Source organism: Streptomyces cinereospinus (assembly GCF_042430725.1).
Classification (GTDB): domain Bacteria; phylum Actinomycetota; class Actinomycetes; order Streptomycetales; family Streptomycetaceae; genus Streptomyces; species Streptomyces cinereospinus.
The window spans coordinates 1-53,793 of the sequence record NZ_JBHMCY010000045.1 but is presented as its reverse complement, the minus strand read 5'-3'; the positions used below and the strand labels follow the sequence as shown (position 1 = coordinate 53,793).

The following is a 53,793-nucleotide window of genomic DNA, read 5'->3' as shown; positions in this document are numbered from 1 at the left end:
CGACGACCAGCAGGACCAACGCGGACACGACGACAACGGCCATACGGCTCGCCCTCTTTCTGTTCTCGACGAGGCCCATCCTGGCAGGTCCGCCACCAGGGCCTCACCGCACGGCGATCCCTCAGCCGTTGGGACGCAGCGTCCACACCACGGTCATCTCCGTGGTGACGGCACCGTCCTCCCGCTGGATGGCGACGGACACCGGGAACTCCGGGCGCCTGCCCTCGTCGAGCTCGGCGACGACCTCGGCGGCCGGGCGCCCCAGCGTCGCGGTGGCCGTGACGGGGCCCAGCGCGATCTTCTTGAACGCGATCTCGGCGTGCACCGGCAGCGGCACCGCGCGCGCGAGCTGGTCGCCGAAGGCGGCCAGCACGAGCGCGCCACTGGCCGACTCGCCCAGCGTGAACATGGCCCCGGCGTGCGGCCCGCCCACGTGGTTGCGGTACTCGCTCTGGTCCGGCAGCGCCAGCACCGCCTTCTCCGAAGTGGTCTGGAGGTACTCCAGATTCAGTGTGCGAACCATCGGCACCGTGGCGGCGAGCATCTCGCCGATCGACATCTGATCTGCGCTCATGACCACACGTTACCCATGAGTAGCCTCCGCTGGCCAGGCCTCGTGCGGACGATCGCGACGCCTTGCCCCTCGCCGGTGCCGCTTTGCTACGTCCCTGACAAAGCCCGGTGACCGAATCGTGTCCCGGGCCCTACTAGGGTTACCGCTCATGTGGCCAGGACAGCAGCCGCCCGGGGGCGAGCAGATTCCGCAAGGGCAGAGCAACCCGTACCAGCAGCCGGGGTACCAGCAGCCGAATCCGTACCAGCAGGCCGGGTACCAGCAGCCCAACCCCTATGCGCAGCAGCCGCAGTGGGACACCCCCGCGCCGATGGGGCCGCCGCAGCCGCAGCCCGGCGGCGGCAACGGCGGCGGCAACCGGACGAAGCTGGTCGCGATCGTCGCGGCCACCGCCGTGGTCGTGACCGCCGGTGTCACGGGCTTCCTGGTCCTCGGCGGCGACAAGGACGACCAGGCCGACGACGGCAAGCAGACGAGAACCAGCCAGTCGCCGTCGGGTTCCGCGGAGCCCGCCGAGTCCGCCTCGGGGGCGGGGGACAACCCGCGGAGCAACGAGGCCGAGAAGCCGACGATCGCCGGCTGGAAGGTCGTCATCAACCCCAAGCGCGGCGTCGCCTTCGACGTCCCGGCGGACTGGGAGGTCGAGTCGCCGGGGGTGACCATCGGCTTCGAGGAGGAGAAGTCGGACAGCGCCGAACCGCTGATCGTGATGTCGGCGCCGGCGTACTACAAGTCCAAGTGGTGCACGACCGACGAGAACAGGGACGGCCGCACCGAGGACACCCACCTGGCCGCCGTGGGCACCAAGGGGGCCGACGGCGCCAAGGACACCGACGAGGTCGCCATCAACACGGTGCCCTGGTGGGTCTACGGCGGCTACACCCAGCCCGACAAGAAGAGCCTCGAGTTCGCGGAGAAGGCCGAGCCCTACACCACCGAGTCGGGCATCGAGGGCAGCATCGCCTGGGCCGAGTCGACGAACACGCCCCAGAAGGGCAAGTGCGCCAGCGACGGCAAGGCGGTCACCTTCGGCTTCAAGAACTCCGCCGGCGACTTCGTGTCGTGGAACTTCTACGGCGCCAAGGGCGTCGAGGGCGAGGTCCCCAGGGCGACGATCCTGCAGATCCTGAGCACCGTACGCCTGCACGGGGAGCCCACCGGAGGCTGACGCGTCATCGGTTTGGCAAGTCGGGGGTCGGGCGGTGATAGTCGGCCGGTGAACACCGCCGCCGGAACGTCCCGCCCCCGCCGGCCCGCCTGGGCGGGCCGCAACTACGGCCTGCTGACCGCCGCGGCCGTCGTCACCCACCTCGGCGGCAACGGCGCGCTGGTCGCCGCCGCGTTCGCGGTGCTCCAGGCCGGCGGCGACGGCGGCGACGTGGGTCTCGTGGCCGCCGCCCGCACCCTGCCGCTGGTGCTCTTCCTGCTCATCGGCGGAGCGGTCGCGGACCGGCTGCCCCGGCACCGCGTGATGGTCGCCGCCAACGCGCTCAACTGCGTCTCGCAGGGCATGTTCGCCCTGCTGGTCCTGGCCGGTGAGCCGAAGCTGTGGCAGATGATGCTGCTGAGCGCGCTGGGCGGAACCGGCCAGGCGTTCTTCAGCCCGGCCGCCGAGGGCATGCTGCTGTCCAGTGTGCGGGGCGAGCAGGTGAGCCGCGCGTTCGCGGTGTTCCGGATGGCGATGCAGGGAGCGTCCCTGGGCGGTGCCGCCCTCGGCGGTGCGATGGTCGCCGTGGTCGGACCGGGCTGGGTGCTCGCCGCGGACGCGGCCGCGTTCGCCGTCGCCGGGGCGCTGCGCGCCTTCCTCGACGTGAGCCACATCCCGCCGCGCGAGCCGGGCGGCGGGCTGCTCTCGGACCTGCGGGAGGGCTGGCGGGAGGTCGCCGGCCGGCCGTGGCTGTGGGGCGTCGTCGTGCAGTTCTCGCTCGCCAACGCGGTGGTGGGCGCCGCCGAGGCGGTCTACGGCCCGCTGGTCGCCCGGGACCGTCTGGGCGGGGCGGCGCCGTGGGGTCTGGCCCTGGGCTCCTTCGCCGCCGGTACGGTCGTCGGCGCGGTGCTGATGATGCGCTGGAAGCCGCGCCGGCTGCTCCTGGCGGGCACCCTCTGCGTCTTCCCGCTGGCCCTGCCGTCGGCCGCGCTGGCGGTGCCGGTGCCCGTCGCGGGCCTGTGCGCGGTGATGTTCGCGACCGGCGTGTCGCTGGAGGTCTTCGGCGTCTCCTGGATGACCGCCCTGCACCAGGAGATACCCGAGGACAAGCTCTCGCGGGTCGCCGCCTACGACTGGTTCGGCTCGGTGGCGCTGGTGCCGCTGGCCACGGCGCTGGCGGGCCCCGCGGAGGCGGTGTTCGGGCGGACGGCGTCGCTGTGGGGCTGCGCGGCGCTCGTCGTGGTGGTCACGGCGGCGGTGCTGTGCGTCCGCGACGTACGCGACCTGCGACGCCGTACCCACCCGGTGGCCAAGGGCGCACCCGCCGGGTCAGCCGATACCGAACGCCCCGTCGGGGGGCTGGGGTGAGGCCACGGCGTCCTCGTCCCCGACCGGCCGGGCGTCGCCGATGAACGCCCGCACGGCGGGGCCGTGTTCGACGCGGGCCGGGAACGAGTCGGCGGCGGTGCGCCGGGCCAGGGCGGCCGTGTCGAGCGGACGGTGCGCGGCGGCCAGCACCGCGTTGCCGAACCGGCGCCCGCGCAGCACGGCCGGTTCGGCGATCAGCGCCAGTTCCTCGAACACCGTGGCGAACGTGGCCAGCTGGGAGCGCAGGAAGGCGAACGGCGCGGCGTCGGCCAGATTGGCCACGTAGACCCCGTCGGCGCGCAGCACCCGCTCCGCGGCACGGGCGTAGCCGACGGACGTGAACCCGGCCGGGACCCGCGAGCCGCCGAAGACGTCGCCGACGACCACGTCGGCCGAGTCCGCCGGCGCCTCCGCCAGCCAGGCGCGCGCGTCCGCGACGTGCAGGGCGATGCCGGACCCCGCGCCGAGCGGCAGCTGCTCGACGACCAGGTCGGCCAGCCCGCGGTCGGCCTCGACGACGTCCTGCCGCGAACCGGGCCGGGTCGCCGCCACGTACCGCGGCAGGGTGAGCGCGCCGCCTCCGAGGTGGACCGCGTCCAGCGGCCGCCCCTCCTCCACGACGGTGTCCAGCACATGGCCGAGCCGCCGCGCGTACTCGAACTCCAGATGTGTCGGCTCGTCGAGGTCGACGTAGGACTGCGGCGCCCCGTCGACGGTCAGCAGCCAGGCCCGTTCCCGGTCGACGTCGGGCATCAGCTTGGCGAACCCCTGGTCGACGGCACGACTGACGGGAATGGCCTCGTTCACTCCCCCATTGTGCGGCTCGTGCGACGCCCCGCGGGACGCGCGGGACGTCCGGGATGCGCGGGGAACCGCGCGACCGGCCACGTACGGCCCGCGGTCCCCCGCGCACGGCACACCACCTAGCACGTTCTCCACCGGCAGCGGGAACGGCGCGTCCAGGTACCGCTCGGTGCAGCAGGGCCGTGTGGACGCCTCACCGGTCGTCGTCCTCGGTCCGGGCGCCCACGTCGTCCCGCGGCGCGGGGTCGGCGGCCACCAGCGCGCCCACCGCACGGGCGGCGATCGGGTCGGCGGTGTCCCACCACGACACGGTCGTGACCAGTTGCCGGGCCACCGGCAGGAAGGCGGACGAGCGGCGGCCGGCACGCCGGCGCGGACGGTCGACGGCGAAGCAGTGGTACTTCCGCTCCGGCAGCCGCCGGCAGCGCAGGCCGACGGCGGCGCAGCCGGTCCCGGCCGGGCGGGGCGTGCCCTGGACGACCGCGCGCGACAGGGCGCGGCGCACGGGCGCGGCCGGGCCGTGGAAGGGCGCGACGTCCTGCACGTACGCCCGCATACGCGCCGCGCGCTCCGGGCCGGCGGCGGCGCCGTACGCGGCGGTGAGCCGTGCCGGCGGCGTGTCGGCGAGGGCGCTGCGCGGGACACCCGCCGTTCCCGCACCTGTGACGCTCATGAGACGAACCATACGGCGATCACACATATCTGTCGGTTACTGTCACCGAATGCTCGATGCCCACACCCGTTCTGGGGGCACCGCACCGGCCTCTCCCCGGGCCACCGCCACCGAACTCGCGGTCACCGCCACCGCGGCCGGCGCCGTCCCCGCCGGCGCCGCGGCCGTCCGCCTCGGTCTCGCCGGCCGTTGCGCGAGACTGCTGCTCTCGCCCTGGGCGCGGTTCTCCGTGCTCGTCTCCCTGCTCGTCGGGGCCGCGGCGGCGGTGCTGCTCTTCGAGCCGCAGCGGCTGCTCGCGCACGGCTGGCCGCCCCAGCTCGGCGGCGCCGCAGCGGTCGTCGTCTTCGCCGTCGCGTACGGCCTGATCACGGTCGCGTTCGTGCCGCGGCCGCTGCTCAACCTGGCGGCGGGCGCGCTGTTCGGCTCGGAGCTGGGCATCGCGGCGGCGGTCGGGGGCTCGGTGATCGGCGCCGGGATCGCCTTCGGGCTCGGCCGGTTCCTGGGCCAGGACGCGCTGCGCCCGCTGCTGCGCGGCACGTTCCTGAACACCGTCGACCGGCAGTTCAGCCGGCACGGCTTCCGCTCCATGCTCGCGGTGCGGCTGTTCCCGGGCGTGCCGTTCTGGGCCGCGAACTACTGCGCCGCCGTCTCCCGGATGGGCTGGCTGCCGTTCCTGCTCGCGACGGCGCTCGGCTCGCTGCCGAACACCGCCGCGTACGTCGTGGCCGGGGCCCGCGCCTCGACACCGACCTCGCCGGTGTTCCTGATCGCGATGGCCGCGATCGCGATCCCGGCGCTGGCCGGCGCGGTGGTGGCCTGGCGCAAACGCCACCACCTGCGCGGCTGACCCCCGGTCAGGTGGTCTACGGGGCCTCCAGGATCATCGCGTTGGCCAGCCCGCCCGCCTCGCACATCGTCTGCAGGGCGTAGCGGGCGCCGCGCTCCCGCATGGCGTGCACGAGCGTGGTCGTCAGGCGGGTGCCGCTGGCGCCGAGGGGGTGGCCGAGGGCGATCGCGCCGCCGTGCACGTTGACCTTGGCCAGGTCGGCACCGGTCTCCTGCTGCCAGGCGAGGACGACGCTGGAGAACGCCTCGTTGACCTCGAACAGGTCGATGTCGTCCAGGGTGAGGGAGGCCCTGCGCAGCACCTTCTCGGTGGCCGGGACGACACCGGTGAGCATCAGCAGCGGGTCGGATCCGGTGACGGCGAAGCTGTGCAGCCGGGCGAGCGGGCGCAGCCCGAGGCGGGCCGCGGTCTCGCCGGACGTGATGAGCACGGCGGAGGCGCCGTCGTTGATCGGGCTGGCGTTGCCCGCGGTGACGTTCCACTCGATCTGCGGGAAGCGCTCGGCGAACCCGGGGTCGTGGTAGGCCGGCCTGAGCCCGGCCAGGACCTCGGGGGTGGTGTCCGGCCGCACGCACTCGTCGCGCGTGACGCCGTCCAGGGGCGCGACCTCGGCGTCGAACAGACCGCCGTCCCAGGCCGCGGCCGCCTTCCGGTGCGAGGAGACGGCGAAGGCGTCCATCCGCTCGCGGGTGAGGGACCATTTGGCGGCGATCAGCTCGGCGCTTATGCCCTGTGGGACCAGGCCCTCGGGGTAGCGCCCGGCGACGCCGGGGCCGAAGGGGTCCGCGCCGGGCGGCACGTTCGACCACATCGGCACCCGGCTCATGGACTCCACGCCGCACGCGACGACGAGGTCGTAGGCGCCCGACAGCACGCCCTGCGCGGCGAAGTGCACCGCCTGCTGGGAGGAGCCGCACTGGCGGTCCACGGTGGTCGCGGGCACGGACTCGGGGAAGCCCGCCGACAGCACGGCGTACCGGGTGGTGTTCATGGCCTGCTCGCCGACCTGGTCGACGGTGCCGCCGATGACGTCGTCGATCAGTGCCGGGTCGACGCCGGAGCGCGCGACGAGGGTGCGCAGGGTGTGGGCGAGGAGTTCGACGGGGTGGACGTGGGCGAGCGAGCCGTTGGGCTTGCCCTTGCCGACAGGGGTGCGTACGGCTTCGACGATGACTGCGTCACGCATGCTGCGGGCCTCCTTGGCCGCCGGGGCGACCACCAGTGAGTCGGAAATCCGAACTCACCCTAGCCTGTAGAGTTGGAAAAACAAACCAACCGACGTCCCGCGCTCAGTTGGAAAACCGAACCCTCACCTAGACTGGCTCGCATGGCCGCCACCAAGGACCCGCGCCCCTGCTCCATCGCCGACGCCCTGGCGCTCGTCGGCGAGAAGTACTCCCTGCTCGTGCTGCGTGAGGTGTGCCTCGGCAACCGCCGTTTCGACCAGCTGGTGCGCAATATCGGCGCCCCGCGCGACATCCTGGCCACCCGGCTGCGCCGCCTGGTCGACGCCGGGATCCTCACCAAGCGGGCCTACAGCGAGCGCCCGCAGCGCTTCGAGTACCGGCCCACCCAGGCGGGCCTCGAACTGGAACCGGTGCTGCTCACCCTCATGGAGTGGGGCAACCGTCACCTGCGGGAGGGCGACCGCCCGATGGTCGTCGAGCACGCCTGCGGCCACGAACTGGTTCCGCTCGTCACCTGCCAGGCCTGCGGCGACCCGGTCCGGCACGAGGACCTGACCTCCCACTCGCAGTCCCCGGGCTGGACCGTCACCGGGCCCACGGCGGCGTAGCGCCGGCCGGGGCCGGTCCGGGGACCACACCGTCACCGGACCCGGCCGTCCCCGAGCCCCGTCAACGGGCTCCAGGGCCTGTCTGAGGACCGGCCGTCCGCCCGGCCCCGATGGGCCCGGGTGGACGTCGAGCCGCCCGCACATCGAGGATCTCCCCGTCCGTCGACGGTGGCGCGCTCGCAGTCGACGCGGACGCGGCTCACCTCGTCGGGGCCGAGAACGCCGTGCACGACCGTCGCCATGGTGCCGTTCTCGAAGCGGACCAGCGCGGTCGGGACGGCCTCGGTCTCCGCGTCGTGCACCGGCCGGCCATCGCGCGCACCTCGCTCCACGGCCCGAGCGGCCGAGCAGCAGGACGACGACCTCCGTCTCCCCTCCTCGGCGAGCCGGGCGAGGGCGGGCAGGTGACAGCGGCGCGATGCCGCCGGCGCCGGCGACGGCGGTGCGGACGGGGCGGCCGGCGAGGGAGGCGGAGCGGGGCCGGGAGGGGAGGGGGTCGGGGCGGCGGCCGAGGAGGGGCTGGACGTCGTCTCGGGCGCCGGGGCACCGACGTCGCGGATGTGGGCCTGAAGCTGATCAGCACTCCTCCGGGTCCCGGGACGCGGGGGAAAGCGCTGGCAGTAAGCGCGTTCTCACTGTGTCACGCAGGCCTGGCACGGCGACCGGCAACACCCCGGGCCGATCACCGCCGATCGCCCGGGAAACCCCTGTGTCCAACGCGGCGGCGCGGGACGCTACGCTGCCCCTCAACACACCCGATCACCGCGCGCGGGGGCCCGGTGTGTCCTTCGTCCGTTCCACGATCGGCACTTGGACTCCGTAAATCCATGTCTTGGTTCGAATCACTCATCCTCGGACTCGTCCAGGGGCTGACCGAGTTCCTCCCCGTGTCCTCCAGCGCGCACCTGCGCCTGACCGCGGCCTTCTCCGGCTGGGAGGACCCCGGTGCCGCCTTCACGGCGATCACCCAGATCGGCACGGAGGCCGCGGTACTGATCTACTTCCGCAAGGACATCGGGCGCATCGTGTCGGCCTGGACCCGCTCGCTCTACGACAAGACGTGGCGCAAGGACCACGACGCGCGGATGGGCTGGCTGGTCATCGTCGGCTCGATCCCGATCGGCGTGCTCGGCCTGACGTTCCAGGACCAGATCGTCGGCCCGTTCCGTGATCTGCGCATCACCGCCACCATGCTGATCGTGGTCGGCCTGATCATGGGCGTCGCCGACCGGATCGCCGCACGCGACGAGACCGGCGGCCGCCACCGGGCGGCCAGGGAGCGCAAGACGCTCAAGGAACTGGGCGTGCGGGACGGCCTGATCTTCGGCCTCTGCCAGGCCATGGCGCTCGTCCCGGGCGTCTCCCGTTCCGGTGCGACCATCACCGGCGGCCTCTTCATGGGCTTCAGCCGGGAGGCCGCGGCCCGCTACTCCTTCCTGCTCGCCATCCCGGCGGTGCTCGCCTCCGGCCTGTTCGAACTGAAGGACGCGATGGAGACCGGCCACGTGTCCTGGCCGCCGACGATGTTCGCCACGGTGATCGCCTTCGTCACCGGCTACGCGGTGATCGCCTGGTTCATGAAGTTCATCTCCACCAAGAGCTTCATGCCGTTCGTCTGGTACCGCGTCGCCCTCGGCATCGTCATCGTCGTCCTGGTCAGCATGGGTGTGCTGAGCCCGCACGCGGGCGAATCCGGCGGCTGAACCAGGGCCGCACAGGTAGCGCTATCTAGCATTTTCTAGCGCCTGATTGCAGCACCACGCCATGATCATCTCCCACTGGTCTCCCACTCATCTCCCGCCGGGGAGGCGGGATACGCCCCACCAGGACGAGTGCGTCCGCAAAGCGGGGGATGACACGGAAGGGCCCGCACGGCTTGCCGTGCGGGCCGTCGGTGTGCGGCTCGTGCACGTTCCGGCAACCCGTCACGTGGCGCGTGAGGGGCCCGGAGACGTGGGCGTGGTCGTAGCGGTAGCCGTCGCCGGTACGCCCCGTCCAGGAACACTCCAGGGCGTCCGGGGCCAGAAGGCGGAAGGCGTCCCGGTACCCGGCCGTGGCGAGCCCGGTACAGAACCCGTACCCCCAGGCCTGGAAGGTCCGGTATCGCGGGACGTGGGTGGGCTCCAGGATGTTGAAGCCCCCGAGGACCAGGCGGTGGCCAGCCTTCCCGGTGGGGAGCGCGGCGGCCAGGCCCCCCAGGAACGTGCGCTTCCTGGTGGCCTTCGCCTCCGTCCGGTCGCGGGACGGTACACGTACACCCCGGCGACCTCCAAGGGCCCCGTGCCGGTCTCCACGGTCACGGCGGCCACCCGACCGGCGACAAGTGGATGGGTGACCTCGCGAAGGTGGAAGGCAAAGGCGCCTTCACGAAGGAGGTTGACGCCGCGCTCCTGGCCTGTGACGCCGATCTCGCGGTGCACCGCGTGAAGGACGTCCCCGCGGACCGGCCGCTCCCGGCCGGGACCGTGTTCGCCGCCCTCCTCAAGCTCGACGACATCCGGAACACCCTCATCTGAACCGCCCCGGTTCGAATGGAGACTCGATTTCAAGAAAGGATCGAGTCATGGCACGACCTTCCCGTTACCCGCTTGAGCTGCGCCGTCGTGCGGTGCGCATGGTCGCCGAGGTGCGCGACGACTACCCGAACGAGACGGCTGCCCTGCAGGCGGTCGCGGACAAGCTCGACATCGGCTCCCGCGAGACGCCGCGGAACCGGGTGAAGCAGCACGACATCGACGCGGGGACACGTCCCGGGACGACGACGGAGGAGTCCGCCCAGCTCACATCAATGACTTCTTCGGCAATCGGGGGACGGTCGTCTCTGGGCAGCTCGCCGCCTTTTCGGTCGTCTACTCGACGCCGGTGATGTTGCTGTACGTGTTGGTGGCGCGGCGGGTGGGTGGGGGTTCGCCTTGGGTGGGGCTGTGAAGGGGTGATGTTCAGGGCGGCCGGAGTTCCGGCCGCCCCTCCCACCGCGTCCGCCGGACGCCTCAGGCGACCGCGGTCAGCCTCTTCGCACGGGCCGCCCTGATGCCCTCCCGCCGGTCGGTGAACGAGCTGGCCTTCTTGTCCAGCAGGGCGACGAACGCCGCGAGTTCCTCCCGCGCCGCCTCCCCCCGCGCGCCGACGCCGTCCCGCTCGAAGACCCGGAGCTTGCGCAGGATGGGCATGATGACGCTGTCGTGGTGCAGCCGCAGGTCGTAGATGCCGGCGATGGCGATCTCCGCGGACTTGCGGCCGAAGTCCTTGATGGTGGAGCCGGGCATCTCGAAGCCGACGACGACGTCCCGGACGACCTCCATGGCGGTGTCGGGCGCCAGCTCGAACGCGGCCTCGACCAGGTTGCGATAGAAGACCATGTGCAGGTTCTCGTCCGCGGCGATCCGCGCGAGCAGCGCCTCACAGCGAGGCTCGTCGGCCGCCGTACCCGTGTTGCGGTGCGAGATCCGGGTGGCGAGCTCCTGGAACGAGGCGTACGCGATCGCGTGCAGCGCGCTGTATCCGTCGGGGCGGTCGTAGCCGCCCGACATGTGCACCATCCGGGCTCTCTCCAGGGCTCTGGGGTCGACGGCCCGGGTGGCCAGGAGGTAGTCGCGCAGCGCGATCCCGTGCCTGGCCTCCTCGGCGGTCCAGCGGTCGACCCAGTTGCCCCACGCCCCGTCCTTGCCGAACTCGGCCACCGCGAAGTGGTAGCCGGGCAGGTTGTCCTCCGTCAGCAGGTTGACCACGAGGGACGTCCGGGCGACCTCGGGCAACGTGGCCTCGTCCTCGGTCCATGCCTCCCCGCCGAGTGGCCCGTCGAAGGTACGGCCCTCGCTCCACGGGATGTACTCGTGGGGGAACCACTCCTTGGCGACTCCCAGATGACGGTGGAGGTTGGTCTCCACCACCGGTTGCAGTTCCGCCAGCAAGGAGTGTTCGGCGCTCACGACGGAGCGGTCGGATCGATCGATGGGGGGCATCGTGCTCTCTCTTCACATCGTGGCGGGAGCCGTCGGCGCCGCCGCGGAGCTGACGGTTACCTGTTCTGTACGGACCGGGACCGGATCGCGGGCGCCGCGACGGCGGCTGCCAGGGCCCCGATGGCGCAGGCGAGGAACACCTGCAGATAGCCCTCGTCGTCGAGGACGTTGTGGCTTTCGAGGATCGCCGCGAGGGCGGCGATGCCGAGAGCGCCACCGATCTGGCGGGTCGTCATGAGCAGGCCGGTGCCGGAGGCGAACCGCTCCGGCGGCAGCGCGGCCGTGGCCGCGTTGGAGATCGCGGTCAGCGCCGCGCCGATGCCGATGCCGGCGAGGATGCCGATGGGCAGGTAGACCGCCACGTACTGCTTCTCGGTGTCGAGCAGCAGGTACATGGCGGCGCAGGAGGCGCCGAAGAGCGCGGAGCCGACGGCGACCGCGGCCCACTGGGCGGCCGGACCGACCCGGCGCCCGACGACCACGGCCCCGACGGCGGCGGCGAAGGCGCCCGGCGTCACCGCGAGGCCCGCCTTCAGTTCGGAGTAGCCCCACACCGCGTTGAGGAACAGCAGGGAGCTGAGGAGGTAGGAGTACATGGCGGCGCCGAAGAGCACCGAGGTGACATTGGTGGCCGCGAAGGCACGGCTGCGCCACAGGTCCAGTTCGAGGGCGGGCGCCGAGTGCCGCTTGGAGAGCAGCAGGGCCGCCGCGAGCAGCACGGCACCGCCGATCAGCAGGCCGAGCACGCGTCCGCTGCCCCAGCCCCACTCGGTGCCCTGGGTCACGCCGAAGACGACACCGCCGACGCCGAGCGCCAGGGTGAGGGTACCGACGGGATCGGGCAGCCTGCGTCCGCTCGGGGCGTCAGCGGTGAGCTTGGCCGCACCGGCCAGGATGGCGAGTCCGATCGGCAGGTTGATCAGGAAGACGCTGCGCCAGCTCCAGACGTCCACCAGCAGTCCGCCGAGGCTCGGGCCCACGGCGGCGGCCATACTGCCGACGGCTCCCCAGATTCCGATGGCCACCTGACGGCGGGCCGCGGGTGTGTGCTGGAGGACCAGTCCGAGCGCCGACGGGATGAGCCCCGCGGCTCCCACGCCCTGCAGCGCGCGGCAGGCGACCAGCATGGGCACGCCCGTGGCGAGCCCGCTCAGCAGCGAGGCGACGACGAACACGGCCGTGGACCACAGGAACAGCTTTTTGCGGCCGATGACGTCGGCGACCCGGCCGGCCACGGAGAGCAGCGCCGCGAAGACGACGGTGTACGACGTGACGACCCAGCTCAGCTGGGACAGCGAGGCGTCGGGGAAGTCGGCGCGCAGGTCGGAGAAGGCGATGTTCACGACCGTGGTGTCGAGCACGGCCAGGAACGTGGCGCCCGACGCGACGAGGAGGGCGAGCTTGGCCGTGGCCGCGGCGGCGGCGGACGGCTGCTCCGGCCCGGTCTCCTCCTGGTGTTCCGGCCCGGCCCGGCCGGTGCCCGTCGGGTGGGGTGAGGCGGTCGTCATGTGAGGTGGTCCCTTCATCCGGTGCGCGGCCGTCGCCCGGTCCGCAGTGGCCGCACCACCCACAAAAGTAAACGACCGTACGTGCATTTAGAAGGGGAACCCGCCGATTCCGGCGGGACGGGACCTCTTCCTGGCCCCTTCCCGCCAACGGCGACCGCCGAGTGCGTCCGCGTTCCGGGCCGGGACCTGGGTGAACGGACGGTGTTCCGGGGTATCGGAGGCCGTGCCGCGGCCCGGCTCCCCCGCCCAGGTTCCGGTCGGACCCGCCGGAGAATGGCTGAATTCATCGCCCCGGCACTCCCGGCCCCACCACGCCCGGACCGGCCTGTCGCCCGGCCTCCAGCACGCGTCCCGTCAGTTCCTCCGCCGCGCCCGTGTACGTGGCCGGGTCGAGCAGGGCCTCAAGGTCCCCGGCGCCGAAACGGCCGGCGAGTTCGGGCTGGGCCGCCAGGACCGTGGCGAGCGGGCGGGCGGTGGACGCGCTCTCGGCGGAGGCACGGCTGACCACCTCCTTGGCCGTGGCCTTGCCGAGCGCCGAGGAGAGCACGGCCGCGAGGCGCTCGGAGACGATCAGGCCGCCGGTCAGGTCCAGGTTCGCCCGCATGCGCCCGGAAGACACCACCAGACCGGACACCAGCTCGCGTGCGGTGTGCGCGGCCCCGCCAGCCAGCCGCAGGCACTCGCGCACCGGCTGCCACTCGGCGTGCCAGGCACCCGCCGAGCGCTCGTCCTCGGAGAGCATCGCGTGGCTCAGCACACTCGCGTACGCGGGAACCTGGAGGGCGGCCGAGCGGATCAGCGTGGCCAACGCCGGGTTGCGCTTCTGCGGCATCGCCGAGGAGACACCCCGCCCGGCCGCGGCCGGCTCGGCCACTTCGCCGGTCTCCGTGCGGGCCAGCGACTGCACGTCCACGGCGGTCTTCCCCACCACCCCGGTGGCCAGGGCGAGTTCGGCCGCCAGTGCGGCGATCGGGGCCCGGTGGCTGTGCCAGGGGAGGAGTGGGGCGCACAGACCTGTCTCCTCGGCGAACCGCTCCGTCAGCCGGCGCGCGTACGCGTCGGTCGGCGGTTCCCGCCGCTCCTCCCGGTGCAGCCGCTCGTACTCGACGTACCCCGCCAACGTGCCCGCCGCGCGCCGAGTTGGACGACGAGGCCCTCGGCGCGCAGCCGCCGCAGCCGCTCCGCCGCCCCGTCCACCGCCACCAGCCAGCCGACGGCCTTGAGACCGAACGTCGTCGGTACGGCGTGCAGCGCGAGGGTGCGCCCCGCCATGAGCGTGCCGGTGTGCTCGCCGGCCAGCGCGCGCAGCGGCCGGCCGGAGCCGTCTTCGTGACCCGCTGGAACACCCACTCCAGGTAGTTCCCGTAGAAGGAGCGGGTGGGGTAGGAGTCGGGCCCGAGCGCGCGTGCCTCGGCCAGGACCCGTTCGTCGTACTCCGGCCGTCCATGGGACCGATGAGGGTGAGGAAGCGCGCCCATTCGTACAGGCTCGGTCCGGGGACGAGCGCGCCGTCGATGAGCACGCTCTCGTCGGTGAACATCGTGGCCTGGGAGGCCACCGTGTTCATCAGCAGGTGCGCGGACTGGTCGGTGCGCCAGACCTGCCCGGCACCCGGCGGATAGGGATCGACGACGTGCACGGTGATCGATACGTCGTCCGCGTCCGACTCCGCGTTCGCACACAGCCGTTCGAGGACCGATAGCCCGCGGGGCCCGGCACCGATCACGCAGACGTCGAGCCGTCGGCTGGTCATAGTCACTCTCTCCACAGGAGCACAGGTTGTCGTGAGCACGGTCGGCCGCCCGGCGGGTGGCGCCGGGGGCGCCGGCGCCCCCGCCGATGTCTCATGTCCCGACTGCCACACCGCTCAGGCCACCGGAGGACCCCTCCTGGATCAGCCCGCGTCCTCGCGTACCGCGGACCAGCACGTCCCTGAGGTGGGACAGGCCGGCGGGGCCGGGTTCGGACGGGGCTTTCGCCAGTTCCCGCAGGGCGTCCACGGCCGCGTCCAGGTCGAGGACCAGATCCGTCAGCACCTCGGCGACCGCCGCCGCGTTCGAGCTGAGGATGTGGGTCCACAGATCGGCGTCGCCGCCGGCGATCCGGGTGGCGTCCCGCAGTCCCTGCCCGGCGAGCTGCAGCTGGGACTCCTCGCCGTGCAGCAGCCGCCCCGAGAGGAGGCTCGCGATCAGGTGCGGGGTGTGCGAGACGAGGGCCACCGCCCGGTCGTGCTGGGCGGCGTCCATCACCACCGGGCGCGCTCCGCAGAGTTCGGCGAGCGCCCTGGTCCGGCCGACCGCCCGGTCACCGGCGCTCTCGGTCGGGGTCAGCACCCAGGGCCGGCCCCGGAAGAGGTCGACCTGCGCCGCGAGTGGGCCGGACCGCTCCCGGCCCGCCATCGGATGACCGCCCACGAACCGGACCAGGTCGCAGCCCAGCTCCGCCGCCTCCTCCTGCGGTCGGACCTTGACGCTCGAGACGTCGGTGAAGTCGTGGGCGAGTCCCCCCGACTGGTGCTCGCGCAGGGAGGCGGCGACGTGTTGCGGAGGTACGGCGATGACGGCCAGGTCCACGGGGGCGCGAGGCGGCCCGACCACTCCCGCGCCGAGGCCGGCCGCGGTGCGGGCGGCCTCCGGGTTCTCGTCGATGAGGTAGGGGGTGATTCCCTGGTCCCGCAGCGCCAGGGCGATCGAGGTACCGATCAGGCCGGTTCCGACCACCACGGCGCTGCGCATCAGCTGTTGCGCCACAGCACGGGGAGAAACTCGGGGTCGCTGTAGTCCGGCGTCCCCTGAGCCGTCTTGCGCACCACGACGTCGTGGTTGTACGCGACCTGGGTGCCGTCGGAACGGTGGAAGACGCGGTAGCGGTTCTCACCGTCCTGGAGGTGGAAGGAGATCGCACGGCGCGGGCGGTCGCTCACGTTGGCCCCGCTGCCGTGGTAGGTGCGGCAGTGGTGGAAGCTGACGTGACCCTTCGGGATCACCATCGGGACCTTGCGCACCTCGACGCCGTTGTACGCGGCGTTCTCCTCCAGCATCTGGTCGAGTTCGCTGCGGTCGCGCTCGGCGAAGTGCAGGGAGGTCGTGTCCTGGGCGGCCGTCTCCTTCCACCGGTGGCTGCCGTCCACCATGGTGATCGTGCCCATCTCCTCGTCACAGTGGTGGAAGGGGATGAACGCGGTCAGCATCCGCTCCGAGAGGGAGGTGGCCCAGTAGTGCCGGTCGAAGTGCCAGGGCACGATGTTCGACTGCTCGCCGGGCACCGCCGGCTTGTAGATCAGGGTGGACTGGAAGACCCGTATCTCCTCGGCCTCGGCGAGCCGCGCGGCGACCGCGCCGAGCAGTGGCTTGCGCAGGATGCCGCCGATGGTGTCGTCCTCGTAGTGGATGTAGTCGTTGTGCCGCTGGACGGGGCCGTCCTCGGGCTTCCAGTAGGCGAGCTTGGGCGGGCGCACCGGCAGGGTCCGGTCGCGGTGACCGCCGTAGAAGCGTTCACTCGCCGACTGCAGGAGATCGATCTCCTCGTCGGTGAAGAGCTTCTTGGACAGGTACCAGCCGTGCTCGATGTAGAAGTCGACGTCCTCGTCGGTCGGCAGGAGCGCGCGCTCCTCGTCGGTCAGGGCGAGCGGTGTGGCGTTCTGAACAGTCACTGTCTTCCTCAAGTGGTACGAATGCGGGCTGAGAGAAATCGGGGGTGCGAGGGCGTCCGGTGCCTGCGGCAGCGTCAGGCCGTCGCCTTCTCACGGGCCACGGCCTCGTAGAGGGCCTTGATGTTGCCGCTGCCGAAGGTGCGTGCGCCGTGCCGGTCGATGACCTCCCAGAAGAAGGTCTTCCGCACGTGCATCGACTGCGTGAAGATCTGGAAGACCTGGCCCCAGTGGTCCTGGTCGACCAGGACGTTGGTGCGTCGCAGGTCCTCCATACGCAGTTCGGGCTTGTCCAGGCGCTCCGACAGTTCGTCGTAGTAGGCGGCGGGCGTCTGCAGGAAGGCGACGCCGCGGTCCTGCATGGCCGGGACGGTGGTGATGATGTCGTCGGTGAGCAGGGCGAGGTGCTGCACCCCGGCGCCGCCGTGGTTGGCCAGGAAGGTGTCGATCTGGCCGGGCTGACGGTCGGTCACGGGCTCGATGATCGTGAAGGTGACCTTGCCGGACGGGCTCTGCACGACCTTGGAGTCCATGGCCTGCTCGCCGACCTCGATGAATTCCTCGAAGATCTGGCTGAACCCGAAGACGTTCTCGTAGAAGGCGACCGTCGGCCGCAGCTCGCCCGCCGGCACGCAGATCGCCGCGTGGTCGACGGTGTGCAGCGGCTGCTCGCCCCCGTTGTCCTCGGAGGCGGGGGGGAAGATCTCCATCGTGCCGGGCAGGAAGTCGTCCGGGTCACCGGTCCGCTGCATGAAGCGGTGGGCGACGTCTCCGAAGCCGAGCACGGCCGCCGTGACGACCTCGGTGCCGCACTGGGAGTGCACGACGGGTTCCTCGACCGGGGTCGCCCCCCGTTCGACGGCCATCGCGAACGCCTTGGCGGCGTCGGTGACCTCGAACGCGATGTTGGCGACCCCGTCGCCGTGCCGGGCGACGTACTGCGCGGCCGGGTGGTCCGGGGTCAGCGCCGAGGTCAGCACGATGTCGATGCCGCCCTGCGTCAGCAGCAGGGACCGGCTGTCCGTCCGGCCCCTCTCGGGACCGGCCTGACCACGCAGCCGGAAGCCGAACGCGGTGCACAGATAGAACGCCGACTGCTGGGCGTCGCCCACGTAGAACTCGACGTGGTCCACAGCTCCGATGTTCATGCGCGTTCGTCCTCTTTCTGTCGCTTGATGTGGGTGCTGGCCGTGCCGAAGAGCAGACTCACGTTGTGACCGCCGAAGGCGAACGAGTTGGAGAGCGCGGCCCGGACCGGTACGCGCCGTGCCTCGCCCCGGACGTGGTCCAGGTCGCAGGCCGGGTCCACCTCGTCGAGGTTGTGCGTGGGCGGCAGCGCTCCGCGTGAGACCGCGAGGGCGCAGACGGCCGCCTCCACAGCGCCGGAGCCGCCGAGCAGATGCCCGGTCATCGACTTGGTGCTGCTCACGGCCGGGGAGCGGTCCCCGAAGACGGCCCGGACGGCCTTGGTCTCGGCGACGTCGCCCAGCCTGGTGGCGGTGCCGTGCGCGTTGATGTAACCGATGTCGTCGGGCGTCAGACCGCCCGTCCGGAGCGCCCCGCGCATGGCCTGGGCGGCTCCCTCACCGCCCGGGCGCGGCGCGGTGGGCTTGAAGGCGTCGGTCGTGGCGCCCCAGCCGAGGAGGTCGGCGTAGCCCCCGGCGCCGCGGGCGTCCGCGTGCTCGGCGCGCTCGATCACCAGGACGCCAGCGCCCTCCGCGAGGACGAAGCCGTTGCGGCGGCGGTCGAAGGGGCGGCTGGCCGCCTCGGGGTCGTCGTCCCAGCCGTTCGCCAGCGCCCGGGCGTGGGCGAACGCCAGCGCGGAGGTCGCGTTGAGCGGAGCCTCGGCGCCGCCGCAGACCACCACGTCGGCCTCGCCGTACCGGATCAGCCGGGCGGCCTCCGCCACCGCGTGGGCACCGGCTGCGCAGGCCGTGGCGATGGCCGAACTCCAGCCGCGAATGCCGTACTTGATGGCGATCCGGGCAGCCGCCATGTTGGGCAGCATGCCCGGCAGCAGATAGGGGCTGACCGACGTGGGGCCGCGCTGGACCCGCTCGTGGGCCTGCGCCTCGTACGTGGTCAGACCGCCGGCGCCGCTGGAGACGACCACCGCGACCCGGTCCGGGTCGGCGTTCTCGCCGACCACGATGCCGGCGTCGGCGAGGGCGTCGTCGGCCGCGGCGAGGGCCATCAGGGCGAAGCGGTCGACGAGCCGTCCCTCACTGGGCGGCAGCACCTCCCGTGCCTCGATGTCCGGGGCGATGCCGGCGGCGCCCACGGTGCCGTCGAGGAGATGCCCCTCGGGCGGCCGGCGCAGGCCGGACTTGCTGTGGCACAGGGCGTCGAAGACGTCGCCGGCGCCGCGGCCGAGCGGGGTGAAGGCTCCGAGGCCCGTGATGACGGCACTGGACTGCGCGGCGGTCATACGGTCACCTGCTTCGCGGAGGACTCGCGGCCGAGCAGCTCGCCGTCGAGGAACCGCTGGCGGAGCAGGAACTTGCGGACCTTGCCGGTCGCGCCGAGCGGGATGCGGTCCGGGCTGACCACGACCACGCGCTCGACGGTGCGGGCCACGCGCGGGTCCAGCGCGGCGAGCACCTCCGCGGTCCGGTCGGTCTTCTGGTCCGCCGCCGTGTCCAGCACGAGCAGGACGGAGGTGACGACCTTGCCGTCGGTCGGCACGGCCACGACCGTGCACTCCAGCACGTCGCCGCAGTCCGCCAGCACCCGCTCCTCGCACAGCATGGTGTAGAGGCGGTGGCCATCGTCGAGCTGCACCGCGTCCACGGCACGGTCGACGTGGTAGTAGTAGCCGTCCGTGTCCCGGTAGACGAGGTCGCCGGTGAGGAAGTAGCCGTCCCGGCGGGTCTGATAGGTGGTCACCGAGTCGTTCCAGTAGCCCAGCGACAGCGTGGGCGCGCTGACGGCGAGCTGGCCGACCTCGTCGGCGCCCAGCTTCTCCCCGTCGTCGTCGACGACCGCCACGTCGGAGAAGGCGTGCGGCTTGCCGATGCAACGGCCGTAGCGGTGGGTGTCGAGGGTGTGGGTGATGTGGAACTGGGAGTGCCCCATCTCCGAGGAGCCCAGACCGTCCACGAAGTGCGAACCGCGGGTCTGCACCCGCCCCTGCGCGGTGACGGACTCTCGCGTGCCGGTGGCGATGAGCTTGCGGATGTGCGCCTCGTGCGCGCAGTCACCGGTGTTCCACCAGGTGCGTACGGAGTCCATGTCGCGCTTCGACAGGTCCTCGCTCGCGAGTTCCGACCAGGTGGCGGCGAAGCCGAGGACACTGGCCGGCTTCCACGCCTCGATGGTGTCGAGCACGAGGGAGCCGGTCTGCCGGGACATCACGGCGAGTTGGGCGCGGTTGGTGAGGGCGAGGTTCACGGCGATGACGGTGGCCGCGTGCGCCGACGGCAGTGCGCCCAGCATCCGGTCCAGTCCCTGGCCCTTGGGCAGCGACAGCCGGTGGCGGATGGCCGCGAACAGGCTGTGGTGGGAATGGATGACCGCCTTGGGCAGGCCGGTCGTCCCGGAGGAGTGGGTGATGACGACGGGCTCGTTGCCGTGGTGCCGGTACGGCTTCGGAGCCGTGCCGGGGTCGCCCTTGTCCAGGTCGGCCGGGTCCGCGAGCAGCGGGGTGGTGTTGCCCGCCGAGGACAGCCCGTCCCAGTGCGGGACGTCGGCGATGACCCCGACGGCACGCAGCCGCTTGATGTACTCGGCCGCCTGTTCGGCCGGCAGTCTGCCGTTGATGAGCGCGGGGATCGCACCCAGCCGGGCCAGCGCCAGGTAGCTGAGGACCTGGTCGGCGCCGTCCGTCACCCAGACGGCGACGACGTCCCGGGGCTTGACGCCGAGGGCGTGCAGTGTGGAGGCACGGGCGGTGACGACCTCCCCGAGCTGGGCCAGGGTGAGGGCCTGCCAGGCCGGGTGGCCGTGCACCTCGGTGTCGAAGGTCAGGGTCAAGGTGTCGAGGCCGGTGCCTCGTTCGATCAGTGTGGTCAGCACGTTGCCCACGCCGAGCCCCTGATCGGCCGCGAGTTCCGCGCGCTCGTTCTTCGGGTTCATTCCCGGAGTCCCTACTTGTCGGGCTGTGTGTTTCGGAGTTCACGTACGGATTGGCTCCGCTCCTCCGATCCGGCGCCTGGGCGCCGGATCGGAGAGGGGCGCATGCGTGTCAGGCCGTCGCCGGCCACCCATTCACCGGGTCGCCGCAGCGGCGGAGGCCCGGTCGACTATTTCCTTGACGAGGCCGGAGACGGTGAAGAGCGCGACGGACTCCATCTCGTCCTCCTCGAACTTCACGCCGTACGTGTCCTCGACCTGGATGGCGATCTCGGCGACCGAGAGCGACTCCAGGTCCAGGCCGGCCGGGCCGAGCGGGGTGTCGCCGGTTACCTCGGACACGTCGTAGTTCATGTTCTCCAACGCCTTGATGACGAACTGCTCAACCTCTGCGGTCATTTGATTGACTCCTGCTTCATGGATAGGCGCCTGGGAATGGACCCGGACACGGTGACGGTGCTGTGGTGCACCACGGACGGAGGGGAGCGCCAGAAGGCGCGCACCCTGCTGCTGCGGAACGCGGCCGACGTGCTCGGCGTCCCGAAGTCCGAGATATGGGTGGAACACGAACCCGGCGGCCGCCCGTTTCTCGGCGGGGCCGGTGCGGGTGTGCGTGTGAGCGTGGCCCACACGCGCGGGGCTCTGGCGATCGCGCTGACCGGCGGAGCTCAGGTGGGGGTAGATGTGGAAGGGGTACGGCGGCTGCGCGCCGAGTCGATGGCCCGGGCGTGGCTTCATCCCGCGGAGGCGGCCTGGATCAGCGGGCTGCCCGAGCAGGAACGCTCAGTGGCTTTCCTGTGGTTGTGGACGCAGAAGGAGGCGGTGGGCAAGGCACTCGGCCAGGGACTGCGCGGCGGCGGTATGAGCCGTCGCATGCCGGCCGAGGAGCACTGGCCTCCCGGCCCGCACGCCGGGTCGGCTCCGCGCCCGCTGCCCGGCTTCGACGGTCTGGTGTCCTGCGCGGCGCTGGTGAACGACGGCCGCCATGTCATCGGCGTCGCACTGCACGGTGACGCCGCGCATGGTTCAGACGCCGGCGGTGTCGGTGTCCAGGTGCGCCGGATCTCCGGCACGCCGGCCTGATGCGGTCAGCGCGGCGGCGGCACGCAGGATCTCCGTGTTGCGGACCGGCTTGCCGGTGACGGTACGTGGGATCTCGGACAGGTCGTGCAGCGTGCGGGGCCGTTTGTACGGGGCGAGGCGCGCCGCGAGCAGGGCGCCGAGGCCGTCGAAGACCTTGCGGTCCGTCACGGTCACGAAGGCTTCGATACCGGTGCCCTGCACGACGACCGCTTCGGTGACCCCGGGCAGGGAGGTGAGGGTTTCCTCGACCTCGGACAGGTCGACCTTCAGTCCGCCGATGGAGACCTGGGAGTCAAGTCTTCCGTGGACCGTCAGCAGGCCGGTGGTCTCGTCGAGGCTGCCCGCGTCCTTGGTGCGCAGCCATCCGTCCACGAAGCGGGCCGGATCGGCCTCGCCCACGTACGGGCTGGCCGGGAGGCCGAGCAGGATCTGCCTGTCCTCGATGCGCACTCTCATACCGGATACCGGTGCGAGGCCGGGGCGGGTGGAGCCGGTGAGGTCGGTGGCGATGACGCCAACTTCGGTCATACCGTACATGACGCCCAGATCGGCGTGATAGTTGCGGGTGAATCGCTCCCATACGTCGGTTCTGACCATTTCACCGCCGACGATCATCCGACGGAGCTGGGGAAGGCGCGGCGGCTTCTGGGACGCGGTGAGGAGTGCGGCCTGGGAGGGGACGCCGAGCACGGTGGTCGGCGCGTCTCCCGCGGCGATGGCATTGAGAACTCCGTCGACCGTCTGGGTGTTGGCGAGGACGACCTCCGAGCCGGCGGCAAGTCCCTGCAGCAGGCCGCCGACGAGCCCGAGGACATGCACGATCGAGGCGAGGACGACGGTGCGTTCGCCCCGGCGGGGAAAGTCGTCGAGCCGGGAGTACCGGTCGAGTTCCCCCAGGAGACTTTCGACGGTGCGGCCGATCACCTTGGAGGGACCGGTCGAGCCTGAGCTCAACTGGAGCAGTGCGTGCGGCGTGGCAGCCGGCCTCCCGCCACGCAGCGGGGTGATACGGGTGGTGACCTCGAAATATCCGCGGAGCCTGCCGGTGACTTCCTCGACGGGCTCGACGACCAGCTGCGACGAGAGCCGGGCGATCGCCTTGCCGACCTCATGGGTCGTCAACCGGTGGTCCAGCAGTGCGACCTGGGCTCCCGCACGCCAGCCGGCCAGCATGGTGACGATGCAGGCGAGGGAGGGAGGCGTGCGTATGGCGACACTGCCCCCGGTCATGAGCCCGGCGGCTTCGAGGCGCTCCTGCTGATCGACGACCAGCCGGCGCAGTTCCAGGAGGCTCACGGGTCGGCCTAGATGAAGGGCAGTTCTGCGACTGTCCCCCTCAAGTAATATGTCGTCGATCCAGGCGCCCTCGCTGCAGACGGACCTTTTGGGCACCGTTCCCCCCATGGCAATCCCCACCAATCGAAGAATATGGGTTAGTCCCTGCCCCCGACCTGCCCCCTCGGCGGCGATGACTTTATCGTTGCTTACTACCTGTGAGTAGGCAAGTAGATTTTCAACGACCTGAGATTCCGATTTCGGGCACACCGAAATATCCATTCACCCCGGAGTCGATAAGTTAATCAAGGATGAATAGACGACCAAGAATTGCGACTTACCGGATCAAGCGTGAATCACTTCCGGGTGATGCCGGCGGGTCCGAAAAGCGGAACACGGGGCGCCCCCATCAGGGCCATGACTTCCTCGAACTCCTCGGTCAGCAAGCGGAGCACGCCAGCCGCACCGACGCTTCCGGAATGCGCAAGACCCCAGAGGACCGGCCGTCCGACAGAAACGGAATCCGCGCCCAGGCAGAGTGCTTTCGCAATGTCGGCGCCATGTCTGATCGCCCCGTCGAGGATCACCGGACAGCGCCCGGAAACGACTTCGGCAATCTCCCCGAGCGCCTCCGCGGCGGGTTGCGCGAAATCGAGCTGTCTACCCCCGTGATTGGACACGATGATTCCGTCGACCTCGTGCTTGAGGGCTAGTTCGGCATCCTCTCCGGTGAGTAGGCCTTTCAGTACGAGGGGCAGGGAGGTGCGTTCCCGCAGCCAGGCCAGATCCGCCCAGGTGATGGCGGCGTCGAACTGTTCCCGGGAATGCCGCGCGACGGCGGACTGTCCCGGGGTGCCGACATGGGAGGCGGACATGACCGAGGGGTCGACGTTCACCGCGTGGACACCCTCCGGCACGCTGAAGCCGTTGCGGAGGTCTCGCGGACGGCGGGCGACTCTGGGCGCGTCGACCGTCAGTACCAGCGCGCCGTACCCGGCGGCCTCCGCCCGTCGAACAAGGTCGATCAGGAGTTCGCGCCGTTTCAGCCAGTAGAGCTGCAGCCACAGTGGCCCCGTGGCCGCCGCGGCGATGTCCTCGAGCGTGTGGCTCGCGAACATGCTGACGGTGAAGACCACGCCCGCCTCGCCGGCGGCGCGAGCGGTGGCGAGTTCCCCTTCCGGGTGGGCGAGCCGGTGGTAGGCCATGGGGGCGATCCCCAAGGGTGCCGCGAGGTTCGCGCCCAGCACCGAGGTGCCGGGATCGCAGTCCGACACGTCGACCAGACAGCGTGGCCGCAGCCGGATCCGGTCGAGGGCCGCACGGCCGGCCGACAGCATCGACTCGGTCCCGCTCCCGCCCGACAGGAAGTCCCAGACAGGTTTCGGCAGCCGTTTTCTGGCAGCCGTCTCGTACTCGTGAAGTGTCAACAACGCCACTGCGGGGCCCCCGTGTCCATGACTCGTTCTTCCTGTGCGACCGCCTCCCCAACTAACCGCACGGGCGTACACTAATCGAATGGCCGCACGGTCGTCCACACAATGACTGTCACCGGCGTGTCACGGCGGCGGACGACCCCCAAGGGAAGACATCGAGGAGGCACCCCTTGCCAAGGACAGGTACGGACGGACGAATCGAACGGGGCAATCAGACCCGCCGGACGATCCTCCGGCGAGCCGTCGAGATCGCTTCGGTCGAAGGCCTGGAGGGCCTGTCGCTCGGCCGCCTGGCCGGCGAGCTCGACCTCAGCAAGAGCGGCGTGTTCGCCCTGTTCGGATCGAAGGAGGAACTGCAGCTCGCCACCGTACGCGCAGCCGTCAAGGTCTTCATCGAGTACGTGGTGCAGCCCGCCCGGGACGAGCCCGCCGGCCTCGGCCGGCTGGAGCGCCTGTGCCACAACTGGCTCACCCACTCGGCGCAGCGCGTCTTCCCCGGCGGGTGCTTCTTCTACTCGGTCACGGCGGAGTACGACGCCCGCCAGGGCAAGGTGCACGACGCCGTGGCGAGCGCGCACGGCACCTGGTTCGCCCTGGTCGAGCAGATGGTCGACCAGGCCAAGGAGACCGGTGAGATCCGCGCCGCCGCGGACTCCTCTCAGCTCGCCTTCGAACTCGTCGCACTCCTGGAGATGGCCAACGCCGAATCCGTACTGCACGGGAACTTCAGCTGTTACGCCAAGGCCGCCGACGGCATCATCAGCCGGCTGCGCAGCGTCGCGACGGACCCGTCCCTGCTGCCCGGCACCCTCGCACTCGAACCACCCGCGCCCGCGGGCCCGCGGGCCTGAACCGGAGGCACCATGCCATTCGATCCGCAGTTCCAGAGCATGTACGACCGCCGAGCGGCGGAGGACGTCCAACCGCTGTACACGATGACGCTGGAGGAGGCGAGGGCCGCGGACCTCGCCTCCATCCGGGCCGGGGCCGGCACGCCCGAGCCGGTGGACCAGGTGCACGATCTCACCTTCCCCGGACCCGACGGGCCCCTCCCGGTACGCGTGTACCGGCCGGCGGGTCAGGGCCCGCTGCCCGTGCTCGTCTACTTCTTCGGCGGGGGCTGGACCCTGGGCTCCCTGGACACCGGAGACGCGCTCTGCCGGAACCTGACCAACGCCGTCGGCTGCCTCACCGTCGCCGTCGGCTACCGTCTGGCCCCCGAACACAAGTTCCCGGCGGCCCCCCAGGACTGTTTCGCGGGCGTACGGTGGGTCGCCGAGCACGCCGGGGAGTTCGGCGGGGACCCGAGCCGGCTGGCGGTCGCGGGGGACAGCGCCGGCGGCAACCTGGCCGCCGCCGTGACCCTCATGGCCCGTGACGCGGGCGGTCCGGACATCCTGGCCCAGCTGCTCGTCTACCCGAACACGGACTGCCTGGCGGACACCCCGTCACGCCGAGAGAACACCGACCCGCTGCTTTTCAACGACAAGTCGGTGCGCTGGTACTGGGACAACTACCTCGCCACCCCCGAGGACGGCGTCCACCCCCTCGCCTCCCCGCTGCGCGCTCCCGACCACTCCGGTCTGCCGCCCGCACTGGTGATCACCGCCGAGTACGACCCGCTGCGCGACGAGGGCGAGAGCTATGCCCAGCGGCTCAGGGAGAGCGGGGTGCCTGTGGAGTCGACCCGCTACGCGGGGACGGCCCACGGCTTCTACACCATGTCCGGCACGCTCGACGTGGCCGGCCGGGCCATGGAGCAGTCCGCGGCATACCTGCGCAGCGCCTTCGCCGACGCCGCCACGAAGGACTGATCCGTGACGGACACCGCCGCCTCTCCGACGCTCGCGCTCCAGGACCTGCACTCCTCCCTCACCGACCCGGTGCTCGACGCGATGAACTTCCTCAACGAGGTCGTCGCCCGCTTTCCCGAAGCGCTGTCGTTCGCCCCCGGCAGGCCCTCGGAGGGCACGTTCGAGACGGACGACATCGCACGCCACCTGCGCTCCTACACCGACCACCTGGAACAGGCCCGCGGCTGGTCCAAGGACCAGGTGCGCACCCACCTCTTCCAGTACGGACGCACCAACGGCATCATCCACGAACTCGTCGCCCGCACCCTGGCCAACGATGAGCGGATCCACGTACCGCCGGAGTCGATCGTCGTGACAACCGGCTGCCAGGAGGCCATGCTGCTCACCCTGCGGGCGCTGTTCGCCGGGCCCGAGGACACGCTCCTGGTCAGCTCGCCCTGTTACGTCGGCATCACCGGCGCCGCCCGGCTGCTCGACATCGCGACCCACCCGGTGCCGGAGAACTCCGACGGCCCCGACCCCGAGGCGTTCCTGGCCGCCGCGCGCGGGCTGCGCCGGGCCGGCAAACGGCCGCGCGCGGTGTACGTGGTCCCGGACTTCGCCAATCCCTCGGGCACCAGCATGACCATGGCCGCCCGCGAACGGCTGCTCCAGGTCGCCGCGGAGGAGGACCTGCTGATCCTGGAGGACGATCCGTACGGGTTCTTCGTCCGGGCCGGGTCCAACCTCCCCACCCTGAAGTCGATGGACCGCGAACGGCGGGTGCTCCACCTGGGATCGTTCGCCAAGACCGCGATGCCCGGCGCGCGCGTCGGGTATGTCGTCGCCGACCAGGAGGTCGTCGGTCCCGGCGGCCGGCGTTCGCTGCTCGCCGACGAGCTGTCGAAGATCAAGAGCATGACGACGGTCAACACCTCGGCCATCAGCCAGGCCGTCGTCGGCGGTCTGCTCGTGGAGTGCGACTGCCGGCTGCGCGAGGCCAACGCGGGGGCTGTCGCCCATTACGCCGCCAACCTGACGACCCTCCTCGGCGAGCTGGAGCGGCACTTCCCCGAGGAGCGCCGTCGTGCGCTGGGCGTGAGCTGGAACGAGCCCACGGGTGGCTTCTTCCTCGTCGTCGACGTCCCGTTCGTCGCCGACACCAAGGCCCTGGAGCACTCCGCGCGCGCCTTCGGCGTGCTGTGGACGCCGATGAGCGACTTCTACACGGAGGGCGGCGGAGAGCGCCGCCTCCGCCTCTCCTGCAGCGCCCTGACCGCCGACCAGATCGTCGAGGGCGTACAGAGACTGGCCCGCTTCATCGAGTCCCAGCCCCCCGAGCCACCGACAGGCCCCTGACCGAGCGGGACGGACCGAGGGCCCGGCCGCACCGGCCGGGCCCTTTTTCCGTTCCGTGGATCTAAAAATGAACGCACGATCGTGCTAATGTTCCTGCTCGGATCGTCATTCTTGGAGGGACTCGCATGGAAATCCGGAGGCTCGACCGGACAGCTGTGTTGGAGACCGTGCGTCTGGTGCAGCAGGCCAACCCGGGTGACTGGGACCTGCCGACGCCCTGTGCGAGCTGGACGCTCCGCGACCTCATGGCCCACATGGTGGGCCAGCACTACGGCTTCGCGGCTGCCGCTTCCGGAGGCGGCGACGACCTCGCCGCGTGGCAGCCGGGTGTGCTCGGTGACGACCCGGCGACGACGTACCGTGCCGCGGCCTGGACCGCCATCGACGCCTTCGCCCGGCAGGACTCGTTCACCCGGGAGTTCGCCCTTCCCGAGATCAGCACCACCACCCGCTTCCCCGCCACGATCGCGATCGGGTTCCACTTCCTGGACCACGTGATCCACGGCTGGGACCTCGCCCGCACGCTCGGCATCCCGCTGGACCTCGACGACGAAGTCACCGACGCAGCCCTCACGTTCGCCCTGCGGGTACCGGACGACGCACGCCGGCTCGTACCCGAACCCCTGTTCCGTCCCGCCCTTCCCGCAGCGCCCGGCGCGAGCTCTCTCGACCTCGCCCTGGCGGCGCTCGGCAGGTCACCCGACTGGTCCGCCGCGACACTCCAGTAGTCGCCGCGGCCTCCACGACACCCGCCCTCCATGTCCCGAGTCCGACACACACGGGGAGACACCTTGATCGCCGAACTCAAGCAGCATGTCGCACGGCGCCTCGATCTGACGGAGGCGGAGGTGTTCGCCGGACAGCCCTTGTCGGACGTCCTCCTCGCCTCACCGAACGCGGTCAACTCCATCGATCTGCTCGACGCGTTCGCGGGCGCGCTCGCGGACACCGGCTTCGACGAGGACGTCGAACTGCCCACGATGACCCTCCAGCACACCGCGGAGGAGATCGTCCAGGTCCTCGGCAAGCAGCTCGCACCCACCTCCTCCTGAACGGCAGTCCCTCCCGAACGGAAGGCGAGACACATGCTGATCATGACCGACATCGTCAAGGAGCTTCGCGCAGGGGCGACCCTCACCGACGTGCTGCGCGCCCAGCACAGCTACCACGAACAGCGCCGCTGGTCGTCCGACGAGATCTTCGGCAGGCGCCGCCTCACGAACGCGGGCCAGACCGACAAGGCCGCGCTGTGGCACGCCGCCCGCGCCGAGCTCACCACCCAGCCGGCCGGCATCCGGCTCGCCGTGGACGGCGTCAAGCTCGCCAACGAGATCCGCGAGTCCAACCCCCTGGGCAGTGACGTCCTGCACATCGCCGCCGCCTGGTCGGCCCGCTACTGGCTGGAGGAGGAGGCCCACCACGAGATCTCCTTCGGGCGGCTGATGGAGATGACGGGCATCGACCCGATCGAACAGGAGGAGGTCGTCGAATGCCGCGGCCCCCTCCCCGTCGACAACTACGCCCGGGTCTGCATCCTCCAGGCCTGTGTGGAGATCGAGGCCTGTGTCTCCTACCAGCACGCGGCCCGCACGAGCAAGGACGAACTCGTGCACGACGTCTTCCACACGGTCATGAAGGACGAGGTGCAGCACCGGCAGTACTTCGCCGCCTTCGCCAAGGCCCTGCTGGAGTCCGGGGTCTACCCCGTCAAGGACGTCCTGTCGATGGCGTACACCTGGATCCGCCCCGACGGCGGCGAGACCTTCGGCTCGACCCGCGAGGCCCAGACCGAGCGCGAGGGCTTCGTCAACTGGTGGGAGCGGGTCCGCACCGACGAGGAGGACGAGTTCCGCCTCGCGGACGACGCGCTGCACGAGGGCTCGGTGCACGCACGCAAGCTGAGCAGCGTGTTCGCTCTGGTGCGGGAAGTCACCGGTATCGAGACCCGATCCTACGAGGACCTGAAGCGTGCCTACTTCGCCAGCCTCCGCACGAACGATGTCGACCGGATTCGATCTGCAGTCGGTCGCGGAGCTCGCTCAGAAGCCGCACTTGCGGGATAGCGGGGCCGTGTTCACGGGGCGGGAGCGGACCCACTGCCGCTCCCGCCCCGACCCGGACGCCTCACTGGCGGGGCTGTTGTCGGCCAAGGAGGCCTTCATCAAGGCCCTCAGCTCGATGGGCGGTGCACCGGCGTGCACCTTCCCCGAGATCGAGGTCGGCCACGGCCCCGCCGGGCAGCCCCGGCTGCGACTGCACGGACAGATCGCCCGCTGGTGCCAGGAGCGGAACATCGCGGCGGAGTTGTCGATCAGCCACACCGGCGGCATGGCCGGCGCCGTGGTCGTCCTCCTGGCCCGGCCGACGACGAGCGGGACGACGAGCGGAGAGCACCCCTCATGACAACCGTCACACCACCGGTGCTGGAACACACCTGTGAAGTCGGCCTGCGCGCCAACGACTTCGACTGGGCGGGGCACCTGAACAACAGCGTCTACCCACAACTCCTGGAGACCGGCCGCTGGGAGTGGGGACTCGCCCACGGTGTCGACGCGCGCGGGGGCACCCAGGTCGCTGTGGTCCTCCAACTCCACCTGGACTACCTGCAAGCGGTCGACTGGGATCCGGTCGGCCGCCTCGTCGTCCGTACGTCCCTCGTGGACCGGACCGCCTACAGCTTCACCCTCGCCCAGGACGTCGAACTGCACGACGGCACCAAGGTGGCCAGGGGCCGGGTCCGCCTCGGCCTCATGGACCGGGAGACCAAGCGTGTCCACCGGGTCGACCTGGGTTCCATGCTCGCCGGTGCCGGGGGCACGTCATGAGCGAGAACACCACGGCAACCGCCGCCGAAGACACCCTGGCCCAGGTTCTCGTCCCCCGGGCCGACCGCGCCGGCGCGACCCTCACCTTCGGCACCTCCGCCCGGCGGGAGGAACTGACGCACTCCGCGTTCGCCGCCCAGGTCGCGGCGGCGGCCGGTGGATTCGACCGGCAGGGCGTACGTCCCGGGGACCGGGTGCTGCTCCGGCTCGGCAGCTCCCGCGAGAGTCTCCTCGCCCTGCTCGGACTGATCCATCTGGGCGCGGTCCCGGTGTCCGTGAAGCCACGCGTGCCCGGGACGGTCGTCGAGGAGTACCTCGCCACGGTGGCGCGACAGCAGGGCACGCGGCACGCCTTCCGGATCTCCGGCCCCGGCCTGAGCGAACTCGGACTGGAACTGCTCCCGGACGCGTCCGCCGAACCCGCGCCGGGACGACCGGAGGACCTCGCTTTCGTCCAGTACACGAGCGGTTCCACGGGCATGCCCCGGCCCATCCAGCTCAGTCACCGCGCGGTCCTCGGCAACATTGAGGCCCTCCGCGCCGTCTCCGGCATGAAGCCGGGCCACGCCGGCATCATCGCCCTGCCGCTCCATCACGACATGGGCCTCATCGGCGTACTGACCGGGCTCGTCCAGGGCGCCGACGTGGTCCTGGAGGAGCCGGGCACCTTTCTGCGCAGACCTCTGGCGGCCCTGCGTCTCGTGCGGGACGCCGAGCGCGTCCACAGTGCCTTCCCCGACTTCATGCTGCGCTACCTGGCGGCACGGATCTCGGAGGCGGCGGAGCGGAAGGAACTCGATCCGGGCCTCTTCCGGGCCTGGAGCACCGTGTTCTGCGGGGCGGAACCCATCCGCGCCGAATCGGTGCGTACATTCCTCGACGCCGCCGGGCCCTGGGGGTTCGACCCGTCGGCACTGGTCTTCTGCTACGGCCTGGCCGAAGCGGTCCTGCTGGCCACCTCGCACCGCCTCACGGACCTCACCACCGCGTTCCGCACCCGGGGCCCGGTCTCCACCGCGTGTCTCGGCGCCCCGATCCCCGGCCTCGGTCTGCGGGTCGTCGACGATGCGGGACGCGACTGCCCGGAGACGGGTACGGGCCGCGTACAGCTGCGCGGGGACACCCTGTTCAACGGGTACGACGGCACCGCCGACCATCGCACGACCTGGTTCGACACGGGAGACCTGGGCTACCTGGACGGGGGCCTGCTGTATCTCAGCGGCCGGCGTTCCGACCGGGTCTCCGTGAACGGGGCGAAGATCTTCGCCATGGACGTCGAACAGGTGGCGGCGACGGAACCGGGGGTCGCCGAGTGCGTCGTCCTCCCCCACGGAGCCTCGTACGCCGTGGTGGTCGTGGCCGAGCGTGGACAGCACGTGGACACCGACCGGGTCGCGGCCCGCGTCACCGCGGACTTCACCGTCGCTCCGGAAGCGGTCCTCCAGGTCTCGCACAGCGCCGTCGTCCGCACGGCGAGCGGCAAGCCCGCGCGCGGATTGATGACGACACGCCTCGAAGAGGCGGGACTGCTTCCCCGGCCGGCAACGGCCGCCCGCACCTGAGACGACCCTCCCGTCGGCCACGTGGCGTCCCGCCGCAGGCCGTGCGTCCCGCAGTCCGCCACCGCCCGGGCGGTGGCGGACTGCGGGACGCCACCGAACGCCACGATGTGTTCGCCCACCGGCTCCGTCACCCTGCGGCCCGGCCGCCACGGGCCCGGCCTGCCGGAGCACCCGGTCGGAGCGGGCCGGTGAGCCCGCGGCGAACGGCTGCGTCGTCGACCTCCCGCACGGGGGCAGGAGGTCGACGGCGAAGGGCCCGCGCCGCTCCCCTGCCTCACGAAGGGCGTCACGGCGATGTCGGCCGTGCGGTCGGTCCTGGCCCCATGGGCTCCGTCGCGGGGTCCGGCTCGTCGCCGCCGGGGCCGGTCGTCGTACCGGCGCCCTGTCGCCGCAGCAGTACGGCCGCCGCGACGCCGCTCAGGGCCGCGCCCGCCGCCACCAGGACCGCCGTGTGCAGTCCCTCCGCCGTCAGGTCGCCCATCGAGCGCAGCACGCTCCGCCGGATGTCGGCCAGCAGCGCGTCGGCGCCGCCCGACTGCCCGTGTCCGATGGCGTCGGCCAGCTCCTCGCGGGCGGCGTCCGGCAGCGGGACCGTGGCCAGCACGTCCGGCAGCGTGCGTGCAGACGCTGCCGGACCAGGCTGCCGGAGAGGGCCACCCCGAAGTCCGCGTCCACGAGCGGCCCGCCGACGATCGGACCGGCGGCCAGGGCGACGCCGCCCGCCCCGGCCCAGGTCGCCACCGCCGCGGCCCGCGCCCGCTCCTCGGTGGAGAGCTGACGGCTCAGGGCCAGCGACACGGTGATGACGACGGCGCCGAAAACGCCCTGCACGGCCCGCGCCACCAGCAGTGCCGCTATGCCGGGGGCCAGCGCACAGGCCACCGACGCGGCGGTGAACCCGGCCAGGCCGGCCGGGAAGACCCGGCCGCGCCCCAGGGCATCGCCGAGTGTGCCGGCGGTGAGCAGGAAGCAGGCGAAGGTGAGGACGTAGATGTCGAAGACCCGTTGCAGGCCCGAGACCCCGATGTCCAGCCTTCTCCTGCATGTCGGGGAGAGCCGCCCCCACGACCGTGCTGTCGGGATAGACCATGACGACGCCGGCGCAGACGAAGGCCAGGCGCAACGGGCGCGGACCGCGCCCCCGCGCCGACCGGAGTGCCCTCAGCCGACGGCCGCGGTGTCCCGGTAGCTGCTCGTGAGCTCGATGTCCTCGCCCAGCAGACCGCGCAGGATGAGCCCGATGCTGTCGACGAGGGCGCGCATGGCGACCGGGTTGATGATCGGCTCCAGGCTGGGGATGCCCATGTCGAACTCGCAGGAGAACAGCACGACCACGTCGTCGCCGGCCCGCCGGACGTCCCAGGTCCCGACGAACCGGGCGAAGTCCCCGGTGAGCTGCTCGAAGGTGACGGTCCGGGTGGCGGTGTCGACGACGTCCCGTTCGGTCCAGCGCAGGACGCCGCCGCGGAAGTTCACCGCCCAGGCGGAATCGACGGTGCCGGCGTCGGCGGCGGTCACCGTGACCTCGCGCACGGTGTCGGTGTGGTCGGCGTACCGCTCGAAGTCACGTACGCGGTCGAAGACCTCGTCCGCGTCCCGATTATCGAGCAGTCCCTCGACACGTATGAAGCAGGGCATTGCGGGTTCCTTCCAGGAAGTCGGACATCATGGGCCCGGCCGACGGCTGCCGGTCAGCCGAGGACCAGCGGTCCGTCGGCGAAGGCCGTGCACAGCGCCTGGCCGGACCAGGCGCGCGAGGGCGGGTGGAACTTCAGGGCCGCCGCGCACGCGGCCAGATACGACGTCTCGTCACTGGAGACGTACGACATGCCGCCGAGCGACTCCAGACAGCGCGGGACGACCCGGTCGATGGTGTCCTGCACCGAGAACCGGACCACCAGCGCCTGCAGCAACTCCGCCTGCCCCACGGGGCCGTCGCCGTCCAGCGCCGACGCGGCGCCCACGATGGCACCCATCGTGGCCTCCAGCTCCACCAGGATCCGGGCCCGCTCGGCGACGTCCGTCCGCTCCCGGGCCAGCACCCGTTCCGCCAGCGCGCCGGCCATGCCCAGATACGAGGCCGCCATCATCAGCTCGAACCAGATGAAGCCGACGTTCTGGATCGTGTCCAGACTGCCGTCCTCGCCCAGCTCGGTGCGGACCACCATGTCCGCGGGCACCCGGACGTCCGCCAGCCGCACCTCGTCGCTCTCGGCACCCGCCAGCGCCGGGGTGCCCCAGAACGGGTGCACGGAGATGCCGGGGGTGGCGGCGGAGACGAGCGCCACGGCGAGCTGCGGGCCGTTGCCGGTGTCGAGGGTCACCGACGCGGTCAGCAGATCCATCGACGCGGACAGGCTGCAGGGCTTCTTGGCCCCGTTGAGGACGATGTCGTCGCCGTCCTGCCTGGCCGAGATGGAGGACGTGAGGATCGACTGTCCCGACCTGCCCTCGGCGAACCCGGAGGCCATCAGCAGCCGCTGGTCGGCGACCGCCTGGAGCAGCATCCACTCCATGCCCTTGGTGGCCTCGTACGCCTGGATCAGGCCCGCGACCGAGAAGTGGTGCATGGTGGTGGCCACCGCCAGGGACGGACTGCGCGAGGCCACGGCACGCTGCAGCCGTACGGCCTGCACGGCGCTCGCCCCCAGGCCGCCGTGTTCCGCGGGCACCACGAGGCCGGGGCCGCCCGCTTCCCTGAACAGAGTCAGCGCGGGACCCCGCGGCCGTTCCCGTTCCTTCAGTGGGAGGTCGGCCAGCCGGTCGTCCAGTCCGGGCAGGAACTTTTCCAGAGTCTCGCGCTCCGGCTCAAGAAACCTCATCGTCGTCTCCTGTGGGTCCGGTCCAGGGTTTGCCCGCGAGCGTGCTGTCGATCCAGCTGCCGATCTCCCTGGCGATCGGCTCGGGCCGGTTGGCCCATGCGGTGTGGCTGAGTCGTTCGGCGTGGTGCCGGCGGGACACCTCGGCGCCCGGCAGCAGCCGGCACAGGGCGTCCACCGCGCTGGCCGGGGCCAGCAGGTCGCCTCCGACCGACACCGCAAGCACCGGCAGGCCAAGGCCCGCGATCAGCTGCTCGTAGTCGACGTCGGCGCCGGCCGGGCGGTAGCGGCCGGTACGGGCCATCCGGGCCCAGTCGGCGACCAGCACCCGGGACTGACGGCCCGCGAAGCGCAGCACGTCGCCCGGCCAGTAGCCGCGGAGCCGGGCGACGGCCGCGACGGTGTTGGTACCGAGGAGCGGAATCAGCCCGGTCAGCCCCGGATAGCTGCGGAAGTGCGGAGTACCCGCCGCGACCAGCAGGACGCCGTCCAGCGAGGACGGATTCCTGGCCGCGTACATCAGGCCGATCTGCCCGCCGATGCTGTGCCCCAGCAGGAACACCGGGCTGCCCGGCGCCCGTTCGCGCAGGGCGCCGACCACGGCGGGGTAGTCCACCGTGGCGAGTTCGTGGTAGCCGTAGCGGGCCGAGGAGTTCGGCCGGGGCAGGCTGTTGCCCTGCCCGCGCAGATCGGCGACCGCCACGCCCAGGCCGTGCGCCGCCAGCGCGGCGGCGAAACGCCGGTAGAACCGCGCCCGCACACCGAGTGCGGGCCACACGACCACCAGCGGCTCGCCCACCTGCCCCGGCCAGTGGAGCACCGCCAGATCGGCTCCGTCCGGCAGCGACACCGTCAGCCGGTCGGCCCCGGTGTCCGCTGCCGGACGTCCGGACCGATCGCTCATTCGCTCATCCCCATGTACGCCAGGCGGACGGTCTGGGTCTCGACGGACCACTGCAGGGCGGTGGCGATCCTTTCGTCCGGAGTGGTGTCCAGCAGGCGGCGGCCCGCCCAGATCTCGTGGTCGCCGATGACATCGGCGAGCTGCTGGACGCCCTCCTGGAACAGTTCCTCCCGGCGTTGCAGCACCGCCAGCACCGGCAACTGGGCCCACAGCTCGTTGCCGCGCCGGACCACGTCCGCCAGGTGCTCCTTGAGCGACGGGTCAAGCTCCAGGTGCCGCTTGACGATCTCGCTGCCGACGGTCAGGTGCCGGATCTCGTCGATGCCCGCTCCGCGCTCCACGCTCGCCGCCGCCGGGTCGACGAACCTCCACTTGTGCTCGCTGAGTTCACCGGTGGGCGCCAGCACTCCCTCGACCAGGATGGTGAGGACCGCGACTCCGGAGACGAAGGCGTGCGGTCCGTTCATCACCGACAGGCCGAACTCCTCCAGGGGGTCCAGGACGTTGCGCCGGTGCTCGCCCGCGTACTCCTCGATGACCTGGTCGAGTTCCGCCTCCGGGACGCCGACCTCCACCATGTGCGACCGGAACGCCTGGGCGTGCCGCGCCTCGTCGACGAGCTGGGTGGCGAAGAACTCCATGGACTTCACGTCCGGAGCGTTCTGCACCAGGGAGGTGATGGCGCGTGCGGCCTTGTCCTCGGCGATGGAGCGGAAGGAGAACTCGAGGAGGAGCGCGTCACGCAGCGGGCCGGGCTTGAGCATGTGCTCGGGCGTCACGGCGTCCGGGCGGTGACCGTTCACCAGCCCGACGAGCGTGCCCTGGGCGACGTTGGCCAGCCAGTAGTCCAGGTCGCACTGCTCGGGGCCGAGGGTGAGTTCCCGGGCTCCGGCCAGCACGTCGGGAGCCAGGTCCCAGTCCGCCTCGGGCGCGATGTTCTTCGTCATCTCGTGGTCCTCGGGGTGGTCGGTCAGATGGCGTTGGTGATGCGGAAGAGCTGCCAGAGGGAGGAGGGCCGGGGTCCGCCCCGGAAGGCCACGTACTCGGGTTCGATGACCTGCGGCGCCCATTTGAGCTTGAACGCCTGCTGGGACCGGGCCGGGTAGACGAACGTGCCCCGCTCGGCGATCAGCCGCACCATGCGGCTGAGCACCGGGCTGGCGTTGGCGGGCTCCTCGCCCAGCCCGGCGAACGGGGTGAGTCCCAGGTGGAGCCACTCGCCGCCTTCCTCGGTGAACGTCCGCAGGGCGACGTGGTTGATCAGCTCGACCGTGCCGACCGATGCCTGCGGTGTGCGCCGGGTCAGGTCGTACAGCCAGCCGGGGCGGCTGCCGTACGCCGGCGAGTAGGAGACGTAGCCGATCACGGCCCCGTCCCGTTCGGCCACGAACAGCCGCCGGTGCGGGGTGCCCCGGCCGGTGCGTTCGCCCGCCAGGAAGGTCATCCGCTTGACGTGCCGGCCCTTGTCGCGGAGCCAGCTGCGGTCGATCTCGTCCAGTTCGGGCGGCGGGTCGACGGCCGGCACCTCACGGACCGACACCTTCTCCCGTCTGGCCCGGGCCGTGTTCTGCCGGATCTTGGCCAGCGCCTTGCCCTTGAGCGAGAAGCGTCTCAGGTCGACGCTGTACGAGCTGCCCAGCTGGTTGACCGTCCAGTCGCGGCCGGCGAAGACGTCCAGGTCCCCGGCCCGGACCTGGACGGCCACCAGCCGCTGTCTGCGGCCGGCCACCCGCTCCTGGAACTCGGCCAGGAGCGCGGCGCGGTGCTCGGCGGGCGCGAACGGCCCGCCGAAGACGAACACGGTCGACCCGCGCCGCCGGTAGGAGATGACACCGGGCACGGACGCGGAGGTGAAGTGCTCCACGTCGTCGTTGTAGGCGAGGAACCCGCTGGGGTGATCGGCGTACGTGGAGATGTTCTCCAGGACGTCCGGCCGCGCCGCCGTCATATGGACCGCACCCGTGCCCGCTGTGCGGCGTGGAAGGCCTTCTGGCGGCCGGTCTCGAAGTGCTCGAACGGCTCGGCGACCGGCTTGGCGTAGTTGCCCAGCAGACCGCGGTCGCCGAACAGGTGCAGGGGGACGACCAGCAGCGCCCACTCCGGGCCCACCAGCCAGACCCACAGCAGTATCACCGCGCCGGCGGACAGCCAGGTGTGCATGACGTTGTACAAGATGTGGAACACCGGGTGGATCCGCCCGTCCTCGGACAGGTGGTAGGCGATCAGGCCCGGGATGTAGCCGATGATGTCGATGTAGGCGAAAAGCAGGATCGCCGGTCCCCAGCGCACCTCGTCCACGTGCCACAGGAAGGCGACGGCGGCCACGGCGAAGGCGCCGAGGTACTCCGCCCGCGTGGTGCGGTAGTTCTGCGGGTGCCCGAAGGCTTGCTCCGCGCTCATGGTTTCCTTCCCACACCTGGGCGGTCAGGCCGTGGCGTAGACCTTGTACCGGTTCTGGATCAGATGGCGGATGGAGGCCCGCCACGCGTTCTCGCTGGCCCTGACGTCCGCCGCGGACTCGCAGCCGGGGATCTCGGTCAGCGAACTGGGGATGGGGTGCTCGTGGAAGAGCACGGCGCTCATGTCCAGCAGCCGGTCGAGCCGTGTCTTCGCCGAGTCGGGCACCACGTCGAAGAACGCGGGGCGCACCAGGCGTTCCACGATGTCCGGGGAGAGGACGCGCACGGGGTTGACCGTGATGCCCCGGTCGGCCGCCTCCTCGATGATCACTTCGGTCAGCCGGTGCGAGGTCAGGGCGTGGGCCCCGCTGCTGAGCCAGTACTCCCCGTCCCGCACATCCTGGTCGAGCAGCGTCACGACGGCCCGGGCGACCAGGTCCTGGGGGACGAAGTCGACGTAGCCCGTGGGGTCGCTGGGTACGAAGGGCAGCCGGTTGCGCAGGATGTTGTGGGCGAAGGTGTGCAGCCCCTGAGCCTCGGAGATCTCACCCGTGACGGAGTCACCGATGATGATCGACGGACGGACGATCACGGCCTGGGCGCCGCTGTCCCGGACGATCTTCTCGCCGGCGAGCTTGGAGGTCACGTACAGCGAGGGGCTGCTGCCGGCCCGGCCCGCCTGGTCTCCGCCCGCGGCCCGGATCTCCTCCGCGCGTGCGACGTAGGCCGTGCTGACGTGGATGAGCGGTGCGTCGGCGTCGACGGCGAACCGGGACATGCCCTGGGCGCCCCGCACGTTGAGGGTGTTCATCTCCTCCGCGGTGCTGCTGAACTTCACCATGCCGGCGGCGTGGATCACGACGTCCACCTCGGCGCAGAGTTCGCGGTAGGCGGCGGGGTCCAGGCCCAGCAAGGGCCGGGAGACGTCCGCGGGCACCACCCGGTGGCAGCCGGCGGGCTTGTTTCGATGGGCCAGGGCGATCACGCGGTGATGCCGCAGCTGCGGTATGAGCGCGGTGCCGAGCACTCCGGAGCCGCCGGTGAGCAGGACGGTCTTGATCGGCGTTGCCATGTCGTGGTCTCTCGCAGGCGTCGGATTGACGGGGTGGACATCTCAGAACTGTGGAGGTCTCAGAACTTCTTCGCCATGGCCGCCAGCGCCCCGTCCACCGCTTCCAGCAGCTGGGTCTCCTCGTCGGGGGCGATGACGGCGGGCGGGGTGATGCGTACGACGGGGTGCGCGTTGAGCGAGTGGTTGACCACCACGTGGCGGTCGACCAGCTCCAGCAGCAGTTCCCCGGCCTGGCTGGCGTCGACGAGTTCGAGGCCGATGAGCAGGCCGGCCCCGCGCACCTCAATGACCAGTCCGGGGGCCCGGTCGGCAGCGATGGCACGCAGCCCGGCCAGCAGCCGGGCGCCTGTCCCGGCGGCCCGGTCGACCAGTTCCTCGTCGCGGATCACCTCGATGGTGGCGCGGGCCGCGGCCATCGCGATGGGTGCCCCGGAGTAGGTGGACGTGTGCAGGAAGGGATCTGCGTCGAAGGGGGCGAACACCTCCGGGGTGGCCAGCGCGGCGGCCACCGGGACCACGCCACCGGACAGGGCCTTGCCGATCAGCAGGACGTCCGGCCGCACCTCCGCGAGGTCGCATCCCCACCAGGCGCCCAGCCGTCCCAGTCCGGTCATCACCTCGTCGACCACCAGGAAGGCGTTGTGCTCGCGGCACAGGGCCGCCACTTCCTTGAGGTAGCCGGGCGGCGGCATGATCACACCGGCCTCGCTCTGGACCGGTTCGAGTACGACGCAGGCGTCGCCGTCGCCCGTCGCGAGGGCTGTGGCCAGCGCGGCGGTGTCACCGAAGGGGACGTGCCGTACGTCGGGCAGCAGTGGCCGGAACGGATCCTGGTAGAAGGGGTTCGCCGTCAGGGACAGGGCTCCGGCGGTCTTGCCGTGATAGCCGTTCTCCATCGAGATCAGCCGGCGCTTCCCGTGCGCCCTCGCCAGTTTGACGGCCGTCTCCGTGGCCTCGGTACCGGACCCGGAGAAGTGGACCCGGTCGAGCCCGGCCGGCGCGACGGAGGTCAGCGCCTGCGCGGCGAGTCCGACGACGGGGTCGAGGAAGAGACGGGTGGACAGGGCCTGCGTCTGGATCTGCTGTTGTACCGCCGCGACGATGCGCGGGTGCCCGGCTCCGGTGAAGAAGACTCCGTAGCCGCCGCAGTTGAGGAACTCCTGGCCGTCGGTGGTGGTGACGCGGGCGCCGGACGCGGACCGCTCGACGAGATTGCCGAACATCGCCGCGAGTTGGCTGCGGCCCCGGCTCAGGTGCGCACGGTGCAGGGCGATCGCGTCGCCGGCCGAAATGCCGGCGGATAATGCGGATGTGTTCATTCTGGTGCTCGTCTCCAGGGAGATGGTTCATTGTTCACGGCGCGGTTGACGGCGGCACGCGGACAAGGCATCAGGCTCTCTCCGCCACCGCCTTGAGCCTGTCGAGCGTGGCGCGCATGCCCTTCCGGTTGGCCTCGGCGCGGCGCTTCGCCGGGGTGCCCGTGAAGACCAGCCCGAGAAGTCTGGCGAGCGGGGCGCTGCGACCGGTTCGCCGGTCCTCCCAGTACTCCGTCACCAGGCAGCCGCTATTCCGGTCCTCGAAGCGGTAGCCCCACAGGGCGACCGGCATTCCGAACGTATGTACCGTGAAGGCGAAGTCGCTTGGGTATTCGGCGCGCACGACGGTGCACGAGGTGAACCAGAACCACAGGCGCTTGTGATTCCACCCGATGAAACGTGTTCCCGGCTCGAACCGTTTGCTCCGGGACCAGGCACCCACGCATTCCGGGCTCCACTCGCCCATGCGCCGGACGTCGCTCACCGCACGGTAGACGGACTCGGCGGAAGCCGTGACGAAGATTTCCTCCTCGACCCGCGCTGCGTGATTCATCAGTGCTCCAAACGCATACGGAAGATGCTCATCCGCAATTGACTCGGCGTCCGGCCCGGCGCCCGGGAGCAGGCCCGTCAGGAGACTCGCGGCACGGCTCGGGCCCGCTCTCCGGCCGGTCCGAGGTCAGGGAGAGTCGACGCGGACGGCCTCTTCCCCCTTGAGCGTGCGCCACTTGTCCGGCCGTCCGACCCAGTCCTCGGCGTCGGCGAGCGGCGCCACGTCGGTGGTGGCCAGCGGCAGCTGGAGTGCGAGCCGGCTGTTCCACTCAAGGGCAGGCTGCAGCTCGGGCGGCAGCTCGTCCTCCGGGTAGATGGCGTCGGCCGGACACGCCTCCACGCAGTTGCCGCAGTCGATGCACTCCTCGGGGTCGATCACGAGGAACGTGCCCGCCTCGCGGAAGCAGGCGACCGGGCAGTAGGTGATGCATTCGGCGAACTTGCAGTGCACGCACTGCTCGGTGACGACGTGGGTCACGCGACGCCTTCCTGGTGTGCGGTCGGCACAGCTGCCAACTCCGGGTGTGCGTCCATGAATCGGTGGCCGTCGGCGAGTCCGATGCCGTACGCCTTGGTGAGCCCTTCGGCGCTGGCGACGGCGTAGTCCACGCCCAGGTCCTTGAGGTCGGCGTCCGGCTTGACGACGAGGACCCGCGCCCCGTCCAGCTCGGAGCCGTCGACGATCTCCTCGGAGGCGTACAGGTCACGGAAGAGCGGGAACGGGTCGGAGCCGATCGCGATCAGCACGTCCACGTCCCGGGCGGCGACCTCGCGCGCCGGACAGGAACAGGTGTACGAGGCGTCGATGTAGGCCTCCCCGTCGACCTCGGCGGGAATCGCCCAGGCGTGCAGCATACGGGTCGAGGCGTAGGCGACCGCGTCGTGGTTCTCCGGCGTCAGGCGCGGCCGGCCGGTGCCGGGCTCGGCCCGCGTGGAGAACACGGCGGGAGCCAGGTTCTGCTCGACCCAGCCCCGGTCCCCGGTGAAGATGTTGCGCAGCAGCTGCTTGCCGAGGGCCTTGGCACCGGGCCCCTGGGTGGTCTCGGCGGCTGCAGCGTCGGTGACCTTGCTGGTGGCCAGCAGGAACTCCGGGGTGCCGGGCCGGAAGAGCCCCTCGCGCAGAGTGGGGCCGTACTCCGTGATGCTGTCGAGGGCCACGGTGCTCATGCCCTTGTCGACGGCGGCCGAGGCGGCGCCCAGCCAGTAGTCCACGCCGACCGCACGTGCCCGGCCGATCGCGGCAAGGCCACCGGACAGCCCCGACGACGAGGCCGTGCCGTACACGTCGGCGCGCAGTCCGCGTTCCTCGAAGGCGGACAGCACGCCGTGCCCGTAGACCCCTTTGAGCATGCCGGAGGCGACGGCGATGCCGAGACGCGCTCGTGGCGCGCTCTCGCTTGCGGTTTCCGAGTCGGTCACGGCCTGGCCCCCTTCTGGGGACGCGCCGTGTCGGCGGTCTCCGTGGGCCAGTTCCTGAGGAGCTTGGCGTCTATCTCCGCGTCCAGAAGATCCTTGAACCGCTGGTTGGGACCGGCCTGCCGGTCCTCCACGGCCCCGGAGCGGCGAGGTGCGTGATGCGAGAGCGTCATGACGTCCTCCAGAGGGGAGTGCTGACATCGACACAGTAGCACGATCGTGCGTTTACTTTCCTGATCCCGCAGCCGAAATCCGCAACCACCCTGGGCGACCGCCGACCTTTTCCATGAATAAGCACGAACAGTCGTGCTAGAATGTCGCTTCCATCGAACCGACCTGGAGACGTTTGCCATGGATCTCATGACGTGGGCCGGCGACTCGGCCCCGAGCGCCGAAGGGGAGAAGCTGTTCGATCTCTTCCGTCGGCCCCAGGGACGCAGTCGACCACGGCCCGACGAACGGGCGGTCATCGAGAGCGCGCGGACCGACGAGCTGACCGTCGACGGCACGACGGTCGTCACCTACGCCTGGGGCGAGGGTCCGCGTCCGGTGCTGCTGGTGCACGGCTGGGAGTCGCGCGCGTCGCGTTACGCCAAACTCGTCGCCCGGCTGGTCGAGCTGGGTTACAGCCCGGTGTCCTTCGACGCGGCGGGGCACGGGGAGTCCGGCGGTGAGGGCACGACCCTCCTGGAGTACCGCGCCGTCATCACCGAACTGCACCGCTCGCACGGGGACTTCGCGGCCGTCGTGGGCCACTCCTTCGGCGCCCTGGCCACCTTCCTGTCACTGTCGCGGGGGCTGCGCGCGGACCGGCTCGTGGCCATCAGCGCGGTACCCGACTTCGGTTACCTGGTCGACTCGTTCTGCGCCCACGCGGGACTGGGGCCGCGGCTGGAGGACGAGGTCCGGCACCGTCTGGAGCACGACCTCTACCCCGGTGAGGACATGTGGACCCGGTTCTCGGTCCTCCACCACGCCCCCCTCGTACAGGTCCCGCTCCTCCTGATCCACGACGAGAACGACGAGGCCGTCGGCGTGGAGCAGACGGAGCGCATCGCCGGGGTCTTCGGTGACCGGGCGCGCCTGGTCACCACCCGCAGGTTCGGACACCGGCGGATCCTCGGGTCCCCCGCTGTCGTCGACGAGATCGTCCGGTTCGTCACCGGCGAGCAATCCACCGCCGCCGGCCGGCAGGACGAGGTGACGACACGATGAGCGGTCTTCTCGCGGGCAAGCGCGTCCTGGTGACGGGCGTCCTGATGGAATCCTCGATCGCCTTCCACACCGCCCGGCTCGCCCAGGAACAGGGCGCCGAGGTGATCCTCACCGGTTACGGCCGGATCAGCCTCGTCGAACGGATCGCCAGGCGGCTGCCGAAGCCGGCCCCTGTCATCGGACTCGACGTCCAGAACAAGGAACACCTCGAAGGCCTCGCCGACCGCGTCCGTGAACTGGCGGGCGGGGACGCGCGCCTCGACGGCGTCGTGCACTCCATAGCCTTCGCTCCGCAGGACGCGCTGGGAGGCAACTTCCTGGCCACCGGCTGGGAGTCGGTGGCGACCGCCGTCGAGGTGTCCGCCTACTCCCTCAAGTCGCTCGCCATGGCGTGCCTGCCGCTCATGAAGGAGGACGGCGGGGCGATCGTGGGTCTCGACTTCGACGCGAGCACGGCCTGGCCGGCGTACGACTGGATGGGCGTGGCCAAGGCGGCGCTCGAAGCCACCTCGCGCTATGTCGCCCGTGATCTCGGGGCGCGCGGCATCCGCTGCAACCTGGTGGCCGCGGGACCGATCAAGACCACGGCGGCCAGGAACATTCCGGGGTTCGAGACCTTCCGCGAGGTCTGGGAGACCCGTGCCCCCGTCGGCTGGGACCTCTCCGACCCCGAACCGGCGGCCCGCGGCGTCGTGGCCCTGCTGTCCGACTGGTTCCCCCGGACCACGGGCGAGATCGTGCACGTCGACGGTGGTGTGCACGCGATCGGTGCGTGACGGGCGAGGCGGGAGACGGGCCCTGACGGGCCCTCGCCCCGGCCGTGGTTCGTGCCGGGGCAAGGCGGGGCGGGGCGGGGCCGGGGCGTCAGACAGTGGCAGGCAACACCGACGGATCGGTGGCCACCATGCGCAGGCGGGTCAGTACGGCCTTGGCCGCCCTGTCGTAGCACGCGAAGTCGTCGTGCAGGACGGACTCGGCGTTCGCCAGCTCCAGGAACGCCACCAGCTCGAAGACGAGCTGCGGGATGTCGGCGTCGGCCGACAGCTCACCCACCAGCTGGGCCTCCCGCGCAACCTGCTCCACGTAGGAGAGCCAGTTGGTGCGGGCGGCGGCGAGCGTGTCGTGGACCTTTCCCTCGCGGGCGTCGTACTCGGCGGAGACCGAGTAGAAGAAGCAGCCGCCGGGGAAGACGCGTTCACGGGAGTACGTAAGCCAGCCCGTGCACAGCCGCCAGAGCCGACCGACGCCGGCGGGCAGATCACGGGCGGGCTGGACCACATGCTCCAGATACACCGTGATCGCCGCGCGGATCGTGGCGAGCTGGAGATCCTCCTTGGAACCGAACAGCGCGAACACACCGCTCTTGCTCAGGTTCAGCTCACTGGCGAGTTGCCCCATGGACAGCGCCGCGAGGCCCTCCACGGACGCGATCTCCACCGCACGACCGAGGATCAGTTGCCGGGTCTGGTTACCGCGCGCGACCCGGCCGTCGGATTGTGTTCCTGCTACACCCATACGCACCTACTCTCCTGGAACCGGACTTTCTCGACTCCACTGAGGCGACAGAAGCATAGCAAATGACTGGACGTTCGTGCTCTTAGGGTCAATCCTCCGTGAGCGGCGTACGCCTCAATCCCTGACGTCCGCGCGCGCATCCGCCCCACCACTGACAGGACCGGGGCCGTCGGCGACGAAGTCCAGCACGGTACGGATGACCTCCGCGTCGCCGAGGATACGGCGGTGCCCGAGGCCGCTCGTGACGACCAGCCGCGCCTGGTCACCGAAGGCCGCTGCCAGACGACGGCCCTGTGCGGCCTTGATCCGGGTGTCGTCCTCGTCGTGGATCACCAGCAGCGGTGCGCGCAGGATCCCGGTGATGTCCGTGATCGAGTAGGGCACCTCGGCGAGAGGCAGGTCGGGGAAGAGGTTCGCACGGATCTCGTCGTGCAGCCGTGCCTTGAGCCGGCCGCTCAGCTTGAGCTCGGCGCAGAACTCCTCCACCAGGTAGTCGAAGTCGCAGACCCCGCTGATGGCGACGACCTTCTGCGCCTTCACCCCGTGCTTCAGCGCGTAGGACGACCCCAGCACCCCCATGGAGTGGGCGATCAGACAGTCGAACGTGCCGTACTGGTCGTGCAGTGCGGAAACGATGTCCCGGTAGTCCAGGATCGTGGTGCCACGACCGCCCGAGCCACCGTGACCCGGCGCGTCGAAGGCGACGACGCTGTGGCCGCGGTCGAGCAGTTCCGGAATGAAGGCGGACAGCCGGGAGGCTCGTGACTGCCATCCGTGCACCAGCAGCACGGGGCGGCTGCCGTTGCCCCAGCGGTAGGTGACCGCGCGCTTGCCGTCCCCCACGTCCACGTGGGAGACCTCGGCCTTCTCGAACAGCTCACGCTCGGAGGACCGCACCTCGCTCCGCACGAGTGGCATGTGGAACAGGGCGAAGGTTCCCTTGCCCGCCAGACGCCCCGGGATCAGGGCGGCGGTATTCAGGACGATGCTCGCGGCTGCCTCGACTGGTTTCATTCTCGAGCTCCTCGGTCAGGCATCAGGATCCGCTATATTAGCACGACCGGCCGTGCAGTTTTAGCGGCAATCAGTTCTATCTCGGCGAGGAGATTCCATGTCGGCCACCATCTGGTTCGCCCCGTGGAAGCCCGGCCCGGCGGAGCACACCGGCGAGCCGGGCGGCGCGGCGGTCGTGAGCGTCACGGACTTCGCGCCGTACCGCCCGTGGACCTCGGTCGGCATCACCATCGCCGGCGCCGCCCTGCGGCACACCTGGGGCGATGTCGAGGGGGCGGTCGGACTCTGGCTGTGGAGCGTCCCCGGCCTGTCGCGCTCCCGGTCCGGATCGGTCTCCGTATGGCGCGACGAGCGCCACCTACGGGACTTCGTGGCCCGCCACGACCACGTACGGATCATGCGCACCTACCGAAACCGCGGCGACCTGCGCTCAACGACCTGGCAGACGGAACACTTCGACAAGGACGCAACCCAGGAGACGGCACGCTCCCTGATCAACGAGTGGCGCGCACAGCCGATCCGCTAGGACTCGGGGGCTCGGGCACGGCACGCCTGCCAAGTACCGTGGAAACGTGCCGGAGGCAAAGAGAACCGTGGCCGTCCTCACCGCGCTGCCGCTGGAGTACGACGCGATACGGGAGCACCTCACGGACATCGAGACACTCACCCACCCGCGCTACGGAACCAAGGCCAAGCTGGGCCAACTCCCCGACTCGCCTTGGCAGGTGGTCCTCATCAACATGGGCGAAGGCACACTCACGGCGGCCACGCTCACCGACCGGGTACTGACGTGGCTGGACCCCGAGGCCGTACTGCTCGTCGGTGTCGCGGGCGGCGTCAAGGACGACATCGGGATCGGCGACGTCGTGGAGACGGTCTACCAGGCGCTGTATTTCCAGGCCCGCGGCGGCCTGAAACGGGAAGTGCAGGCAGCCATCCGCTCCGGCCGGACCCGCCGCAGACCACGCCGGGACCCCCCAGCGGCGCACCCCACGGTTCATCGACCCGATGGTGATGCTCAGCGACCGCCCCGCCGACATCGAGGACCGGGCGGTGCCCGGTCACTGAAGGCGACCTGATCATCGGCGCAGGCGGCCGTTCCGCGATCGCCACCCTGGTCGAGCGCAGCACCCGCTACACCATGCTGGTCCACCTCGCCGGCGGAGCCCACGACGCCGAAACCGTCCGCGACGGCCTCGTCGCCACGATCTTGACCCGCCCGCCCACCTGCGCGGCTCCCTCACGTGGGACCAGGGCAGCGAGATGGCACGCCACAAGCAGTTCACCATGGCCACCGACATGCCCGTCTACTTCTGCGACCCCGCCTCGCCCTGGCCACGCGGCTCGAACGAGAACACGAACGGGCTGCTGCGGCAGTACTTCCCGAAAGGCACCGACCTGAGCGTCCACAGCCCCGAAGACCTCGAACACGTCGCCCAGGAACTCAACGGCCGCCCACGCGAGACGCTCGGCTGGGATACCCCAGCCGAGCGTCTACGTGATCTACTCACCACCTGAAACCAAGTGGTGTTGCGACGACCCCTTGAACCCAAGCGCCCCGGGGGCCGTCGCCGTCCGGGCCGGCGGCACCCGGCAGATCCGCGCGACACCCGGGAGGGCCGTGCCATGAGACACCTCACCGACGTGCCGGCGCGCCGCGGTCTGATCGTCTTCCTCAACGGCACGTCCAGTTCGGGCAAGTCCAGCATCGCGGCCGAGCTGCTGCGGCTGCTGGACGAGCCGTACTTCCACATGCCGGCCGACGCGTTCCACGCGATGCGGTCCCACGCCCCGGTCCCGCCGGACGAGCTGGACACTGTCCTGCACCGCACCTGGCAGGGCTACCACCGCGCGGTCGCCGGCATGGCCGCCGCCGGCAACAACGTCGTCATGGACCACGTCCTCAGCGCCGAGTGGCGCCTGCGTGACTGCCTCGCGCTCTTCGAGCCGCGGGACGTGGTCCTCGTCGGCGTGCACTGCCCCCTCGCCGAACTGGAGCGGCGCGAGCGCGAGCGCGGCGACCGCCCGCCCGGACTCGCCGCCCGCCAGCTGCGGCAGGTGCACGCACACGGCGTCTACGACGTCGAGTGCGACACCGGCGTCCTGGACCCCGCCGCCTGCGCCCGCCGGATCGGCGCCTTCCTGTCCGCCCGCCCCGCCCCGACGGCGTTCCAGCGCCTGCGCGCGGGCACCTGACGAACGCTCACCGCCCGCCCGCCACCCGCAGCACCGCCCCCGTCGCGTACGACGCGTCCGGCGACAGCAGCCATGCCACGGCCGCCGCGATCTCCTCCACCCGCCCCGGCCGGCGCAGCGGGATCGCGGCCGCCGCCCGGTGGGGGCGGTCCGGGTCGCCCATCGCCGCGTGCATCTCGGTGTCGATCACCCCGGGGGCGACGGCGTTGACCCGCACGCCGTCCGGGCCGAGCTCCTTGGCCAGGCCCACGGTCAGGGCGTCGACCGCGGCCTTGGCCGCCGCGTAGTGGACGTACTCGCCGGGGCTGCCCAGGGTCGCGGCGGCCGACGACACGTTCACGATCGCTCCGCCGCCCCGCGCGGACATGAGCTGCGCGGCCCGCCGGGAGCACAGCAGCGTGCCCAGCAGGTTGACGTCCACGACCCGGCGCAGCCCGGCCGGGTCCGCGTCGGCCAGCCGGCCCAGCGGGCCGGTCACCCCGGCGTTGTTCACCAGTCCCGTGACCGCCCCCAGCCGCCGCTCGGCGGTGTCGAAGAGCCGCTCCACGTCCGCGTCGACCGACGTGTCCACACGCACGGTGACGCAGCGGCCGCCCGCCGCCCGCACCCCGTCGGCCACCGCCTCGGCGGCGTCGGCGGCCCGGACGTACCCGACCGCCACGTCGTGCCCGTCGGCCGCCAGCCGCAGGCAGGTCGCGGCGCCGATCCCCCGGCTGCCGCCGGTGACCACGGTGACGGGGCGTGTCATGCGGAACCTCCGGGGATCAGGTGTGTGAGCGCGTCGTCGTCCAGCGGGTACGGCCGCCTTCCGGGCAGCGGCTCGCGCGCCCGCGTCGGTCCGCCGGCCCGCACCAGCCCGTGGATCTCCCTCGCCGGCGGCGTGACGTCCTCGATGCCCACGATCCACTCGTCGGCGCACCGGGCCGCCGCCTCCCGCGCGACGCCCGGTTGCAGCGACCGGTGCGGCAGCGGGGCGAGGCGCAGGCCGCGCTCCGGGTCCCACTGCCCGCGCGCGGGTGCCGTCCGCAGCCGCTCCCGCCACACGTCCCGGTCGGCGTACGGGCCGGGGGCGTAGTGCGAGAGGCGTACGACGGGCTGCCAGGGTTCAGGAGCGGGCACCACGGGGGCCGCGAGGAGCCGGGTTCCGCACCGCCCGCTGGTACGCCGAGAACTCGGGCTCACGCTCCGGCCCCTCGGCCGGAGCCGCCTTCTTCGTCCGCTTCATCATGGCTTCATGATCCGCACTCCGGCGGGCTTGTTCAACGGAGTCGATGCGGCCCGGCGCTCACGCACGTGCCCTCGCAGTCCGTGAACGCGGCCCGATGACCCACGTCAAGCCTCGTTCGCGGTCCCTTGTGCAGCTGACGGCAGCTCGCCGAGAAGACCGGTCATGTGGGCAGGGCAGGCCGGTACAGCCCTGTGGGAACCACCTCGTACGGCCGGACCGAACGCCGTCATGCGGAAGCCACCACCTCGCCGGTCATGACCTGGGGAGGGTGGGGAAGCAGTGACGCGAGGTTGTCCCGCACGAAGCCCGCAGCCCTCAAGATCGATTCTTCGGCGCCGGCCTGGTCCTGGAAGACGCTGGCCGAGACCATCACTCCGTCCCCGGCATCGATCCAGTAGTAGGCCACGAAGCCTGCGACTTGACGCATGAGCGGCACGAACCCCTCGTTCACGAGACGTGCCGCCTCGGCCGCATCGGTCACTCCTTCGTACCGCCGGACTGCTGCGTACATCCCCAAGCTCCTCACGGCGTTCCGGACACGTTCTCTGCCGGGGACGTCGTACCCCGTGCGACGGCTGTCCGGCTCACCAGGCGTCCGGCAATCACCTGAAGGGCCACCTCGGGTGATCCGAACGGCGGCCGCCGGCCCGGACGCGAGGTCCTCCGCAGTTGCGCCACGAGACGGCCTCGACGTGGCGTGGAGCAGCCCGGGCCGTCGAGTGCCCGCGGCACGCAAGAGGCTGTGAACGCGGCCTGATGACCAGGTCATGCACTCGCGCTTCCAGGTGTCCGGGGAGCGGCCGTGGCGGGCCGCCGGCCGTCCGGGACCGGGATGGTCCTGGTGGACGGTGAGCGTGGCGGGCGTGTGGCGGGCCCGTACACGGTGCCGCGGTTCCGGGCCGGCGGGTCTGATCGATCACGGGGGACGGCTTCTCCCGCGCCGGCCGATCAAGGCGACCGAACAACACGGCACGCCCTCTTGGCGCGGCCCGCCCCGTGCCCAACACTGAGCCGATGACGCAGCGCGTGGAGCTCGCGACCGTGATGGACCGGCTGGCCGTCGACGCCCTGGTCACCGACTACGCCGTGGCGGTGGACGACGGCGACTGGGAGGCGTACCGCAGGCTGTTCACCCCCGACGGGCGGGCGGACTACCGCTCGGCCGGCGGCATCGAGGGCGACGCCGGGCGGATCGCCGCGTGGCTGGCCGAACACCTGCGGGCGTTCGCCGTACGCCAGCACCTCATCGTCAACCGCCGGGTCCGCTTCGGGGTCCTGGAGCGGGACACCGGGGACACCGCCCACGTGCAGGCCGACTACGTCAGCCCGATGCGCCTCGCCGGTGACGGCCCGGCGGCGCCGGACCACGTGTGCGGCGGGCGGTACGCGTTCACGCTGCGGCGGACGGACGACGGCTGGCGGCTGCGCGAGGTGATCGTGCGGGAGAAGTGGCGGCGTGTGCCCCAGGGGTCCGGGGTACCTGTGATCAACTGAACGGGCGCCCTCTGTACCGGGATCGCCGGCCGCGCGCACACTGGATCCACGGGCAGGGAGGCGCCGTATGAAGACGCTGGGCGGCCGGCTGGACTCCCCGTGGTGGCGCTCCGCGATCGCCGCGGCGGCGGGCGCCCTGCCCATGATCTCCTTCCCGGCTCCGTCCCTGTGGTGGTTCGCGTACGTCGCCCTGGTGCCCTGGATCCTGCTCGCGCGCAGCGCGCCCACCGGGCGGCGGGCGCTGTACGACGGCTGGTGCGGCGGCTTCGGCTTCATGCTGGCCGTGCACCACTGGCTGCTGCCCAACCTGCACGTCTTCACCTTCGTCGCCGCCGCCCTGCTCGGCGCGCTGTGGGCGCCGTGGGGCTGGCTCGTCCACCGGTTCCTGGCCCGCACGCCCTCCCCGGGCCGGCTCGCGGCCGCGCTGCTGGTGCTGCCGTCGGGCTGGCTGGCGGTGGAACTGGTGCGCTCCTGGCAGGGGCTGGGCGGCCCCTGGGGCATGCTGGGCGCCAGTCAGTGGCAGGTCGCACCGGCACTGCGGCTGGCCGCGCTGGGCGGGGTGTGGCTGCTGAGCTTCCTGCTGGTCGGCGTCAATGTCGCCGTCGCCGTCCTGGTCGCGGTACGGCGGTCCCGGGTACCGGCCGTCGCCCTGCTCGCCGCGGCCGCGGTCACCGCGGGAGCCTGGGTGTGGGCGCCGCGGCCCGGCACCGAGGGGCGGGTCCGGGTGGCCCTGGTGCAGCCCGGCGTAATCCAGGGCGTGGGCAGCCCCGAGCGCCGGTTCGACCGCGAGGAACGGCTCACCCGGAGCCTGGCCGGCCAGGACGCCGACCTGGTCGTCTGGGGCGAGAGCAGCGTCGGCTACGACCTGGGCCGCCGGCCCGACCTGGCCGGGCGCGTCACCGCGCTGTCCCGGCAGGCCGGCGCCCCCGTCCTGGTCAACGTGGACGCCCGCCGCTCGGACCGGCCCGGCATCCACAAGAGCTCGGTGCTGATCGGCCCGGACGGCCCGACCGGCGACCGCTACGACAAGATGCGGCTGGTTCCGTTCGGCGAGTACGTGCCGCTGCGCTCGCTGCTGGGCTGGGCGACCTCCGTCGGCGAGGCCGCGGCCGAGGACCGCCGGCGCGGCACCGAGCAGGTCGTGATGGACCTCGGCGGCGGGCTGCGGGTCGGCCCGATGGTCTGCTTCGAGTCGGCGTTCCCGGACATGAGCCGCGCTCTGGCCCGGGCCGGCGCCGACGTGCTGGTGGCCCAGTCGGCGACCTCGACGTTCCAGCAGAGCTGGGCGCCCGCGCAGCACGCGTCGCTGGCCGCGCTGCGGGCCGCCGAGACCGGCCGCCCGATGGTGCACTCCACCTTGACCGGCGTCTCCGCCGTGTACGGCCCGGACGGCGGGCGCATCGGCCCGCCGCTCGGCACCGACGAGAGCACCGCGCGGGTGTACGAGGTGCCGCTGGCCGACGGTGTCACGCCGTACGCCCGTCTCGGCGCCTGGCCGGTGTACCTCGCGCTGCTGGTGCTGATCGCCCTGGTGCTCGTCGAGGGCGGGCGGGCGGTCAGGCGGCCGCGCCGGACCCCGCCAGGACCGCGCGTACCACCCGCTCGCACAGTTCGTGCGTCGCCAGCGCGTCCCGGGCGCTGAGCCGCGTGCCCGCGCGCACGGCGTCGAGGAAGGCCAGCGTCACCTGCTCGATGCCCCGCTGCCGGGCCACCGGCACCCAGTCGCCGCGCCGTCGCAGCGTCGGCTGGCCCTTGTGGTCGATCACCTCGGCGAGGTTGGCCACCTGCCGCTTGGTGTCCTGCCCGGAGACCTCCAGGATCTCCTCGGCCGACCCGCTGAGCCGGTTCATCACGCCGAGCGCGGTGAAGCCGTCCCCGGCGAGCTGGAGCACGACGTGGTGCAGCAGCCCGTCCACCGTGCGGGCCCGCACGGTCATGTCCTCGATCCGGCCCGGCACCAGGAAGCGCAGCGTGTCCACGACGTGGATGAAGTCGTCCAGGATCATCGTGCGCGGGTCCTCGGGCAGCCCGGCCCGGTTCTTCTGCATGAGGATCAGCTCGCGCGGATGCTCGGCGCACTGCGCGTACCCGGGCGCGTGCCGCCGGTTGAAGCCGACGGCCAGGCTCACGTCCCGCTCCTCGGCGAGCGTCACCAGCCGCTCGGAGTCGGCCAGCGCGTAGGCCAGCGGCTTGTCGACGTACGTCGGGACGCCCGCCTCCAGCAGCCGGGTGACGATCTCGGGGTGCACGTCGGTGGGCGCGTGCACGAAGGCGGCGTCCAGGTCCTGGGCCAGGAGCGCGTCCAGGGTGCCGTGGCGCTGCGCGGGGGGCAGGTGCAGGCTGTCGGCGACGCGGTGCAGCGTGGCGGGTGTCCGGGTCTGCAGGTGCAGTTCGACCCCGGGCTGGACCCCGAGCACCGGCAGATACGCCTTCTGCGCGATGTCACCCAGTCCGATGCAGCCGACCTTCACGGGGGCTCCTTCCCTGCTTGCCTGCCGGTCCGATGATCGGAAGCATACGGTGGGCCCGGCGGCCGCCGGACGGGTCCCGCACGTCAGCCCGGCCGGGCGCGCGCCCCCCTGCGGGGGCGCGGTTCACCCGTCCGGACCAACCTGCGCCGGTCCGCCGGGCTTTGTGGGACCGGAGCCACCACAGTTGCGCGGGTGCATCGAACGACGACGACCGCGACGCTGCTCGTCACCGTGGCCCTCTCGGCCGTCTCCGGCTGTGCGACCGTGCAACGGGGCCCCACCGCCGGGCCGGCGGCCCCCGCCCAGCCCTCGGCACCGCGCCCGGACGGCCGGTCGGAGCCGCAGATCGTGCAGGCGCCGGCCCGGGAGGCCCTGGAGCTGATCGGCCCGTCCCGCCCGGCCGCGCCGGCCGCACCGGCCGCGCCGGCCGCACCGCAGCCGCGGCGGCCCGCCG

The 53,793-nt window shown here is 71.5% G+C and carries 57 protein-coding genes and 11 pseudogenes (1 of these 68 only partly in view); 27 read left to right on the top strand and 41 right to left on the bottom strand.

Translation table 11 applies throughout. The features are described from left to right. On the bottom strand, positions 1–43 hold the 5' portion of the coding sequence (locus ACFF45_RS22610) for a hypothetical protein (RefSeq protein WP_381348254.1). Its footprint begins 143 nt before the window's first position; only the first 43 of its 186 coding nucleotides appear in the window; its start codon is at positions 41–43; its stop codon lies beyond the left edge, outside the window. A gap of 78 nt (positions 44–121) precedes the next feature. Beyond that, a complete protein-coding gene (locus tag ACFF45_RS22605) occupies positions 122–559 on the bottom strand; it encodes a DUF4442 domain-containing protein (RefSeq protein WP_381348261.1) in 438 nt (145 codons plus the stop codon). 163 nt (positions 560–722) lie between these two features. Between ACFF45_RS22605 and ACFF45_RS22600 the strand changes: the two genes are divergently transcribed. Both ACFF45_RS22600 and ACFF45_RS22595 read left to right on the top strand, forming a co-directional pair. Beyond that, the gene (locus ACFF45_RS22600) at positions 723–1,742 is read left to right on the top strand and encodes a DUF8017 domain-containing protein (RefSeq protein ID WP_381348253.1); all 1,020 of its coding nucleotides are present in this window, start codon (positions 723–725) and stop codon (positions 1,740–1,742) included. 48 nt (positions 1,743–1,790) lie between these two features. After that, on the top strand, positions 1,791–3,089 hold the full coding sequence (locus ACFF45_RS22595; protein ID WP_381348252.1) for an MFS transporter: 1,299 nt from the start codon (positions 1,791–1,793) through the stop codon (positions 3,087–3,089). Here ACFF45_RS22595 and ACFF45_RS22590 read toward each other — a convergent pair. Together ACFF45_RS22590 and ACFF45_RS22585 are read right to left on the bottom strand one after the other, a co-directional pair. Further along, on the bottom strand, positions 3,051–3,896 hold the full coding sequence (locus ACFF45_RS22590; RefSeq protein WP_381348251.1) for a spermidine synthase: 846 nt from the start codon (positions 3,894–3,896) through the stop codon (positions 3,051–3,053). The two genes, ACFF45_RS22595 and ACFF45_RS22590, sit on opposite strands and share 39 nt — an antisense overlap. A gap of 190 nt (positions 3,897–4,086) precedes the next feature. Further along, positions 4,087–4,566 carry a DNA alkylation repair protein gene (locus tag ACFF45_RS22585; protein ID WP_381348250.1) on the bottom strand — a complete coding sequence of 160 codons (480 nt, stop codon included), beginning with the start codon at positions 4,564–4,566 and terminating at the stop codon, positions 4,087–4,089. A 49-nt stretch (positions 4,567–4,615) separates the two neighbouring features. Here ACFF45_RS22585 and ACFF45_RS22580 point away from each other — a divergent pair, with 49 nt between their 5' ends. Continuing rightward, positions 4,616–5,413: a TVP38/TMEM64 family protein gene (locus ACFF45_RS22580; RefSeq protein ID WP_381348249.1), complete on the top strand. Its 798-nt coding sequence runs from the start codon at positions 4,616–4,618 to the stop codon at positions 5,411–5,413. A gap of 16 nt (positions 5,414–5,429) precedes the next feature. Here ACFF45_RS22580 and ACFF45_RS22575 read toward each other — a convergent pair whose 3' ends face one another. Beyond that, positions 5,430–6,599 carry a thiolase family protein gene (locus tag ACFF45_RS22575; protein ID WP_381348248.1) on the bottom strand — a complete coding sequence of 390 codons (1,170 nt, stop codon included), beginning with the start codon at positions 6,597–6,599 and terminating at the stop codon, positions 5,430–5,432. 141 nt (positions 6,600–6,740) lie between these two features. On the opposite strand from ACFF45_RS22575, the gene ACFF45_RS22570 reads away from it, so the two are divergent. Continuing rightward, entirely contained in the window at positions 6,741–7,208 is a 468-nt protein-coding gene (locus tag ACFF45_RS22570) for a winged helix-turn-helix transcriptional regulator (protein WP_381348247.1), read from the top strand. A 161-nt stretch (positions 7,209–7,369) separates the two neighbouring features. On the opposite strand, the pseudogene ACFF45_RS22565 reads toward ACFF45_RS22570, so the two are convergent. After that, a pseudogene (locus ACFF45_RS22565) lies at positions 7,370–7,548 on the bottom strand (Gfo/Idh/MocA family protein); the annotation flags it as partial. 487 nt (positions 7,549–8,035) lie between these two features. Between ACFF45_RS22565 and ACFF45_RS22560 the strand changes: the two are divergent. The 4 genes and pseudogenes from ACFF45_RS22560 to ACFF45_RS22545 form a co-directional block, all read left to right on the top strand. Next, positions 8,036–8,911, top strand: coding sequence for an undecaprenyl-diphosphate phosphatase (locus ACFF45_RS22560; RefSeq protein WP_381348246.1), 876 nt, complete (start codon positions 8,036–8,038; stop codon positions 8,909–8,911). A gap of 609 nt (positions 8,912–9,520) precedes the next feature. Beyond that, a pseudogene (locus ACFF45_RS22555) lies at positions 9,521–9,721 on the top strand (hydroxymethylbilane synthase); the annotation flags it as partial. A 50-nt stretch (positions 9,722–9,771) separates the two neighbouring features. Beyond that, a pseudogene (locus tag ACFF45_RS22550) lies at positions 9,772–9,990 on the top strand (IS3-like element IS987 family transposase); the annotation flags it as partial. Positions 9,991–9,992: 2 nt separating this feature from the next. Continuing rightward, positions 9,993–10,144 (top strand): annotated as a pseudogene (locus ACFF45_RS22545) (carbohydrate ABC transporter permease); the annotation flags it as partial. A 54-nt stretch (positions 10,145–10,198) separates the two neighbouring features. On the opposite strand, the gene ACFF45_RS22540 reads toward ACFF45_RS22545, so the two are convergent. From ACFF45_RS22540 to ACFF45_RS22490, 13 genes and pseudogenes are all read right to left on the bottom strand, one after another. After that, complete coding sequence (locus ACFF45_RS22540) at positions 10,199–11,170, bottom strand: acyl-ACP desaturase (protein ID WP_381348245.1); 972 nt, start codon at positions 11,168–11,170, stop codon at positions 10,199–10,201. A gap of 56 nt (positions 11,171–11,226) precedes the next feature. Then, positions 11,227–12,678 (bottom strand): MFS transporter, encoded by a 1,452-nt coding sequence (locus tag ACFF45_RS22535; protein ID WP_381348244.1) that lies wholly within the window; start codon positions 12,676–12,678, stop codon positions 11,227–11,229. 283 nt (positions 12,679–12,961) lie between these two features. Then, the gene (locus ACFF45_RS35745) at positions 12,962–13,282 is read right to left on the bottom strand and encodes a hypothetical protein (protein WP_512701198.1); all 321 of its coding nucleotides are present in this window, start codon (positions 13,280–13,282) and stop codon (positions 12,962–12,964) included. A 228-nt stretch (positions 13,283–13,510) separates the two neighbouring features. Beyond that, positions 13,511–13,672, bottom strand: a pseudogene (locus tag ACFF45_RS35740) (3-carboxy-cis,cis-muconate cycloisomerase); the annotation flags it as partial. 44 nt (positions 13,673–13,716) lie between these two features. Further along, positions 13,717–14,028 (bottom strand): lyase family protein, encoded by a 312-nt coding sequence (locus ACFF45_RS35735; protein ID WP_512701197.1) that lies wholly within the window; start codon positions 14,026–14,028, stop codon positions 13,717–13,719. Positions 14,029–14,036: 8 nt separating this feature from the next. Next, positions 14,037–14,156, bottom strand: a pseudogene (locus ACFF45_RS22525) (hypothetical protein); the annotation flags it as partial. A gap of 50 nt (positions 14,157–14,206) precedes the next feature. Continuing rightward, positions 14,207–14,431, bottom strand: a pseudogene (locus ACFF45_RS22520) (FAD/NAD(P)-binding protein); the annotation flags it as partial. A 91-nt stretch (positions 14,432–14,522) separates the two neighbouring features. Next, a complete protein-coding gene (locus ACFF45_RS22515; protein ID WP_381348243.1) occupies positions 14,523–15,428 on the bottom strand; it encodes a prephenate dehydrogenase in 906 nt (301 codons plus the stop codon). After that, positions 15,413–16,330, bottom strand: a complete 918-nt coding sequence (locus ACFF45_RS22510; protein WP_381348242.1) for a phytanoyl-CoA dioxygenase family protein — start codon at positions 16,328–16,330, stop codon at positions 15,413–15,415. Before ACFF45_RS22510 ends, ACFF45_RS22515 begins: the two co-directional genes overlap by 16 nt. Positions 16,331–16,404: 74 nt before the next feature. Beyond that, positions 16,405–17,475 (bottom strand): 4-hydroxyphenylpyruvate dioxygenase, encoded by a 1,071-nt coding sequence (gene hppD, locus ACFF45_RS22505; protein ID WP_381348241.1) that lies wholly within the window; start codon positions 17,473–17,475, stop codon positions 16,405–16,407. Further along, positions 17,472–18,755, bottom strand: a complete 1,284-nt coding sequence (locus ACFF45_RS22500; protein WP_381348240.1) for a beta-ketoacyl-[acyl-carrier-protein] synthase family protein — start codon at positions 18,753–18,755, stop codon at positions 17,472–17,474. Before ACFF45_RS22500 ends, hppD begins: the two co-directional genes overlap by 4 nt. Then, positions 18,752–20,401 carry a class I adenylate-forming enzyme family protein gene (locus tag ACFF45_RS22495; protein ID WP_381348239.1) on the bottom strand — a complete coding sequence of 550 codons (1,650 nt, stop codon included), beginning with the start codon at positions 20,399–20,401 and terminating at the stop codon, positions 18,752–18,754. Before ACFF45_RS22495 ends, ACFF45_RS22500 begins: the two co-directional genes overlap by 4 nt. Before the next feature lie 132 nt (positions 20,402–20,533). Beyond that, a complete protein-coding gene (locus ACFF45_RS22490; protein WP_381348238.1) occupies positions 20,534–20,797 on the bottom strand; it encodes an acyl carrier protein in 264 nt (87 codons plus the stop codon). Positions 20,798–20,815: 18 nt separating this feature from the next. Between ACFF45_RS22490 and ACFF45_RS22485 the strand changes: the two genes are divergently transcribed. Then, on the top strand, positions 20,816–21,481 hold the full coding sequence (locus ACFF45_RS22485; protein WP_381348237.1) for a 4'-phosphopantetheinyl transferase family protein: 666 nt from the start codon (positions 20,816–20,818) through the stop codon (positions 21,479–21,481). Here ACFF45_RS22485 and ACFF45_RS22480 read toward each other — a convergent pair. Both ACFF45_RS22480 and ACFF45_RS22475 read right to left on the bottom strand, forming a co-directional pair. Next, the gene (locus ACFF45_RS22480; RefSeq protein ID WP_381348236.1) at positions 21,425–22,777 is read right to left on the bottom strand and encodes a class I adenylate-forming enzyme family protein; all 1,353 of its coding nucleotides are present in this window, start codon (positions 22,775–22,777) and stop codon (positions 21,425–21,427) included. The genes ACFF45_RS22485 and ACFF45_RS22480 overlap by 57 nt on opposite strands. Before the next feature lie 335 nt (positions 22,778–23,112). After that, on the bottom strand, positions 23,113–24,192 hold the full coding sequence (locus ACFF45_RS22475) for an alpha-hydroxy acid oxidase (protein WP_381348235.1): 1,080 nt from the start codon (positions 24,190–24,192) through the stop codon (positions 23,113–23,115). A gap of 167 nt (positions 24,193–24,359) precedes the next feature. Here ACFF45_RS22475 and ACFF45_RS22470 point away from each other — a divergent pair, with 167 nt between their 5' ends. The 9 genes from ACFF45_RS22470 to ACFF45_RS22430 all read left to right on the top strand — a co-directional run bounded on the left by ACFF45_RS22470 (position 24,360) and on the right by ACFF45_RS22430 (position 31,728). Beyond that, positions 24,360–25,040, top strand: a complete 681-nt coding sequence (locus ACFF45_RS22470; protein WP_381348234.1) for a TetR/AcrR family transcriptional regulator — start codon at positions 24,360–24,362, stop codon at positions 25,038–25,040. A 12-nt stretch (positions 25,041–25,052) separates the two neighbouring features. Then, positions 25,053–26,003, top strand: coding sequence for a LipP1 family hormone-sensitive lipase (gene lipP1, locus ACFF45_RS22465; protein WP_381348233.1), 951 nt, complete (start codon positions 25,053–25,055; stop codon positions 26,001–26,003). A 3-nt stretch (positions 26,004–26,006) separates the two neighbouring features. Next, on the top strand, positions 26,007–27,341 hold the full coding sequence (locus tag ACFF45_RS22460) for an aminotransferase-like domain-containing protein (RefSeq protein WP_381348232.1): 1,335 nt from the start codon (positions 26,007–26,009) through the stop codon (positions 27,339–27,341). 125 nt (positions 27,342–27,466) lie between these two features. Then, positions 27,467–28,069: a TIGR03086 family metal-binding protein gene (locus tag ACFF45_RS22455; protein WP_381348231.1), complete on the top strand. Its 603-nt coding sequence runs from the start codon at positions 27,467–27,469 to the stop codon at positions 28,067–28,069. A gap of 63 nt (positions 28,070–28,132) precedes the next feature. Next, positions 28,133–28,393 (top strand): hypothetical protein, encoded by a 261-nt coding sequence (locus ACFF45_RS22450; protein WP_381348230.1) that lies wholly within the window; start codon positions 28,133–28,135, stop codon positions 28,391–28,393. Between the two features lie 33 nt (positions 28,394–28,426). Then, the gene (locus ACFF45_RS22445) at positions 28,427–29,404 is read left to right on the top strand and encodes a ferritin family protein (protein WP_381348229.1); all 978 of its coding nucleotides are present in this window, start codon (positions 28,427–28,429) and stop codon (positions 29,402–29,404) included. Next, positions 29,394–29,744, top strand: a complete 351-nt coding sequence (locus ACFF45_RS22440; protein WP_381348228.1) for a holo-ACP synthase — start codon at positions 29,394–29,396, stop codon at positions 29,742–29,744. Before ACFF45_RS22445 ends, ACFF45_RS22440 begins: the two co-directional genes overlap by 11 nt. After that, entirely contained in the window at positions 29,741–30,166 is a 426-nt protein-coding gene (locus ACFF45_RS22435; RefSeq protein ID WP_381348227.1) for an acyl-CoA thioesterase, read from the top strand. Before ACFF45_RS22440 ends, ACFF45_RS22435 begins: the two co-directional genes overlap by 4 nt. Beyond that, on the top strand, positions 30,163–31,728 hold the full coding sequence (locus ACFF45_RS22430; protein ID WP_381348226.1) for an AMP-binding protein: 1,566 nt from the start codon (positions 30,163–30,165) through the stop codon (positions 31,726–31,728). Before ACFF45_RS22435 ends, ACFF45_RS22430 begins: the two co-directional genes overlap by 4 nt. 286 nt (positions 31,729–32,014) lie before the next feature. On the opposite strand, the gene ACFF45_RS22425 is transcribed toward ACFF45_RS22430, so the two are convergent. The 14 genes and pseudogenes from ACFF45_RS22425 to ACFF45_RS22360 form a co-directional block, all read right to left on the bottom strand. Then, positions 32,015–32,332: a hypothetical protein gene (locus ACFF45_RS22425; RefSeq protein ID WP_381348225.1), complete on the bottom strand. Its 318-nt coding sequence runs from the start codon at positions 32,330–32,332 to the stop codon at positions 32,015–32,017. An 80-nt stretch (positions 32,333–32,412) separates the two neighbouring features. Next, a pseudogene (locus ACFF45_RS22420) lies at positions 32,413–32,754 on the bottom strand (MFS transporter); the annotation flags it as partial. A 135-nt stretch (positions 32,755–32,889) separates the two neighbouring features. After that, positions 32,890–33,366 (bottom strand): type II toxin-antitoxin system RatA family toxin, encoded by a 477-nt coding sequence (locus ACFF45_RS22415; protein ID WP_381348224.1) that lies wholly within the window; start codon positions 33,364–33,366, stop codon positions 32,890–32,892. Between the two features lie 53 nt (positions 33,367–33,419). Beyond that, positions 33,420–34,550 (bottom strand): acyl-CoA dehydrogenase family protein, encoded by a 1,131-nt coding sequence (locus tag ACFF45_RS22410; protein WP_381348223.1) that lies wholly within the window; start codon positions 34,548–34,550, stop codon positions 33,420–33,422. Next, positions 34,537–35,451 carry an alpha/beta hydrolase family protein gene (locus ACFF45_RS22405; RefSeq protein WP_381348222.1) on the bottom strand — a complete coding sequence of 305 codons (915 nt, stop codon included), beginning with the start codon at positions 35,449–35,451 and terminating at the stop codon, positions 34,537–34,539. Before ACFF45_RS22405 ends, ACFF45_RS22410 begins: the two co-directional genes overlap by 14 nt. Then, complete coding sequence (locus ACFF45_RS22400) at positions 35,448–36,398, bottom strand: ferritin family protein (RefSeq protein ID WP_381348221.1); 951 nt, start codon at positions 36,396–36,398, stop codon at positions 35,448–35,450. The genes ACFF45_RS22405 and ACFF45_RS22400 overlap by 4 nt, the downstream gene beginning before the upstream one ends. 23 nt (positions 36,399–36,421) lie before the next feature. Beyond that, entirely contained in the window at positions 36,422–37,399 is a 978-nt protein-coding gene (locus ACFF45_RS22395) for an MprF family protein (protein ID WP_381348220.1), read from the bottom strand. After that, on the bottom strand, positions 37,396–37,851 hold the full coding sequence (locus ACFF45_RS22390; protein WP_381348219.1) for a hypothetical protein: 456 nt from the start codon (positions 37,849–37,851) through the stop codon (positions 37,396–37,398). Before ACFF45_RS22390 ends, ACFF45_RS22395 begins: the two co-directional genes overlap by 4 nt. 24 nt (positions 37,852–37,875) lie before the next feature. Further along, positions 37,876–38,922 carry an SDR family oxidoreductase gene (locus tag ACFF45_RS22385; RefSeq protein ID WP_381348218.1) on the bottom strand — a complete coding sequence of 349 codons (1,047 nt, stop codon included), beginning with the start codon at positions 38,920–38,922 and terminating at the stop codon, positions 37,876–37,878. Positions 38,923–38,981: 59 nt separating this feature from the next. After that, a complete protein-coding gene (locus tag ACFF45_RS22380; protein ID WP_381348217.1) occupies positions 38,982–40,241 on the bottom strand; it encodes an aspartate aminotransferase family protein in 1,260 nt (419 codons plus the stop codon). A gap of 70 nt (positions 40,242–40,311) precedes the next feature. Beyond that, a complete protein-coding gene (locus ACFF45_RS22375; RefSeq protein WP_381348216.1) occupies positions 40,312–40,791 on the bottom strand; it encodes an SRPBCC family protein in 480 nt (159 codons plus the stop codon). Between the two features lie 126 nt (positions 40,792–40,917). Continuing rightward, positions 40,918–41,268, bottom strand: a complete 351-nt coding sequence (locus tag ACFF45_RS22370) for a ferredoxin family protein (protein ID WP_381348215.1) — start codon at positions 41,266–41,268, stop codon at positions 40,918–40,920. Beyond that, a complete protein-coding gene (locus ACFF45_RS22365) occupies positions 41,265–42,209 on the bottom strand; it encodes a patatin-like phospholipase family protein (protein WP_381348214.1) in 945 nt (314 codons plus the stop codon). The genes ACFF45_RS22370 and ACFF45_RS22365 overlap by 4 nt, the downstream gene beginning before the upstream one ends. Then, positions 42,206–42,379 (bottom strand): hypothetical protein, encoded by a 174-nt coding sequence (locus ACFF45_RS22360; protein ID WP_381348213.1) that lies wholly within the window; start codon positions 42,377–42,379, stop codon positions 42,206–42,208. Before ACFF45_RS22360 ends, ACFF45_RS22365 begins: the two co-directional genes overlap by 4 nt. A gap of 178 nt (positions 42,380–42,557) precedes the next feature. Between ACFF45_RS22360 and ACFF45_RS22355 the strand changes: the two genes are divergently transcribed. Both ACFF45_RS22355 and fabI read left to right on the top strand, forming a co-directional pair. Beyond that, complete coding sequence (locus ACFF45_RS22355) at positions 42,558–43,421, top strand: alpha/beta hydrolase family protein (protein ID WP_381348212.1); 864 nt, start codon at positions 42,558–42,560, stop codon at positions 43,419–43,421. Next, a complete protein-coding gene (fabI, locus tag ACFF45_RS22350) occupies positions 43,418–44,197 on the top strand; it encodes an enoyl-ACP reductase FabI (protein ID WP_381348211.1) in 780 nt (259 codons plus the stop codon). Before ACFF45_RS22355 ends, fabI begins: the two co-directional genes overlap by 4 nt. 88 nt (positions 44,198–44,285) lie before the next feature. On the opposite strand, the gene ACFF45_RS22345 is transcribed toward fabI, so the two are convergent. Then, positions 44,286–44,936 carry a TetR/AcrR family transcriptional regulator gene (locus ACFF45_RS22345; protein ID WP_381348210.1) on the bottom strand — a complete coding sequence of 217 codons (651 nt, stop codon included), beginning with the start codon at positions 44,934–44,936 and terminating at the stop codon, positions 44,286–44,288. A gap of 114 nt (positions 44,937–45,050) precedes the next feature. After that, on the bottom strand, positions 45,051–45,950 hold the full coding sequence (locus ACFF45_RS22340; protein ID WP_381348209.1) for an alpha/beta hydrolase: 900 nt from the start codon (positions 45,948–45,950) through the stop codon (positions 45,051–45,053). A gap of 97 nt (positions 45,951–46,047) precedes the next feature. On the opposite strand from ACFF45_RS22340, the gene ACFF45_RS22335 reads away from it, so the two are divergent. The 4 genes and pseudogenes from ACFF45_RS22335 to ACFF45_RS22325 all read left to right on the top strand — a co-directional run bounded on the left by ACFF45_RS22335 (position 46,048) and on the right by ACFF45_RS22325 (position 48,146). Further along, positions 46,048–46,476 (top strand): hypothetical protein, encoded by a 429-nt coding sequence (locus ACFF45_RS22335; RefSeq protein WP_381348208.1) that lies wholly within the window; start codon positions 46,048–46,050, stop codon positions 46,474–46,476. 46 nt (positions 46,477–46,522) lie between these two features. Further along, a pseudogene (locus ACFF45_RS35670) lies at positions 46,523–46,798 on the top strand (5'-methylthioadenosine/S-adenosylhomocysteine nucleosidase family protein); the annotation flags it as partial. Between the two features lie 21 nt (positions 46,799–46,819). Next, positions 46,820–47,468: pseudogene (locus tag ACFF45_RS22330) on the top strand (IS30 family transposase); the annotation flags it as partial. Positions 47,469–47,576: 108 nt separating this feature from the next. Next, positions 47,577–48,146 carry a chloramphenicol phosphotransferase CPT family protein gene (locus tag ACFF45_RS22325; protein ID WP_381348207.1) on the top strand — a complete coding sequence of 190 codons (570 nt, stop codon included), beginning with the start codon at positions 47,577–47,579 and terminating at the stop codon, positions 48,144–48,146. 7 nt (positions 48,147–48,153) lie between these two features. Here ACFF45_RS22325 and ACFF45_RS22320 read toward each other — a convergent pair whose 3' ends face one another. The 3 genes from ACFF45_RS22320 to ACFF45_RS22310 form a co-directional block, all read right to left on the bottom strand. Next, positions 48,154–48,894, bottom strand: coding sequence for an SDR family oxidoreductase (locus ACFF45_RS22320; RefSeq protein WP_381348206.1), 741 nt, complete (start codon positions 48,892–48,894; stop codon positions 48,154–48,156). Continuing rightward, positions 48,891–49,328, bottom strand: a complete 438-nt coding sequence (locus tag ACFF45_RS22315; protein ID WP_381348205.1) for a DUF4291 family protein — start codon at positions 49,326–49,328, stop codon at positions 48,891–48,893. The genes ACFF45_RS22320 and ACFF45_RS22315 overlap by 4 nt, the downstream gene beginning before the upstream one ends. Before the next feature lie 272 nt (positions 49,329–49,600). Continuing rightward, a complete protein-coding gene (locus tag ACFF45_RS22310; RefSeq protein WP_381348204.1) occupies positions 49,601–49,885 on the bottom strand; it encodes a hypothetical protein in 285 nt (94 codons plus the stop codon). 503 nt (positions 49,886–50,388) lie between these two features. Between ACFF45_RS22310 and ACFF45_RS22305 the strand changes: the two genes are divergently transcribed. Next, positions 50,389–50,868: a nuclear transport factor 2 family protein gene (locus ACFF45_RS22305; RefSeq protein WP_381348203.1), complete on the top strand. Its 480-nt coding sequence runs from the start codon at positions 50,389–50,391 to the stop codon at positions 50,866–50,868. Positions 50,869–50,935: 67 nt separating this feature from the next. Further along, positions 50,936–52,510: an apolipoprotein N-acyltransferase gene (lnt, locus tag ACFF45_RS22300; protein ID WP_381348202.1), complete on the top strand. Its 1,575-nt coding sequence runs from the start codon at positions 50,936–50,938 to the stop codon at positions 52,508–52,510. Here the strand turns inward: lnt and ACFF45_RS22295 are convergent. Then, positions 52,425–53,339 (bottom strand): Gfo/Idh/MocA family protein, encoded by a 915-nt coding sequence (locus tag ACFF45_RS22295; protein ID WP_381348201.1) that lies wholly within the window; start codon positions 53,337–53,339, stop codon positions 52,425–52,427. The genes lnt and ACFF45_RS22295 overlap by 86 nt on opposite strands. A 192-nt stretch (positions 53,340–53,531) precedes the next feature. On the opposite strand from ACFF45_RS22295, the pseudogene ACFF45_RS22290 reads away from it, so the two are divergent. Next, positions 53,532–53,793, top strand: a pseudogene (locus tag ACFF45_RS22290) (hypothetical protein); the annotation flags it as partial.

Bases quoted from the DNA above. Each gene is read 5' to 3' on its own strand.
- ACFF45_RS22495 (WP_381348239.1), bottom strand. From the start codon at position 20,401: ATGAACCCGAAGAACGAGCGCGCGGAACTCGCGGCCGATCAGGGGCTC.
- ACFF45_RS22410 (WP_381348223.1), bottom strand. From the start codon at position 34,550: ATGAGGTTTCTTGAGCCGGAGCGCGAGACTCTGGAAAAGTTCCTGCCC.
- hppD (WP_381348241.1), bottom strand. From the start codon at position 17,475: ATGAACATCGGAGCTGTGGACCACGTCGAGTTCTACGTGGGCGACGCC.
- ACFF45_RS22435 (WP_381348227.1), top strand. From the start codon at position 29,741: ATGACAACCGTCACACCACCGGTGCTGGAACACACCTGTGAAGTCGGC.
- ACFF45_RS22430 (WP_381348226.1), top strand. From the start codon at position 30,163: ATGAGCGAGAACACCACGGCAACCGCCGCCGAAGACACCCTGGCCCAG.
- ACFF45_RS22580 (WP_381348249.1), top strand. From the start codon at position 4,616: ATGCTCGATGCCCACACCCGTTCTGGGGGCACCGCACCGGCCTCTCCC.
- ACFF45_RS22395 (WP_381348220.1), bottom strand. From the start codon at position 37,399: ATGACGGCGGCGCGGCCGGACGTCCTGGAGAACATCTCCACGTACGCC.
- ACFF45_RS22405 (WP_381348222.1), bottom strand. From the start codon at position 35,451: ATGAGCGATCGGTCCGGACGTCCGGCAGCGGACACCGGGGCCGACCGG.
- ACFF45_RS22575 (WP_381348248.1), bottom strand. From the start codon at position 6,599: ATGCGTGACGCAGTCATCGTCGAAGCCGTACGCACCCCTGTCGGCAAG.
- ACFF45_RS35745 (WP_512701198.1), bottom strand. From the start codon at position 13,282: ATGCGGGCGAACCTGGACCTGACCGGCGGCCTGATCGTCTCCGAGCGC.
- ACFF45_RS22500 (WP_381348240.1), bottom strand. From the start codon at position 18,755: ATGACCGCCGCGCAGTCCAGTGCCGTCATCACGGGCCTCGGAGCCTTC.
- ACFF45_RS22605 (WP_381348261.1), bottom strand. From the start codon at position 559: ATGTCGATCGGCGAGATGCTCGCCGCCACGGTGCCGATGGTTCGCACA.
- ACFF45_RS22585 (WP_381348250.1), bottom strand. From the start codon at position 4,566: ATGAGCGTCACAGGTGCGGGAACGGCGGGTGTCCCGCGCAGCGCCCTC.
- ACFF45_RS22535 (WP_381348244.1), bottom strand. From the start codon at position 12,678: ATGACGACCGCCTCACCCCACCCGACGGGCACCGGCCGGGCCGGGCCG.
- ACFF45_RS22375 (WP_381348216.1), bottom strand. From the start codon at position 40,791: ATGAATCACGCAGCGCGGGTCGAGGAGGAAATCTTCGTCACGGCTTCC.
- lipP1 (WP_381348233.1), top strand. From the start codon at position 25,053: ATGCCATTCGATCCGCAGTTCCAGAGCATGTACGACCGCCGAGCGGCG.
- ACFF45_RS22340 (WP_381348209.1), bottom strand. From the start codon at position 45,950: ATGAAACCAGTCGAGGCAGCCGCGAGCATCGTCCTGAATACCGCCGCC.
- ACFF45_RS22600 (WP_381348253.1), top strand. From the start codon at position 723: ATGTGGCCAGGACAGCAGCCGCCCGGGGGCGAGCAGATTCCGCAAGGG.
- ACFF45_RS22400 (WP_381348221.1), bottom strand. From the start codon at position 36,398: ATGACGAAGAACATCGCGCCCGAGGCGGACTGGGACCTGGCTCCCGAC.
- ACFF45_RS22385 (WP_381348218.1), bottom strand. From the start codon at position 38,922: ATGGCAACGCCGATCAAGACCGTCCTGCTCACCGGCGGCTCCGGAGTG.
- ACFF45_RS22325 (WP_381348207.1), top strand. From the start codon at position 47,577: ATGAGACACCTCACCGACGTGCCGGCGCGCCGCGGTCTGATCGTCTTC.
- ACFF45_RS22490 (WP_381348238.1), bottom strand. From the start codon at position 20,797: ATGACCGCAGAGGTTGAGCAGTTCGTCATCAAGGCGTTGGAGAACATG.
- ACFF45_RS22380 (WP_381348217.1), bottom strand. From the start codon at position 40,241: ATGAACACATCCGCATTATCCGCCGGCATTTCGGCCGGCGACGCGATC.
- ACFF45_RS22360 (WP_381348213.1), bottom strand. From the start codon at position 42,379: ATGACGCTCTCGCATCACGCACCTCGCCGCTCCGGGGCCGTGGAGGAC.
- ACFF45_RS22540 (WP_381348245.1), bottom strand. From the start codon at position 11,170: ATGCCCCCCATCGATCGATCCGACCGCTCCGTCGTGAGCGCCGAACAC.
- ACFF45_RS22335 (WP_381348208.1), top strand. From the start codon at position 46,048: ATGTCGGCCACCATCTGGTTCGCCCCGTGGAAGCCCGGCCCGGCGGAG.
- ACFF45_RS22320 (WP_381348206.1), bottom strand. From the start codon at position 48,894: ATGACACGCCCCGTCACCGTGGTCACCGGCGGCAGCCGGGGGATCGGC.
- ACFF45_RS22390 (WP_381348219.1), bottom strand. From the start codon at position 37,851: ATGAGCGCGGAGCAAGCCTTCGGGCACCCGCAGAACTACCGCACCACG.
- ACFF45_RS22560 (WP_381348246.1), top strand. From the start codon at position 8,036: ATGTCTTGGTTCGAATCACTCATCCTCGGACTCGTCCAGGGGCTGACC.
- ACFF45_RS22455 (WP_381348231.1), top strand. From the start codon at position 27,467: ATGGAAATCCGGAGGCTCGACCGGACAGCTGTGTTGGAGACCGTGCGT.
- ACFF45_RS22415 (WP_381348224.1), bottom strand. From the start codon at position 33,366: ATGCCCTGCTTCATACGTGTCGAGGGACTGCTCGATAATCGGGACGCG.
- ACFF45_RS22570 (WP_381348247.1), top strand. From the start codon at position 6,741: ATGGCCGCCACCAAGGACCCGCGCCCCTGCTCCATCGCCGACGCCCTG.
- ACFF45_RS22310 (WP_381348204.1), bottom strand. From the start codon at position 49,885: ATGTACGCAGCAGTCCGGCGGTACGAAGGAGTGACCGATGCGGCCGAG.
- fabI (WP_381348211.1), top strand. From the start codon at position 43,418: ATGAGCGGTCTTCTCGCGGGCAAGCGCGTCCTGGTGACGGGCGTCCTG.
- ACFF45_RS22355 (WP_381348212.1), top strand. From the start codon at position 42,558: ATGGATCTCATGACGTGGGCCGGCGACTCGGCCCCGAGCGCCGAAGGG.
- ACFF45_RS22485 (WP_381348237.1), top strand. From the start codon at position 20,816: ATGGATAGGCGCCTGGGAATGGACCCGGACACGGTGACGGTGCTGTGG.
- ACFF45_RS22305 (WP_381348203.1), top strand. From the start codon at position 50,389: ATGACGCAGCGCGTGGAGCTCGCGACCGTGATGGACCGGCTGGCCGTC.
- ACFF45_RS22345 (WP_381348210.1), bottom strand. From the start codon at position 44,936: ATGGGTGTAGCAGGAACACAATCCGACGGCCGGGTCGCGCGCGGTAAC.
- ACFF45_RS22445 (WP_381348229.1), top strand. From the start codon at position 28,427: ATGCTGATCATGACCGACATCGTCAAGGAGCTTCGCGCAGGGGCGACC.
- lnt (WP_381348202.1), top strand. From the start codon at position 50,936: ATGAAGACGCTGGGCGGCCGGCTGGACTCCCCGTGGTGGCGCTCCGCG.